The following is a 57356-nucleotide window of genomic DNA, read 5'->3' as shown; positions in this document are numbered from 1 at the left end:
CACAATTTTGTCCTGCAGCTTAAAATATTGAACCTTATCTGCATGTAGCAATTGTGAATCTTGAGCCACAAACACATTTCCTAAAGCCGTAACCACTTGATTGGTATCATCATACTCAATCTGTTCAGACTGTAAAAAAGCCGGAACTTTTAAAGTGGTATTTTTTGCAGATTGAGCAGTAGTTTCTGGTTGAGCATTAACACTGGCAGACAAAGCGCAGGATATCAGTAAAAAGAAACGAAAAATAGGCATGGCTCTTTAGAAATTAAGACTATATTAATTCCTATTAAGCCTCAGCCTTCTTCTAAGTGCAATATCAATGTTGCGCTGAGCAACATAACTGTGATAGCCGGCGCCCATACAGCGACTAATATCGGCAAGCGTCGCGCCAAGCCTAAAGCATAAACGATATCATTAAAGAAGTGTAAAGCTAAACCACTGGCTAGGGCCAGAACAGTTAATAAGGTTGTATAACCCTGACGAACAGGCCGAATAGTGAAGGCGGCCGCCAGAAATATAAGGGCTATCATAAAACCAATCCTGCCGAAAAAGGAATGCCAATACATACGATAGGATAGGCTTGATAAGCCTGACTTTTCTAAGCGCTCAATATAATCAGGCAACATCCAAAAAGAAATATATTTAGGCTCCAAGTTACTATTTAAGATTTTATTGAAGGATAAATCTGTTTTAATCTGGAGACTTTCTTGATGATATCGTTCGTGGCGATTAGGGTATACAGTTACATCTTTAAGATACCACATCTTATTTTTTATATAGGCTGCCTTCGCATCAATACGTTCGACAAAGTTATAATCTGCTGAAAAATTCTGAAAAGAGATATTCTCGAATCCCTTGCGGCCGACCATAAGTTTTTGGGCATTAATTATACTACTGCGATCAGCAGTATTTTCGCGAATCCACACCCCATCTTCTAGAACGGTAACGGCGACATCCCGACCAGAAAATATTCGCTGCTCCATTTGCTCCTGCTTGTGACTCATAACAGCTGCTAAGGGGTTGATAACTACTAGCACCAGTACACTTAGGGTCACGATAACTAAACATAGCCCTGAAGCGATCTGCCAGATGGAAATCCCGAATCCTCTTGCCACTACAATTTCTTGAGTTTTATTAAGACGTGACAAACAAATAATGGCCGCTATCAAAACAATGAAGGGCAATAATAACTGAATATGATTAGGGATTTTAAGGCAAACCATCTGAATAATCTCGGCAAACCCAGCACGGGTTGAAGAGATGGTACGCCGACTAAACTCTGCGATATCAATAAGACTAATAACAAAGATAACGATGGCAGTTATCGCTGCAATCCAGACTAAAAAAATTCTCGAAAAATACCGATTTATTGTTGACTGCCAGTAATCAGCTAACATGATTCAACCTTCTTAGTAAATTTGACAGCCATTCTGGCTTAATGAGCACTCCCAACCCTAGAGCAATACAGAAACCAAGCATGGAATAACTCATTAACACTGCATATTGGTTCTTCGATAGACTATTGAGCAAGGTAATCACCACCAGCTCCAGAAGCAAAGCGCCTCCCACTGCTGATAGAATCTGCTTCCATCGTCCGCGGCGATGCTGTTGGCCTGTAAGAAGAATCATTGCTGCCAGTAATACAAAGGTGATAACAAATAAAGGATTAATAATTCTTTTATGGGCCTCAATTAGCATTTTTATACGGGCCGTCTCACTAATTTCTGCAGGAGGGTTTATTAACTGAGAGAAGCCATACGTTGTATGAAGCTTAACCTTCGCTACCACTTCACGATGAACATTAATATCATATTTGAATTCATTAAAATAGGCAATTGTGGGACTGCTAGTCGAGGAAGAAGCTGATTGCCTATTCCCATTAAATAAATAAAGGATATTGTGGCCGCCTTCTTCTTGCAAAAAACCGTGCTGCGCAAAAATAGTAAACCCCGGTACTCCGTGTCGTTCCCGCTCATGAATATAGATTCCTTCAAGAAGCCCTGATTCCGTATGGCTTCCTACATAAATCACAGTATCTCTAAGCTTATTAAAGGAACCGGCTCTCAACAGTCCTGCTGAGAACTCTCGAGCAATTTCATTACGGATGCCATAAAACTGCTCATTTGATTTAGGCCCTAAATAATTATTTAAAATGCCACAGGCTATTGTCATCAATAATCCCCAAACAATAAATGGGGTAGCGATTTGAAGATTACTCAGACCAATCGCTTTATAGACAACCATTTCATTATCTGCAGTCAACTTGTAGATAATATAAACTGTGGCCAACAAGGTGCAGATAGGAAGCACAACAGAGGTTAAATCAGGCAATAGCAACCAAACCATTGACAGATAACGGTTAACAGACACATCTTTTTCAATAATGACTTCAATAAAACGCAAAGACTGGGTTAACCATGCTCCGAATACGAGCACAAAGGTCAAGATAACCGTCGTTAACGCTACATGAGTAAAAATATGACGGGAAAAAATGCGCCCCATTAACTCTTTCCTGATATACCCTGAACCAATAGGAAAATCGAAATTCCTTACAACCTAGAATCTATAATCTTGAATGATATCAGCATATTTACTAGACATAAGACAATAATTACACTATTTTGACATTAAAATACAGTTCTTTATCTGAACTCATAAAGGATACCTTATGATCAACTGCTTACGCTTATTATCAATCTTTGCCTTGACATCACTTTGCTTTGCGCAGACAGATGCTGGCTCAAAAATCCTATTGATAGTCAACAAAGACCCCATCACTCAACATGACTTAAACCAGCGCATTAAGTTAGTAACATTTTCCGCAGGCGGCCAAGTTAATGTGGGTGAAACTCAAAAAGCAGAAATATTAAATTCGCTTGTCCAAGAGCGTCTGCAATTACAGGCCGCTAAGCTTAAGAAAATTGAAGTGAGCTCCAAGGAAGTCGATAGTGCTCTAACCGAAATGGCAAAAGAGAACAAGATGACCTTAGAGCAACTTATCAACTTACTTAGGACCAATGGCATCTCAAAAGAAACCCTGGCGTCTCGTATGAAGGCACAGATTGCCTGGGCACGCTACATCCGCCAACAGTATGCACCGGTTGTTTTCGTTTCTGAAGCTGAAGCAGAACGTGCCTTACAAAAAATGAGCAACGATAAAATCACAAAAGAATACTTATTATCTGAGATTTCTTTAATTGCACGTGATAAAAGCCAAGAAGCTCAGCTGGCAACAACAGCTTCCTCCTTGGTGGCAGACCTTAAAGCCGGTGCAAAGTTTGAAGTGCTAGCACAACAGCTGTCAAAGAGCACCTCTGCTGCTAAAGGCGGAGATTTGGGCTGGAAAAGTAACGCTCAAGTGGAGCCCGAAATAGCGGCTCAGCTCTCCAAGCTGGCTATTGGAGAAGTATCCGCTCCGATAAAAGTTAGAGATGGTTATAAAATAATCAAGGTTAGAGATATTCGCCATGCTGAACAGAGAGGTCACGGCGAGGTAGAGATTAGTTTTACGCAAGCAGTCTTCCCGATAACACCGGACTCATCTCCTGAGGAAATAGAGGCTTTAGCCCCAAAGATCCAAGAGGTTATGGCCTGTAAAACACCCCAAGATTTTTCTAGAAAGGCGGCAGATTGCAGTGCAGCAGTCCAGAACACTCCTCATGTCAGCTGGGCAAATATCCCAGAACAACTCCGAAAACTCCTAAAGAATGTCCCTTCTGGCAAATGTGCGCAGCCGGTCATGACACCCAATGGCTTGATTGTTACTTATGTATGCGATAAGCGTGAGCCCAAACCAATTGTCCATACAAAAGATGATATTTTAAGCAATTTAGAGCAAGAGCGATTTGGGCGCCAAGCTGCCCGTGAAATGCAAAAATTAATGAGTAGCGCTCACATTGAAGCTAAAGATGAATGGGCAAGAAGGACACTTAAGCTTTGAGATTAGATCATCTCGCCACAGTAAAAGCGACTGTTGAGCAATATGGATTAATGGCCAAGAAAAGTCTTGGCCAGAATTTTTTGTTCAATATGGAGATTGTCCGCAAGATCGCTCGTTCAGCCGGATGCTTAAAAGAGGTTACGGTCCTAGAAATAGGTCCAGGCCCAGGAGGACTTACGCGGGCACTTTTAGAAGCAGGGGCGCAAGAAGTGGTAGCGATTGAGCATGATCCTCGTTGCATTATTGCGCTCAAGGAACTGGTGGATGCGGCCGAAGGAAAGCTACAAATCATTCAAGCTGACGCTTTGACGATCTCGCCGCAAGATCTTCTTCCTAGCCGCCCAATTAAAATTGTTGCTAACTTGCCTTATAATGTGGGAACACAATTATTGATTAGATGGCTTCATTGCCTTGATAATATCGTGTCTATGACCTTAATGTTTCAAAAGGAAGTAGCTCTTCGGATTGTGGCCCAGCCAAAAACAGCAGATTATGGGCGCCTCACAGTTTTAGCCCAATACCTTACTCAGCCAACCAAAGTATTTGATTTGCCCCCAGGGGCTTTTTCTCCTCCGCCTAAGGTCAAGTCTTCAATTGTGCACCTTGTTCCCAAGGTTCTCTCAGAACAGGATCTGGCTTTACTCCCTTATTTAGAGAAAATCACCCATGCTGCCTTTGGCCAGCGACGTAAAATGATTCGATCGTCTTTGAGTGCCGTATTAACTGAGGATCAAATTCAGGCGGCCAATGTTGCTGTGACTGCCCGCGCAGAAGAGCTTGCGCTTGAGAATTATATTGAATTAGCAAGAATTTTAAAAGATTTCAGCACCACAAAGGCAGATTAAACTCAGGGAAATGCTAATCCCACAACTGTATTGTCTCTCCCTAAAGATGCCTGGCCTTTACAATTTTTACGCTACGAACCCTTTCCTTTATATGCTATAAATATAATAATTAACATTTCAACTAACGAAGGGTATAAAAATGGCTTTACAACAAGTTTCTGACAGCACGTTCCAAGCCGATGTGTTGGCGTCTCAGGTTCCTGTTCTGGTAGATTTTTGGGCAGAATGGTGTGGTCCGTGTAAAATGATCGCTCCCATTCTCGAAGAAGTAGCCAATGAGATGGGAGATAAAGTTAGGATCGTTAAAATGAATATCGATGAAAATCCTAATACCCCAGCTCAATTAGGTGTAAGAAGCATTCCAACGCTTACATTATTTAAAGACGGACAAGCTTTTTCAACTAAGGTGGGCGTTCATCCAAAAGGCAAAATTATTGAGTGGATTGAATCTGCTCTTTAAAAATTTATTTAGTCCTGCTTTAATTGCTACCCGATTCCTACTCGGTATTTATTAGGCAGTAGGTATTAATCACTGAAGCTCTTGCCTGAGCTTCAGTTTCCAATCTAAATCAGATGAGTCTTAGCATTCTATCATATTTTCTCAGAAATCTGCTTTAATTTCCAGCTTTATAAGGGCAAATCATGAAACTTTAGTGCAAAGTAAAAGCCCCTTCCTTTTCATTTATCAGTTTTATTGTGGCAACGATCCAATTAAGTGCAAGCCATCTCTTGCAAAATAAAAAATCTTTCTTAAAATTTTAGCACAAATATTATAATCTCTTTAAATACAGCTAAAAAAGAAGACATAACGCGTGAAGAAGTTTTTAATCCTTTCAAGTTTAGCTTGCTCTTGTTATGGCAAGACTACCACCGCCAGCCGGATGGCTGACATTGGGCAATTCATTAATCCTGCTTTGGGACTCGGACTCACTGTCATTAAAGAAGATGAGGCCGGCTTGTTTCAGTGCCTTTACTCGGTCGTCCTTAACATGGCCGTCACTGCCGGCATTAAAGCGGGGGTTAATCAAATCCATAAAGGCGATGACCCTATTAATAAACGGCCCAATGGGAAACCATATAACTTTCCCAGCGGCCACACCTCTTCGGCTGCTGTTGGCGCTGCTTTCATTTTTTTACGGTACGGCATTGAATATGCAGCTCTTCCTTTTGTGATTACTGGAATAACAGCAGCGGGTAGAGTTCAAAGTCATAAGCACTCAGAAGCAGGCGTTATGGCTGGCCTTATGGTCGGTGCTCTTTCTGCGTTCATTTTCACTAAAAAATTCTATGAAAAGAATAGATCTTTAACCATATTACCTGTTACTTCTAAAGAATTTAATGGACTAAAGATTTCCTATCGTTTTTAAGAAGAATAGATATCCTACTTTCATCATTTAATTCTCTAAGACTTCCTTTTTTTAAAAGTGTTGGTATAACTGTGGTAGGTAATTGGAGCATGCAAGACTTAATTAACGCCAATAATACTTAAGAGCCGAAAGAGGGAGCATAACTTGGGGGTTACTATTCGAATAAAAGCAAGCAACTAAGGTTGCGATAATGTGAATGAAAGCATTACGGCGTCATCTTAAATAAATCTAATATAGCAGACAAACCTTCTCAGTGCTCCTTCTCTCAATAAAAAGACACTCCAGTGATCATTAACAGTCCTTATGGAATAGTACATAATAACTGGAATCTAAATAATACAGGCCATAATTGCAGGCCGGTATATTTCTTAAGACTAGCCCCATGTTTGAGAGGTAATATTTCTCAAACTGCCACATGACAATCTTCATTAAAACATTAAAACTCTTTCTTACAAAAGGGGCAAATTCGCCTTAAGTTAGTCATTTTCTTATTCACTCTAGGCCTTCGTTTTATATAATCTCCTTTTCGTGAGATTTGCCCCTATTGATTTGCTCGAATTGCTAGTAATGCTATATTATCTTGAGAGATATTTATAAATTCTAAGCCATGCTCCTGACCGACTTTTGTACTAATACACTTAATGAAATTGTTTGCATTCTCATTTTTAAAAACACCACCCTGCAAATAAACTTGGAAATTTAATAAGGTTGCCCCTTTGGTAGCACGTTTTACAAGCTTGGCCAATTCGGTCGCGCTTTTATCAATAATCTTTAAGCAATGTTTATCATTTTGTTTATAAGCAGCTTCAAAGACAAGTGGACAAACTTTAGCAATATCTGACGGCTTCAATGCATTACTATAAAATAGCTTAATTACTTGGCTCACAGAGGCTACCTTAAAGAGAGCACATATGCTGCTTGTCAACGTAAAGAGTTTCTCCTTCTCGAATTCTTCTTTAAATGCTGCCTGTAGGGCTAATTTCCCGATATAGAATCCACTTCCTTCATCGCCCAGGGCATATCCGTATCCCCCAACACGCTTTTCTCCCCTTAGCGATTTACTAAAACAAATGGAGCCTGTCCCTGAAATCAGAATAGCTCCTTCTTCCCCTTCGATGATGAGTTGCTTTGCAAGGTCAATATCTGAGGATAGGGCAATGCGAGAACCTTGGAAACCGAAGGAAATAAAAACGTCTCGAATAACAGAAGCTTTATCTAAGTTGCTAGCCAGACCTGCTAATCCACATACAATGGCTGCTCTGTCTTTAATCTCTGAGATCTCCTGCTTCTCTCTCCCGATTTTTAGACCATTTAATAGACGAGCTAAGCTGTTTTTTGTTTCCTCCACTCCCACAATATTGATATTTGTTGGTCCTGCCAGGAGTATAGGAATTACTTTACCCTCTTGCTCCATATCTAAGACTTCTAATTTCGGGTTGATAACTTGCAGAGAAGTTTTAGATCCACCCCCATCAATGCAAAATATATAATCAGCCCCATTGATAGCCTCTTTTAAGGAAGGATCTGCAGCCATCAAGGACAAGGGACTTATTAAATGAGCTGCTAACAACAGCACAAGTTTCCGCATCTTCCTTTTAAAGTAAATCATTATTTTTGCTCCTTTTTTTATTTTCCTTTTAGGAGTATTCCAGGAAACTATGGCTGGTTCGTCGTAAAAAAAAGTATAATACTCCTCTGGAGTTAACCAGCTAACTAATATGCAAGAATATATTTCGAGGGTTTGGGCACGTTAAAGATCTTGTCCTTTATAAGATAAAGAATTGAAGTAACACACTAAAGCTTACAGTTTATAATAAGGTTATCCTAAGCGATTAAAAGACGGTAATTACAGGTAGCTATAACAGATCAAAGCCTGCTTTAGGATATACTTATGATTTAAAACGCAGAATTTGCCTGATTTTTTTGATCACTAAGAATCTAGCGGCTTTTCTTATTCTAATCCCTACAAAAATTCGGCATATTTTTTCTTAAAACTGGCTTTTCAATAATTTAAACTTCAACTTAAACACAACTCAGGTTAATTAGAGTCATTTCCCCCTCTATCTACTTGAACTATTTATGTAAGAGAAAAAATAGTTAGAGTAATAAAGCAGGCTTTAAATCATTTATCCTTATTAAAAAAGCAACTATAAGCGCAAAAGCAGCCTATATTAAATTTCATTTGTACATCGCTACAAAAATGGTGTATTATCTGCGGGTTAACAATAGATCAGGACTATGACAAAAAATACGCCCCCTACCCCTGAGGTCATTACATTTGGTTGTCGCCTCAACACTTACGAATCTCAAGTTATGAAAGACTTGGCGAGCCAAGCTGGGTTAAATAATGCTTTCATAATTAACACCTGCGCAGTGACTGCTGAAGCCGAACGTCAAGCCCGCCAAACCATCCGCCGGCTACGTCGCGAAAATCCTGAGGCAGAAATTATTGTAACAGGTTGCGCATCACAAATTAATCCCAAGAAATTTGCTGATATGCCTGAAGTTAGCCGAGTTATTGGTAATGATGAGAAAATGAGGCCAGAGAGCTATGCTTTGAATGTGGAGCATGACCGGGTTCTGGTAAATGACATCATGTCCGTTACTGAAACGGCTGCCCATTTAATATCAGGGTTTGAAGGGAAAGCGCGGGCGTTTGTGCAGATCCAAAACGGATGCGATCATCGTTGTACATTTTGCACTATTCCCTATGGCCGTGGCAACTCTCGCAGTGTGCCGATCGGGGAAATTGTACAGCAGATTAAGATTCTTGTTCACAATGGTTATCCTGAAATTGCCTTAACAGGTGTCGATATTACGGCGTATGGCGCCGATTTACCGGGAAAGCCGAGCCTAGGACAAATGATTCGCCGCCTGTTGAACCTAGTGCCGGAACTGCAGCGCTTAAGGTTATCTTCCCTCGATCCTGTCGAAATGGATGAGGATTTATGGCAACTGATTGCCACAGAGCCGCGTCTTCTCCCCCATCTCCACATGAGTTTACAGGCGGGCGATAATATGATTTTAAAACGGATGAAACGTCGTCATTTGCGTGAAGATGCCATCGGTTTTTGTAAAAAAGCCCGCGCATTGCGGCCTGATTGTGTTTTTGGAGTGGACTTGATTGCTGGATTTCCCACCGAGACAGAAGAAATGTTTGAAAACACACTCAAAATAGTAGATGAATGCGATCTAACTTTTCTGCATGTATTTCCTTATTCGCCGCGTCCAGGAACACCGGCAGCACGGATGCCGCAGCTGCAACCCAATGTGATAAAAGATAGAGCTGCGCGTCTGCGCGCAAAAGGCTCTCAGGCCGTGGAAAAACATTTCCAATCGATGGTGGGAAAGATTGTTACCTTTTTAGTAGAATCCTGTGAAGACAACCACATTCATGGGAAAACTGATCAATTTGCTCCAATAACTGTATCCGGTAATGCAACAATTGCCAGCATCGCCAAAGCAAAAGTTATCAGTTATACTCAAGATAATTTGATCGCAACCCTGGTTAACACATGAGTGAAAAAGTTTCATGGTGGTCACGTCTAAAAGGTGGCTTAAAAAAGACTTCAACTAAGCTTGAAGATGGATTAAAGAATGTTTTCGTCCGCAAAAAACTGGACCAAGAGACCCTCGACGAGTTAGAAGAGCTCCTTATCCTAAGTGATATCGGCGTTGAAACAGCTGCAAACTTAACCCAGGCTCTATCTCAGGAAAAAATGGATAAGGATATTACTCTGGATGAAGTAAAAGAATTTCTAGCCCATCGCATTACAGACATTCTTACCCCTTATGCCGCTGATCTTAATATCTCGTCACCACAAAAGCCGCATGTTATCTTGGTTGTCGGCGTCAACGGCAGCGGCAAGACCACAACCATCGGTAAGCTTGCGAAACGCTGGCATGATAGCGGCTATAAAGTCCGCCTCGCCGCTTGCGATACGTTTCGGGCTGCCGCTGTTGAACAATTGCAAGTTTGGTCTAATCGCGCTGGCATTCCCATCTCCACAGGTAAGGCAAATGCGGATTCCGCGGGCTTAGCCTACGAGGCTCTTCAGCAAGCCAAAGCTGAAAGTAGTGACATCTTGATCATTGATACTGCTGGGCGCCTGCAAAACAAATCCGGATTAATCGACGAGCTAAAAAAGCTAAAGCGTGTTATTCAGAAACTTGACGCCTCTGCTCCCCACTCCGTCTTACTCGTCTTAGATGCTACCACGGGACAAAATGCCCATGCTCAAGTCCAAGTTTTTAAGGAAATGGTGGGGGTTACAGGCTTGATCGTAACGAAGCTTGATGGGACTGCCAAAGGCGGCGTCGTTGTCTCTATTTGCGATAAGTTTAAACTTCCCATTCATGCCATTGGCGTTGGCGAATCAATAGATGACCTGCGCCCCTTTACAGCTTCAGACTTTGCTCGTACACTGTTAAGTATAGATTAAGTCACTATAACTGGAACTGCTAGTGCTGGACAAACTCCATCAGAGCCATTTACCTTTTTATGCTGTCAGCAACTTGCAAACTTTTACCGATGCAGAAGCTGCCTTAAGGTATATTAAAGAAATATATGATACAAATATTGACAAAATTCGGACAGCTTTCTCTCATTTCCTTAATTCTCCGGATAGTGAAGAAAAATTCCCCAAAATTGCTGAGGCTAATTACCCGTTTATTGGCATCAAGGTTAACCGCAAAGATCTTAACCTAGATGGCCGTTTATCCTACGGCATTGTCAGTGAACCCGGCGTTTATGGGGGGACGTTAACAAGGCCGGATATATTTTATAATTATTATCTTGAACAGATTTCTCTACTCATTGAACGTCATAAAGTTCCTGTGTATGTTGGTAATAGCTCTTGGCCAATTCCGCTACCATTTGCTATTGATACATTTTCAGAAGCGAAAACACCGCAAACAATTGATCTGAGTGAATTGTGGCAAATTGATTCAGGCTTTGTCCTCCCTAATCTAACTAATATTGATGATGACATCGCAAACTGTACCTATAAACCACAGCATTCAATTAAACCTATCAGCATTTTTACCGGAGAACGCGTCGACTATTCGCTGCATCGGCTCCATCATTATACAGGGACAAGTCCTGAGCACTTTCAGGGATTTATTCTTTTAACCAACTACCAACGTTATGCCGACGAATTTATCAAGTTTGGCTTAAAGGCTATTCAGGAAGACGCCGAATATACTGACCTCATCTTGCCTGGGGGTATCTCATGCCGAAAAGAGTCTGACCTTCCACCTAATCTTTCCCTACCGCAGATGCCAGCTTACCATCTTAAACGTCACGATGGTATGGGAATTACCTTTATCAACATTGGCGTTGGGCCAAGTAATGCTAAAAATATTACCGACCACTTAGCCGTCTTAAGACCTCATTGTTGGCTGATGGTAGGCCACTGTGCGGGCTTAAGACAAACACAGTTTCTAGGGGATTATGTTTTAGCGCATGGATATGTGCGCGATGATAATGTTCTTGACCTTGATTTGCCCCAATGGGTTCCTGTTCCTCCTATTGCTGAGGTACAGGTCGCACTTCAGGAAGCAGCTCAAGCGATCTGTCACCAAAAAGGCCGAGATATCAAGCATAGCATGCGAACCGGAACGGTTATCTCGACCGATGATCGCAATTGGGAACTAAGAACAAAGCAACTTTATGAGGAATTCAAGCAGAGCCGTGCGATTGCGCTTGATATGGAATCAGCGACTGTGGCTGCTAATGGATTCCGTTTCCGCGTTCCCTATGGAACACTCTTATGCGTCTCAGACAAGCCCATACATGGTGAATTGAAACTAAGAGGCATGGCGAACCAGTTTTATCGAGATCGGGTTAAGCAGCACCTTCAAGTGGGTCTGGAGACCATGCGTATTTTAAGACAAAAAGGTGTTGATGATCTCCATTCACGTAAACTAAGAGGCTTTGATGAACCCCCTTTTAGATAAGTTAGTGAAATGTAAGTCGTATTAAAGAAATATATTTATGCTTTGTCAAGCATCCATAATGAGTAAGGAGTAAATAATGTCATCTGTTGTGCCTACCATTAATGTACAGACTTTAGATCAATGGCTAAAGGAAGAGAATGTGCTTCTGATTGATGTCCGTGAGAAGCATGAATTTAACGAAGCAGCTATTCCAGGAGCCATATTAATGCCTTTAAGCCAGTTTCAGAGCAGTGATATTCCACATGAGAATAATCGGAAAATAGTCTTTCAATGCAGGTCTGGCCAACGCAGCGCCAAAGCTTGCTTTCTCTTTCATCAAGATTATCCAGAGGTGAAGGCCTATAACCTTGAGGGGGGCATCCTTGCTTGGAATGCTGCTGGTTTTTCCATATATTCTCCTCTGGCGGAGTGAAATCTAACCTTTCCACTTTTAGAGCCACCCTTAAAATCATTTGACAATTACTTAAAATTTTAGATAAATTCTTTGTAAAGTAATTAATGGTAACTTAACCAACGCGCACTAATAATTATCTAACAAAATTGCTTAGGTTATTATCGCAGCATAGGAGGGAGAAAATGCCTATGTCTAGAGTTGCACGCTGTTTTTCAATTATATTAATGGGTTTCCTTTCGGCGGCCCCTATTATGGGAGGAAGTTCAAAAGTTAGCGCCCAAGATACTCCCTCCGCATTAGCTGACTATCACCCCGCACGGCTCACATTAGAAATTGATGAAAAGACCTTAAGTGATCCTCGCAGTTTAGAACAGATTGCTCAACTGATTAGCCAGCTTAAGACTCCTTTTAAAATAGAGCATGATTTACCTGCTATACAGCAACAGCTCGCTAAGAAAATGTCTCAAAAAATTTACTCTTATGCGACTCAGTTTACTAAGTCTCTTCAAACAGAAGAGCATGAGCGAAAATTTAGAATCCTAAGCCTTGATGGCGGCGGCATCCGGGGATTCTTGACCTGCTTATTTTTATCTCATCTTACCCATATTACCGGCAAACCTGTTCATGAGTTATTTGACATGATTATTGCCACGTCAACGGGAGCTTTGATTGCGGCCGGATTAGCCATCGAAAAACCCACTGATCAAAAAATAGATATCCCTAATTCAGAACTGATGCTCTATACGGATAGCATCCCTTCACCTTATTATACGCCGGAAGAATTGGCCACCTTTTATTTATCGGATGGGCCTCAGATATTTTCAGGAGGCTCATGGTTTTCTGGATGGTCTGGTCCCCAATACTCTGATGCCAATCTGACAAAGGTTCTAAATAAATTTTTTGGCAATAAAACTCTTAAGGATTTAAACTTACCGGTTTTCTTGACAGCTTATGACCTTCCTAAGCGTAAGATAATTACTTATTCTTCAGTCAACCAACAATTCAGTGAAGATAAAAATGCTTTTCTGTGTCAGGTTTTACGAGGCTGTGTTGCCGCTGAAACTATTTTTGCACCCATTAAGATTATGGATAAGATTGTTGCGGATGCAGGAGTTTTATTAAATAATCCAGCCTCGTTGGGACTTGCTAAATCTGCTAAGCATTTTAGAGTACACCCTGGTAATGTTATCCTATTTTCGTCTGGCTGCGGTCATTGTATTGACCCCAAAGGGCTTGAGACCTATCAACGGATGGGAATCAAAGAGTGGGCAACTGAGCTCCTTGATACCATGTTTGATGGCCAAGTAACCCATAGCTGCATCAATGAGTTCCACAAAGCCACCCTACAGCCCTATTTATATACCCGAATTAATCCTGAATTAAATGTACGAAATATGAAAACAGATTTAACGACAACAGAGAACTTTAAAGCTCTTCTCGAGGCAGCAAAAGCTGAAATTAAGAGAAGAGAGGGCGATTTTAAAAAGATAGGTGAAGCCTTAGCTCAAAGTGCCTCCCTCTCGTCATCTGCGTGGAAGCCTACCCTCTCCCACCTATTAATCGCTCGTCATCTGCGTGGAAGCCTACCCTCTCCCACCTATTAATCGCCTCACCCCAGCGCGAATTATCTGCTGATATTATTGACTCAGAAACCCTCGACAATAATCTCAGGATTAATGCAGACGTACCAACCGCCTCTTTCGCTTCTGCAATGATTGAGGTCCCAGAGCTGCTGACGACCTCTGAGAAGTCACCTAGCCCCCGCTAGTAGCGGTTTACACGGCCCGGCGAATCTTTACGCGTTTTACGCGCCGTGGATCTGCATCTATAACCTCAAATTGGACAGGAGCCTCCGGATGCTTAATAAGCTCACCACGGATAGGAACATGGCCGGCAATAGAGGAAACCAAGCCACCAATGGTTTCCACATCATCTTCAAGATCTTCGACCATAAGAGTTAACCCCATGGTTTCTTCGAGTTCTTCTAAGGTATGGCGGCCATCTGCTATAATAGTTCCATCTTCTCGGGCATCTAGGTCTTTGGCTTGACCATCTTGATCATCTTGAATATCGCCGACGATCTCTTCAACAACGGTTGTTAAGGTCACTAAGCCGTCAACGCCACCATGCTCATCTACAACAATAGCCAAACGTGAAGATTTTTCACGCAGTTTAATCATTAAATCCAACGCCCGCATGGCAGGGGAAATGAAAAGCACCTCTTTCATCAGAGATTTTAGATTTAGTTTTTTACCTGAAGCTTTCCAGGAAAGGACATCTTGAACATGAACTACCCCTAAAACTTCATCTAATGTATTCCGGTAAACTGGTATACGTTGTAGCCGGGAGCGTATAAATGTTGCCAGTAATTCATCTTCAGACACATCTATTGGTATGGCAATAATATCCACGCGGGGAATCATTACATCTGCAGCAGTTAATTCTGTAAAACTAACAAGATTACCTAAGAGTTCGCGCTCACTTGAAGCCATAGGTTGATGGCCATCTTCTCGACGCTCATCAATAAATTCTCCCAGCGTCTCTCTAAGATTGGTTTGGTCTTGAACTTCTTTAGCTCGTTTCTTCCTATTGAGAAATCTTTTGGCTGTTCCACACAATCGACTCAATAGCGACGCTTCAGGTTCTGCTGAGCTTGGCATAATTACTCCTTATATGGGTTAGAAATAGATTGTTTCTTTAAAATGTCAATCTCTAAGGATTCCATCGCTTCTGCTTCTGCGTCAGTTTCATGATCATATCCTATTAGATGTAGTAAACCGTGAACGACAAGGTGGCTCACGTGATGATCAAATACCTTGTTTTGGTCAATTGCTTCTTGCTCAATCGTCTCATAAGCAAGGGCTATGTCTCCTAGAATTAAAGGTAGATCTGGGGGCATTAATTTTGAACTGATATCATCCAGCGCCGGAAAAGAAAGAACATTTGTCGGTTTATCTTTCCCCCGATACTGGCGGTTCAGCTCCTGGATTTCTGCATTGTCGGTAAGCTTGATATTAACTTCGACGGGGCGCGGCCAGTCAAACTCATCAAGTACAGCTTGCGCCAAATGAGCAATATACGGCTCCCAATCTGTAGTCTTTGCCTTCCATGATGCAGCGTCTATAATAATGTGACAAATATGAGAATGGCTACTTTGATCGTTCATGTGATTTAACATGGGATGAGGTATTGTGCATAACATCACTAGCATAAGCTTTCACAATGCTTGAGACTAAATGATGTCTTACCACATCTTTTTCATCAAATTCAATAAATTTTATACCTTCGACATTTTTTAGGATGCGCACAGCTTCCCATAAACCTGAAGTGATGCCACCCGGCAAATCTATCTGAGTTAAATCACCCGTAATAACCATACGTGAGTTTGGTCCGAGACGAGTTAGAAACATTTTCATTTGTGCCGACGTCGTATTTTGCGCTTCGTCAAGGATAACAAACGCATTTGAAAGCGTTCTTCCCCGCATAAAAGCAAGAGGGGCCACTTCAATTTCACCATTAGCCAGGCGCTTCTGCACTTGATCGCCCGGCAACATATCATGAAGAGCATCATAAAGCGGCCGCAAATAAGGATCAACTTTTTCGCGCATATCTCCCGGCAAGAAACCCAGGCGTTCACCGGCTTCTACAGCAGGTCGGGAAAGAACAATTCTTTCGACCATACCGGATAAAAGCATTGAAACACCGACAGCTACCGCCAGATAGGTTTTTCCTGTTCCTGCCGGCCCTAAACCAAAGACCAGATCATGGGCTTTTAAGGCTTGCATATACTCGGCTTGGTGGTTTGATCTCGGGAATACCATCCGCCGTTTTGTCGCAATTGACATCTCATCTTGATTACCGCTCTGTGAGCTCTCAGCAGACAATGACGCAGTCGCCGTTGCCATCCGCACGGCCGACTCGACTTCTTCCGTATCTACGGAAAATCCTTTTACAAGCTGAGAATATAGATATCGAATTGCGGCCTTCGCATAGGAGGCTTCTGGTTCTGAGCCAGTGATCACAATGTTATTGCCTCTTAAGGCAACAGAGACGCCGAGACGCTGCTCTATGCGGCTTAAATGACGGTCATGGGGCCCTACCAGAGCTGATAACAATGTGTTATCAGAAAACTCTAAATGCAGCTTGTGCTGGTTTTCTTTACTCAATCAATCCTCGTCCATTATAAAGCTTCAGAAGAGTCATTCTACCTGATTACATTATTATGAGACCAGACGAACACTCCCCCTTACCCCATTAGCATGACCCGAATCTATGACTACGTCAACTATCTGGCCTAGCAAGCGCTCATTTCCCTCAATAGTTATGGATTGCATATAAGGCGTACGGCCCGTGAGCTGACCATCATAACGACCTTTACGTTCCATTAATACTTTCATTACTTTACCAACACTAGCCTGATTGAAGGCCAATTGATGCTCATTCAATACAGCTTGCAGCTGTTGTAGTCTGTCTGACTTAACGTCCTCGGGCAACTGAAGCTCCATCAAGCCAGCGGGCGTACCAGGCCGAATACTGTATTTAAAAGAATAAGCTTGGGCATATCGGACTTGGCGTACTAGGTCCAAAGTTTGCTCAAAGTCTTTTTCTGATTCACCTGGAAAACCAACAATAAAATCTGATGACAAAGCTATATCAGGACGGGCTTGGCGTAATTTCTCAAGTATTTCTAAATAGCTTTCACGTGTATGTTTACGGTTCATGGCTTCTAAGACGCGGTTAGATCCGGCCTGAACGGGCAAATGCAAATAAGGCATCAATTGCGGCACATCCCGATGAGCGTCTATTAAATCTTGATCCATATCGCTGGGGTGAGAGGTTGTATAACGAATTCTTTCAATTCCCTCAACTTCCGCTATTTCACGAATCAGGCGCCCCAGCCCCCATTCGCTGTGCCCTACCGGGGGAAGACCATGATAGGCATTAACATTTTGCCCTAATAGGGTGATTTCTTTTGCACCCAAGCGTGCTAGATGCTTTGCTTCCTCTATAACATCAGCCACGGGGCGGGAAAATTCGGCCCCACGGGTATAAGGCACCACACAATAAGTACAGAATTTATCACATCCTTCTTGAATGGTCAGAAAAGCTGCTGCTCGGCTGACTTCTGTTTGAGGTAAGGTGTCAAACTTACTTTCTATTGGAAAATCAGTATCAACAACTCCGACCCCTCTTCCGATTTTTCCTTCCTTGGCATCTTTAGCTCTTTTGGCACGGGCGACCATTTCTGGAAGGCGATGATAGGCTTGCGGACCGAAAACAATATCAACATAAGGAGCCTGACGCATAATCTCAGCGCCTTCCGCTTGGGCGACACACCCTCCAACAGCAATAATCATATCCTCATTTTCTTGACGTCGCTCATCACGACGATCGCGCAACCGGCCCAGATCAGAATACATTTTCTGTTCAGCCTTTTCGCGAATATGGCAGGTATTCAAAATTGCTAAATCGGCATCGTCTGGATTCTCTGTTAAGGTAAATCCCATGGGCGAGAGAGTATCTGCAATCCGTTCAGAGTCATAGACGTTCATTTGACAACCGTATGTCTTAATGAATAACTTTTGCATAATTATTTTTTCTCTTCTTTAATTGGAATTGCATATAATTCAAGACGATGATCAACAAGTTCATATCCATAGGCGGCCGCAATTTTACGTTGCAGCGCTTCTATCTCGCTGCTACAGAACTCAATAACTTTTCCTGTATAGATATCGATAAGATGATCATGGTGTTCTTCTGATATTTCTTCATATCGTGAACGACCATCCATAAATTCGTGGCGCTCTATAATCCCGGCCTCTTCTAGTAAGCGCACAGTCCTGTAGACTGTTGCTAAACTAATATTAGCATCAATAGCTTGACAGCGAATTAAAAGCTGAGCCACATCTGGATGATCATTAGAGTAGGACAATACTCGGGCTATGACACGACGTTGTTCGGTCATTCTTAAGCCTTTTTGAAGGCATAGCTGTTCAACCCGAGATTGTACTTGATTAGGCATACGCTTATGCGGCAGACATTAAGGAAGGCTTACGCTTTTTAGGGGTATTACCCAATCCGGTATCTTTAGCAATGCTGCTGCGGCGTTTTGAATAGTTAGGAGCAACGGTAGGATAATCTGCAGGAAGCCCCCAGCGCTTTTTATACTCCTCAATTGTCATGCCAAAAGCTGTCTTCAAATGACGCTTAAGCACTTGCAATTGGCGCCCATCTTCTAGGCAAACGATATAATCGGGTTGCACAGATTCTTCTATGGGAACTGCAGGAGCGGTGGTTGCCATTTGCGGTTGGCGGCTGCCTTCTGTGGTTAATCCAACAAGAGCTGCATAAACAGTTTTAATTAATTCAGGAATCTCTAAAGCTTCGGTTTCCTTTGTTGACAAATGTGCGGCAACAATGGCGGTAGTAAATTCAAGTATATCACGAGCGTCTGAATGGAGCTCTGCATGTACTGTTGTGGACATGTTATTTCCCATAAATAATAAAGTTGAAAATTATAAGCAGTGAAACTGCTCTAAGTCAATGCAATCAAATCTTCTTTAATCATATTTGTCAATATTTTATTTTACACGTCCTCGACTCATAAGAATTGCAGTAGCAGTTTCTCCTTGAGAATTAATATAATAACTTTCTCTACGGCCATATTTTTTGAAATCTAATTGCTCATAAAGCTGAATAGCAGCAAAATTATTTTCATTTACCTCTAAAAAAAATTTTTCGACTTTTTGTTTAAAAAAATAATTAAAACAGTCTTGGAGAAGTTTTTTACCGCGACCTTGACGCCGAAATTGAGGTCGAGTGGCAAAAGTTAAAATTTCCCCTTCATCAGCAATTATTGAAAACAAAACGAAACACGCAAAGTCTTGATCCCTAAATCCATAGACAACGGGTAATTGCAATAACGCCTGAAAAGAGTCTTCAGACCAAGCGGGGTCAACACTTTCTAAGTGGATCTGCGCTAGCTCCGGCGCAGCCGTGCTATCGATAGCAATCATGGCTTATCCTCTAGCTGTATCTGCATGAATGTTTTCTTTTTTGCAAAGTCAGGATTACGAAGATAGTAAGGTTCTAAGCTTACCGCCAGCGAAGCCTCAGGCAGGCGTGCATGATATGCTATTAACTCACTGGCAAGCGGTGCTTGAGGGACTATACTCTTAATACCTGGAACAACCTCGGCGGTAATAATTGTCCGGCATTGTGAAAGGTGATGAAGCTGCTCCCATTCCATAACTTGAACTTTATTGTCCATTTTCACGAAATAGTCATTCCGCTTAGAATCAACAGCGGCTACGGCATCCGGCATCATCGATAAAAGCAAATCGAGTAGATTGGGGGCAAAAACGCGGCAATTAGTCGCAATCTGCAAGCCTTGGGCGGTTGCCAGCCCCAGACGAATCCCGGTAAATGATCCCGGTCCTGTCAGCACACAAATCAGATCCACATCCCGAAGTTTATAACCATATTTTTGCAACAAAGCCGCCATCTCTGGCACTAGAATAACGGACTGGACGCCACTTCCCCCTTGAGGCAAGCACTTCACCTCAACTTTGCCTGCAATTGAAACAGCAATAGAATCTTGATTCCCTGTTGTATCAAAACTGAGGATTATGTTAGGTTGGCCTTGAAAAGTCATAACAGGATCTTTCATGTCACTTATAGAAATTACAGAAGCTTCTCATAATATAATTCTTGATATGAGATATGCAACAATGAATAATTTCACTGGCAAGCAAATCTATGATTGCCAGCGTTGCTTTTTGTGGCCAGAAGCTTTGTACCATCTAGAGAAAGCGATCGACCTTGCCGCCCAGCTGGGATTGAGATTCAAGATTCTGGATGCATATCGTCCGCAATATGCGCAAGAACGGCTTTGGCAAGTCTGCCCTAATCCCGATTACATAACGCCGCCTGAGCGGGGCTCTAACCACACCCGTGGCATTGCGGTCGACTTAACTTTAATAACTCCAGATGGCCAAGAATTGGATATGGGCACAGCTTTTGATAGTTTTGAGCCTGCCTCCCATCATGGTGCCATCTCTTTAAGCAGAACTGCAGCTCAAAACCGTTATACTTTGCTGGGGATTATGATGAGTGCTGGCTGGGATTTATATCCTACTGAATGGTGGCATTATCAATTATTCAATCCACATCAGTTTGACCTTATCTCCTCACGCTAAACTTTCCTGACTTCCTCTTCTGCCTTGTTTAACACTTTTTTAAGATCTGAAGCTTATGCTTAATCTTAAGGGTGCTAAAACATTTTATGAGAGTGAGGGGCAAACATGACAACCGTTCATCTTAACACCATCCATGAAAGAGAAGAAGAGTTACGCATTGCCCAAAAAGAGCGCAATGAGTTTGAGCTTCTCGCCAAACGTGATCAAATGGTGGCAAAATGGGCGGCAGGAATTTTTGGCTATCACGGTGAAGACGCTAAACGATACATTCGCGACGTTATTATAGCTGACCTAGAAGAGCCAGGTGATGAAGATATCATTCGAAAACTGATCACCGATTTTGATGATCACGGTATCGCGATTAGTCGCCAAGAAATAGAAAAACAGCTCTTAATTGCTGAGCAAGCTTTAAGAACTCGATAAGACTCCTTAAGAATGGGCAGTAATAGCATGGGCCCTTGCTTTATAAAGACTCAGGTTATCCCTAAAGGCATGATTTGAGGTCGGTTGCTGAGACAAATAACTAGGTTTTTTAGCATTTATATTTTAAGCAGCTATCGTTCCTCTTATAAATGAGTATTCTTTTTATTCTCACCTTTTACTCCAGCTTAATATAGGATACAATGAAATTAGAAAACTGAAAGTTCAGCAGAATTTTATACTATAAAAATAAAATAATTAAGTATTTTTATACTAAATCCAAGCATTTATTTGCTGTAACAAAAATAGTTATCTAACTAAGAAATCTATATATTTTAGGTGGCATAAACCTTTATATATAATAAAATGTATCCAATTAATAAAAGAGCAAAAACATTCATGAACCAAATACCTCGATTTTTAACCATCTTACTGATTAGCACTGTAACGTTTGCCGGTGATGCTCCTACACATTCCTTTAATAGAAATGAGCCCGCTTCTACAAAAATGGCAATACCTACACTACACTCTTTAAAAAATGAGAACCCTTCAATTACTCCGGTTGGAACACCGCCTTCGTCACAGCTCTCCATAAATGAAGAAACAACCGTGAAAGAAGTCGCCACCGATATTATAGATATTTTAACCGGCCAACTGCGTCCAAGCCAAGAAATTGAGATTGCAAAACAGAGCATAGAACGGCTCATTACTCAGGATTTGCACTTTAGTCAGAACCAAACTATCGTTGCCCGGGCCGGCGGAGAACGCTTCTCAACCACCGTACAAGGGTTTGCTATATCTTTGGTTTGCAGCTCCGCTGCCTCAATTGATACTTACATTAAGGATACAATGAAGTATTTCTTTGCCCCTGGATCTATTGATATTGGCGCCCATGGCGTTAAGTATGTTAAGGTTAAGTGTGTTGACCTGGATCCTGATGCGGAATTTCCTGAAAAAACTTTAATTATCCAAGTGGTGAGCTTAACTCCTCAGAACACAGCTCTATCCCTTTCCAGGCCAGCGATTTCCCATGCTTCAACTTCGGCTTCAAGAACTCGTCCGGCAAGAATAGCCAAGGCTCCTGCTAGTGGCAGTGACATTATCGCTAGCTCTAAACAGAACATGTGGGATAAAGCCAGGACTAAGAGCTCCTCAGATTTGAAAGATACAGGCTCACCAAAAAAATCCAAATCTGCCATCTTTGGACGACGTACAGCAAGTAAGGATAGCCCAAAACCCGACAAATTAATAAGTTCTCTGCCTGATCGAAATAATATTCAACGGACACCCAGCTCGCCGCGATTAATGTCTTCTCTAGACGGGCCCAATAAAACAGACGCCGTTACAGCGCTCGACAGTCCAAAAAGCCCTCCTAAGGGCGGTTTCTTCAGCCGACTTTTAATCCGAAGTGGCTCAAAAGAGACAGCGACTCCTGTTCCAAGCGTGACCACTTCACCAAGTCGTCGCCGAGCAGCTTCCGAATCTAGTGGCACAAAAAGCCAAATTAGGGGCCAAAACTCAACTGATGGCTCAAGTTCTTCGATATTTAAGAGCACCGCGACTTCGCCTAAATCTCCCCGATCCGACTTAAGTTCGCCTAGATCGGCTACGCAAAAGCCGACCGTTAATCCAGATGTTCTCGACCAATTGCGAAAGCGTCACAACGGATAAGCCCTGGCATTTTTATAAGCTCTCACAGATTAGCTAGGAGAGACTCTGATCTCCTTTATACTCTGCCGTTAACGGCAGAGTTTTTCTTATCTCAGTTGAACATTGTATTTTCCTTTATCCCAATTAAAGATTAGAACTCTTCCCCCTTTACTTAGGTCCCCAATCTTACAATTATCTATCTTTTGTTTTTAATTTTATTTAAATTTTATATAGTAGCCAATATTTCTTGCTCAAAGCTGCGCGCGGCAGAGAAATACTGAGGACTATTAAGAGTATGCTTATTGCTTCGATCACTAATCGGTTTTTAAACAGGAGCATTTATGAAATTATTATTAAACTTAGCACTGCTTACATTTACCATTGCGTCCGGCCAAACGTCAGAAACTGGCCCCTTTTCCTCTGCTGATACTGCTACCATTAGAAATCTGCAGACTCAAGCTTTAGAGCAGGAATGTTTACAATCAGAGTCAAGTTATCCTCCGCTGCGAAAGCGACATAAACGTCATCCTAGTGAAGCTATATTTCTTACTTCTGAAGTCTTTTATCCGGATCACTCGAATGAGGAGAACATAGGTAATCCAGGTTATGCTTCTCAGGCGCATCATTATACGTCCTCTCTGAGAACGATCACCAAAACGTGCTTTAAGGTGACCTTTGGTAGTGTTGCCATCGTTCTTGGCGGCGCGGCTGGAGGAATAGCCGGCTTAGCCGCCACCCCTGTGATGAGTGCAAAATATGCGCTTTTTGGGTCTAACCTTTACCTGATTGATGGGACAAATAGAAATAATTCGTGCAAATATCTGCTTGCGCTCTTAGTAAGCGCTCCCTTTATCTCTGCTTATAAAGCCGGTGTCTATTGCTATAGTTGGGTCGACGGTGCTGTTGAATTTACCGACCAATTAATAGCGCTGCTCTAAGCAGCTTAAAGAAGATAAAAGCTTTACTGCCTCTATTTTAATAGAAGCACGCTAAAGCACTTTTATGGACAAGGGAGAAGAAAGATCTCCCTTCTTTATTCTGCTGTGCCGCTCTCTAACCTCCCCGCACCTTTAATCAAAATTTTTCAGAAGCTTACTTTATATGCAGTGGCCGATAAAGGCGAATCCCCTGTTCTTGCATATCGCAGGCATAAACATATGCTTCTACACCAGCCGCAAAGGCTGAAGCTGCCGTTTGCGCATAGACAGGATCAATATCACGCGCAAAATCAAAAACATCACAATCATCGCGTTGCACCACATAGACCATGGCTGCCCGTAATCCTTGCTGCACCAGCTCCGCCATCTCCCTTAAATGTTTAGCCCCGCGCTCGGTTACAGCATCAGGGAACTCAGCTTGTCCTTGGCGGCGCAAGTGGACATTCTTAACTTCGACATAACAGGGCGGCTGGGATCCCTCTTCTAATAGCAAATCAATGCGTGAGTTCTGGCCATACTTAACTTCGCGTCGCATTTTATTGTACCCTTTTAACTCGGGGATAATGTCATCCTTAATTGCTTCAGCGACCAGATTATTGGGATGCGAGGTATTTACCCCTACTTTAACCCCCTCACTTTCAACCATCTCCCAGGTATACTTAAGTTTTCGCTCTGGATTCGTGGCTGGGCTTAACCAGACAGGGGCATCAGCAGTCAACAACCCTAACAACGCCCCTGTACTGGTGCAATGGGCTGTGACTTCTTCTCCAGAATCTAATAGAACGTCGGTAAGAAACCTTTTATACCTTTTGATCAATTTCCCGGTTACAAGGGGGTGAGCAAATTTCATTGAAAAGCCTATCCTTAAAATTATCAAAAAGGAGAATCAATCTCCCTTAATAGGGCTTATATTGCGATAATCTGGGCGGGAAAGCACTTTAAATTTAAAAATTTGCCCCAAAATGAAAGCCGATTTTATGAAAGTTTCCGCGTTTTAGGGCTCAAGTTAAAAATTAACTCAAAATTATTGCTTTTACAGCTAAGTTTAACGGTATGATAAGTGCACAAATTTTAGTTTCATAGAGGATAACGAGAATTAACGATGCAGAATCCAACAGCCGCCATTCTTATCATTGGTAATGAAGTCCTATCGGGAAGAACCCAAGATACCAATATCAATTTTATTGCTAAAAGACTGAGTACAATTGGCATTTGTCTAAAGGAAGTCCGAGTTATTCCTGACTTGGAAGCGATGATTATCAACTCTGCTCAGTCGTTAGCGAATACTTATGATTATCTGTTTACAACTGGAGGCATTGGCGCCACCCATGATGATATTACAGCGGCTAGTATCGCTAAAGCTTTCAACCGCGACCTAATTATCGACAAAACGGCTGAGCAGATATTGAGAGACTATTATCAGGAGCGGATAAATGAAACCAGACTGAGGATGGCTCGCGTTCCGGAGAGAGCCCAGCTTATTAGCAATCCCGTGAGTGGCGCGCCCGGCTTTCAAGTTGAAAATGTTTTCTGTTTAGCAGGGGTGCCAAAAGTTATGCAGGCCATGTTTGACACTCTGATCCCAAAACTGCGCACAGGCCAGCCTTATTACAGCAAAACTGTCAAAAGTTCAGTTTTTGAAAATGATATTGCTCAGGATTTAGAAGGTATCCAAAACCAATTTCAGCAGGTTGATATTGGTAGCTATCCCTCATTTCTGCCAGGTGGGCGATTTGGTGTCAGTCTAGTGGTGCGCGGAACTGATCAGAATATTATTACTCAAGCAGTTAACGCCATCTGCGCTATGATAACCCACCGCGGCCACACCCTAGAGATTGAAGAGTCTAAATAACGATCTATAAAGTATCAGGCGACCAAGCTTGATAGCTTTTTTTAGGGGTATAACCGTTATCTTTCAGCCCCTGCGGACGATAGGCGTAACGGGTACCCGTCAGATTGCGGTGATGGGTCTTTTCCCAGTAATAACGCTTTCGCGGCTGGGGCGGTTCAGGGTTGATATGGTGAATCCATCCATGCCAATCAGCAGGTATTTTAGAAGCCTCCACATCGCCTTTATACAAAACCCAGCGCCGATAAATGCCGCGTGCATTCTTTTTTTTATCCTGATAATAGCGGTTGCCAAATTCATCTTCACCAATAAATTGACCACGCCACCAAGTAAACAAACGTGTTCCCAGATCCATAGTGACCTCAACAAATATCTTCTTTTAATGTTATTATCGCATGAATATCTAAGGTTAGTCTAGGCATGTCTAGTGAAGCAATCAACAAAGGATTAACAACTTTATGGCTCTTACAGGGCATTTATTGTACGCCCTTAGTCTATTACCCTTAGCATTTGAAGACTCCTGAGTTTAAGGAGCCATTATTATTTTTTGGTTTAAAGATGGATAACTAAATAAGACAAGGTGGATCAGATTCACTAGGAAATGCACAACGATTGCTGTTTCTAGGTGCTGGCTTTTAAAGAAAATATAACCATAGCCGATTCCTGCTAACGTTGACAGAAGCATAAAGGCAAAGCCACCCGTGTAATGGGCTGCCCCAAAGATTACGGCAGAAATTAAAATAGCTAAGTAAGCCCCACCGGAAAAAGATTTGAAGGCTTCAGCAAGTTCAGTTTGGATGAATCCTCGATAAAATACTTCCTCGGCCACACAAACAAATAGAAGATTAAGCGGGATCCACCACCATAAGAGAGTCGGTAGTTTAGGATCAAAGGCAATATAGTTGGCCGCATAAGCACTGCCGATTAAAATCAAACAAATGATCCCTAGGGACAACGGTATAAATTTAAAGGTTATCAACCACTGCTGCATCGATTGATTGAGCCCTCCTATAAATAGAAGCAGAATGAGAGCAATGCAGGCTTTATCCATGTTAACGTAAATTGTGCAAGCCGAAGATCGGGGACTTAGATGAATATGATCAGCGATAATATAGTTGCCAAATCCAGGCATCCAATGCACATAGCACCAAAAACAGAGTATACTCAACAGTATACCAACTATCAATTTGGGCAGACCTTCCAATAGATGGTAATAAAGGGTCGCTAAGGCCGCTATACTTGTTATCGTTAACACCGCCCCACCATTAATATATTTTGCTTGAGATAGGATAAGGAAGCTTAAAATAGCGACCCAACCTGCCACACCGCACCGCAAAAACCAGCAACAAATCATTGGGACAGAGAGAATGAGAATCGGCCCTACTTGAGTTAAGTGATTCACTGGTAAAACTCCACAATCAAGCGCAATTAATTTAAAATTACATTAAATAATAAGGTTAACTAGGTGAGATCTTAAGATATTTTATACGCCCTTGCTTCATAAAATAAGCCGCTAATTACTCTAAATAAGTCTCGCAGGCAGAAAGCCTCCTCTTTAAAAAGCCTAATAAAAGCCTTCCAGAGCTGGTCTTATTTCTTATAGATAAAAGAAGCAGCACTAGAAGTACTTATAAGCGAAATTATAACCTTGCTTTTACACTTAAATATTAATATACAAAATCTGAATAATCTATTCTGTAAATTCTAAAGGGGCTCCATGATAAAAATAATAAGAAGAATGATGAGTAGGGCAGTCGTTTCTTCTATTTTCATACAGCCCGGAATAGTAATGGAGGCTTCTGAAAGCTCAAAAGCAGCGCCCCTTCCCCATAGCTCAATGATTTCAGAAAACCCCGACTTTTTTAAATCTAACACGGACAGGATAGAAGCGGCAGCCCCAGGTAATCTTTCTGAGGGAAATAGGCTTATTATGAAAGCACACCTTGGCACAGAAAAAAGCAAATTTAAAACACTTCTCCTGCAAGCAACAGCTGGCAATCTTCAAGCTCAAATAGACTTAGCTAAAGCTTATCAAGAAGGCAATCTGGTTGCCCAAAACTTAGATAAAGCTATCCTATGGTATCACAGAGCAGCTGAGAAGAGTCACTCCGATGCACAATACAGAATGGGCAAGTTTTATCATAAGGGCCTTAGTGTAGAGGTAAATCTTAAAGAAGCTGTTTCATGGTATCAACAAGCAGCTGACCAGGACCATGTACGCGCACAGTATTATCTCGGTCTGTTTTACCATAATGGCTATGGTGTAAAGCTTGATCTTAAAGAAGCAGTAGGATATTACGTCCAGAGCAATACCCCTAAGGCCAATAAGGGGCTGTGTAATATACTTGGTCCTCTACAAGATCGAGGAGGGTCTAATGGGCATCAATTTTTAAAAGATATTAATCATCTAACTGGGTTGGCCGAGTATTTTATTGCCAAAAATGGGCTGAAAGCTGAGCTTAATAGGCCTGGTTTTGGGGTAGGCAGGATAGATAATCCAGACCAAGCAGCTTTTCATCAATCATTAGTAGATTTCAGCATTGCGGTATTGAGAGTGATTAAATCTTTTAATGAGTCTGGATTTATGGTCTCTTTTAAAAATGTGCCCAAAAACTATTTGCACGCCTCTCCTAACGGGTCCTCCTTCTTTAGGATATACCCTTTTCTATACAGTTTGGCTTGTATAGGTAAAGAGGCTGTTAGCGGTGGTGATCTATTATATAAACTCTTAGATCAGGAACTATTATCAAGTCCGGAGAATTACAAATACGTCCATAAAAAAATTAGAAAAGCGATAGAAGTGGAGAAGAAAGCCCTTAAGGATTTCAAAGCTAAAATTGTAAAACTTGATAAGCTAATCCAAGTCATTAAAGAGACAAGTTCTAAGGACACAGAGACGCAGCAACAGGAAATTCTTAAGGAAGTAAAAAGGGATGGAATTTCTGCTGAAAGTATTAAGCCATCTCTTATGGAGATTTCCCTGCGAGAGATAACCGAGGTTAGGCCTAAAAAGCTCATTCACTACTTAAGCGAAAAAGTATTATATAAGAAAGCTCTCGATCAATGCCGCTCATCACTTAAATCTTTAGACAAACAGTTGGTAATTTTAGAGAAAATCAAGAATGGTCTTCTTCAACTATTAAGAGACTGTATCTATTTAAGAAACAAGAAATTAGTGAGCATTCGCCCTGGCTTCTCAAGCAAATAAGAAGATAATATGAAGCCTCTTCTCTTTAGTATTATGTGAAGGGTCTTTTTTTATCACTGTCGCTGCCGATTCTTAAGAAATTCCCCTAATTTTATGGAGTAGCGTAAACTAGTCTCTATTTTGGATTTAGATCAACATACAATTATGCTTACCAATTTAGCAGCCTATCTTTAACCACGTGTGGTTGTTCGGCTTTGCTCTGCTAAGGTTAGACGAATATAAATGCATCACTAAGTTAATAGCCTCTGCTTACCAGATAGCTCGATGGCTTAGCAGTGCAACCCAGAACCAAGCCTAGAAGCGACCGGTAATATTAGCGGGCTGGCATCAGGTTATAAATAGTCTACCACCATATTTTGCTATTTCTGCATCAACGGCTGCTAAGTAAAAACTTGTTTCTTCAGGCGTGTTAATTGCTAATCATAATTAAATTTTATCCATTGTAGGTCCCTTCTGTTCATGGGGCATAGTCACTCAATATTCTAAATTAGTAGCATCCTTTACTCTATTAAGAGCTGAGCAAAAATCAATAATGACTGCAAGGTCACTGTGGCATATGTTTAAAATGACAACACTTTAAATTGGCATTTTTTGCAGCTCTTGGATGGCATTGATCACTTTATCTCTTAAAGCCGTGACCGTCGAGATCATGACATCAAGCTTAGCTGTATCTGTAGTAAGTTTTGTCAGATCAACTTGATCAACAACTTGCTGCTTTGCCATGTGCTCATTAGCTTTGACAGCATGACTGGCCTCTTTTAACGATTGCGCTAAAAGTTCATTAAAAGCTGGAGCCTGAACCTTTTTATCTGCTCCAGTCATAGCAGCAATCTTTTTATACTGGCTAAATACCGAACTGGTGCCCATCATTGACATAATTTATTCTCCTAATTCCTCAGCAACCCAATGGTATCTTCCATCATCTTGAGGGATTTCTCATAGGCTTGAAGATTTGCTCTGTGACTTAGACTTGCTTCTTGCATATCAACCATTTCTACCAAAGGATTAACGTTTGGCATCTGAACGTAGCCCCGTTCATCAGCAACGGGATCTTGAGGGGCATATACCTCCTTAAATGCTGATGGATCGCGACCAATGCGTTTTACTTTGACAACGGATGTTCCTGTTCTTAAATCATTCTCTGCGCCTAAAGCTATGGTTTTACGGCGATAAGGTTCCATTCCCGGTGCAGCAGCTTTTGAGTCAGCATTGGCAATATTTTGCGATATAACCAACAATCTTTTACTCTGGGCCGATAAGCCAGCTGCTGACGATTTAAGGGACTGATTTAAACTGGATGTATCATTTATCATTCTTAACCTGCCCTACCGAGTACCGTTTTCATCAATCCTAAATACTTCTTAAACAAATTAAGGTTGGTTTGATAATTGGCAACGTTTTCTGTTAACTGTAACATTTCTGTTTCACGAGACATTTCAAATGCTGGGGTAGCGATCTCTTTTATATGGACGCTATTAGGTGAGCCCGCATTATTATGGCGAAGAGATTTCGTAAAAGGCTGGATGTCAACACGCTTATAGTCCGGCACATCAAAGTTTGCAATATTGCTATTTAAACGTTGATTACGCGCAATATTCCACGACATTTTATTAACCAGCTGGTTGAGTACATTTCCTTGAATTGCCATGAATTCTCTCCTTACATAATCAGGATCCAATAATTAAGTTAAATTTTTGCTAAAAATATGTTTAAATTTAGTAAATATGGCTGTTTAAGGCTAATTACTGGGAACCAGAGGTTCAGAATGTTGTTTTTAACGCGTAAAATTGGTGAATCAATTATTATTGATGATCAGATCACTTTAACAGTATCAGAAATCAGGGGAAATATTGTCAAACTAAGTTTTGATTACCCTAATACACGGCGCATCTTAAGAAAAGAGATCCATGACCGTATCCAGCAAGAAAACTTAACGGCTGCAACGCAATCGGCAGAGATCAAAGAATATATCACCACGTCTCAAAAAGTAGAATCTTCTCTTTCCGAAGAAGCAGATGCTTCCATTAATCAATCAAGCTCAGGATTATTACAGCGTGGCAAACGAGCGGCCAAATGACGGTGCAGCAGCTCTCCCGGCTGCTCACGACCATGGATAACTTTGTGATGTTCGCCGCGAAGTAAGGGAATAATGTTCCACCATTCATTTTGACCATTTAATCGAATAAAAATAATATGGTGTAAATCCCAGCCCCCTTCTCCGGTTTCCCTTAAAGCCAAAGGAATCCGTTGCTGCGTATAATAACTCCAGTCAGAGGCCACAAGTAAGCGTTGCCGTTGAAATCTTTTACGTGTTGTTAACGTTTGGTGGGGATCTAAGGGTCGCAATGAGCCACTATCAAACTCGCGCACCAGATATTTAACTTGCTCCTCGGACAATAGCTTATGGGAGACAGATTCTATCTGCGTTAGATAATCTGATAGGTAGACAATTTCTTGTTTACTGAGACGTGAGAAGCGATAGCCAGCGATAAATCTTTGAGCGGCTGCGCTCTCCTTTATTATAAGAGAGCATAAAAAGAGCACCATATAGCATCGATACATAGCTTCAAATAGATCATATTTAAATTCTATATATCAAGCATGGCAGGTTAGGCAGATGCCGGCAATTTATCTTTAGTAGGGGAAATCCTTTTCGAGATCAACAGGAGGATAGCTAGTGCCAAGGTGGCAATAATAAAGGAAGCAATAAAAGCATATCGCTCGCCCATATGCTCGGCAATGAACCCAGCGCCCGTATTGGAAACAAAAACTGAAACAGCACAGATTAAATAAAAAATTCCAAACCCAGTGCCGCGCAAGTCCTCTGGTACCGTGTCCACAATGAGAGACATAAAAATGCTCTGAGTAATTGCCATCTGGGCCCCACACAAAGCAATCCCCACAAACACCATCCACAGATTACTTGCCGCACTTAGGAATAGATCTCCTGCTAATAGACAGCAAAAACCAATAACTAGCATAGTGACGCGCCCTAACTTATCAGACATCTTTCCTGCAGGATAAGAAACTGAACAGTAGGTAGAATTATAAACGATCAGGATAAGCGGTATATAGGTTGCAGATAGCTGAAAATTTTCATGGGCATGGAGCACCATAATCGGCTCTCCCAGCTGGGCAACCATAAAGACGCCCACAACAATCATTAATAGCCAATAGGCCCGCCCTAAACGTGGAATATCCTCCAAATGAATGGGATGACGCGGCTTACGGTCTGCTGGCTTCAAATTTTGCTCAGGCTCTTTGATAAAGAAAACCATAATCAGAACTGATATTAACGCCGGTATTGCTGCTAGCCAGAAAACCATTAGAAAGTTTTCGTTATGCAAATACATCAATCCTAAAGCGAAAAGAGCACCAGCAAAGGACCCGGCTGTTCCCACACTTATCCTTAAACCATAGCACGCCCCTCGAATAGATGGTGGCGCTAAGTCTCCCACTAAGGCGTCACGGGGGGAGGCTTGAATGCCGTTCCCTAAACGATCAAGAATACGGGCGGCTAATACAGCCTGCATATTACCAAAAGCGGCAATTAAAGGCCGGCTTAGGAACATAAAAGTGTACCCAAGAACAATAATAAACTTACGACGACGAAGATAATCGCTAAATACCCCTGACATCATTTTCATGAGAAAGGATAGCATCTCGACAATACCTTCAATCGTTCCAATAAGACCTAAGCCCGCCCCTAAAATTGTTTTCATATAAATGGCAGAGATACTACGTACCATCACGGATGATAAATTGACAAAAAAGACCGCAAGACCAATTCCCCAAATAGCTTTTGGAATAGAGGGAAGTTGAGACTCATTTTTATTGTTATCCATTGGCTCTGTCCCTGAGGTAGACGTTCTTAAGATAAGGCAGCTGAAGGCATGCAGGTAGATCTGTTAAAAAAAATAAAGCATTGAGATTTTTCAGAAAAAAATCTTTATTCACTGACAACCTGATATTGCTGAAAATTAGAACCTTTATGTACTAAGAACATGACATCACAGTTCTTAAAAGTCAAGTTTGTTAATTAGCATAGACAGATGTTATAGAGAACTTTACCCTTCCTCTTACACCTTTAAAGCTGCCCTGATCTTTGTAAAATCAATAACTTTAAGGATAACGCCAAGACTTAAATAAGCAAACAAGCCAATCATGACCCGTCCTAGGACGGAGACCAACTCTTGACCAATGGACAGCTGTTGCGGATCATAATCCTGTCCCAGAGCCCATAAAAGAGCAGCCATTACCAGTGTAACAAGGCTAATTTTCAAACATTTTATTATCATCTCTATGGGTATGATAAACCACTGCCTTTTCCTGAGAAAGTAATACAAGGCTGCCACATTAACCCAGGCTGCGAGAGAAGTTGATAATGCTAAGGCAACATGGCCTAATAGCCGCATTAAGGCTAGGTTTAAAAGAAAATTGAAAATAATACAACCGACAGCGATCTTGACGGGAGTTGCGGTATCTTGACGCGCAAAGAAGCTGGTAACAAAAACTTTATTTAAAACATAAGCTGGAATACCGATAGAAAAGGCAGCTAAGGCAGCTGCTGTCGCTTGACTATCGGCTTTAGGCATACCGTAAATAAGATTGATCAACGGATAGCTTAAGATAAAGAGGCCTGCTGCTGCCGGGATTGTTAGTTGCAGGGCCACCTCTGTTGCTAAAAGTTTATTGCGACTGGCCTGTTCATACTCGCCTGCCTTCAGTTGCCGCGACAATAGCGGTAATAGTGCTGTCCCAATCGCGATTCCTAAAATAGATAAAGGCAGCTGATTTAAGCGATCAGCGTAAAAAATATAGGACACTGACTTTTCGGGCAAAAACGAGGCTAGAACAGTATCTAGAAAAAGATTAATATTCATGGCGCCTGCCCCAATGGCACCGGGTAGCATGAGGCGTAATAACTCTTTAATGGCCGGCGTTAACTGGGGCTTACGGATTCTGATCCGAAAATCCATCGCCATACAAGCCCAATATAGCCAAGCCAGCTGGACCACACCAGCGATAGCCACCGCAATCGATAAGCCTGTGCCCACCGGCAATTCAAAGACAGGACAAATAACAAGAGCCGCTATCATGATAATATTGAGAAGGATGGGGACACCGGCGGCAGCGGCAAAACGGTCAAAAGAGTTGAGTATGCCTGATAAATGAGCTGCCAGGGAAATGAAAAGAATATAAGGGAAGGTAATTCGCGTAAAATGAATAGCAAGTTCTAACCGTTGCGGAGTGGTAGCAAATCCAGGAGCTAGAATATGGATAATTGTTGGAGTAAAGGTAACCACTAGGATAACAAATATCGTCAAGAAGGTTAACATTAATGAAAAGACTTGCTCGGCAAAGACTTTAGCCTCTGCTTGCCCTTCACTGACAACTTTGCGAGAAAACATAGGAACAAAGGCAGCATTAAAGGCGCCTTCGGCAAAGATTCGTCGAAAAAAATTCGGAAATTTAAAAGCAACAAAAAAGGCATCGGTAATCAAGCTTGCGCCTAAGATATGGGACAGCATAATTTCTCGAATTAAGCCGAAGATTCGGCTAAGGAAAGTAAAGCCGCTGATCGTCAGAATATGGCGTACAATTCGCATAAGTAACTTTAATCTCCGCGAAGGATACGAGCTTTATCCCGATTCCAATCACGTTCTTTAATGGTTTGGCGTTTATCGACTGTATTCTTACCTTTGGCGAGTCCTAAGGCGACTTTGGCGCGGCCTCTAGCATTAAAGTAAATAGACAATGCCACCAACGTCATACCTTTCCGCTGGATGGCACCGATCCATTTATTCATTTGTCGCTTATGAAGCAACAATTTACGCGGCCGTTTGGGTTCATGATTAAATTGATTAGCTTGTTCATAGACAGGGATGTTGGCATTAAATAAATAAATCTCCCCCTGCATTTCGCCAGCATAAGTCTCATTAATACTCGCCCGTCCGCTGCGCAAAGATTTCACTTCACTGCCCGTTAAGACAATTCCCGCCTCTACTTCTTCGGTAATAAAGTAATCAAAGCGGGCCCGACGATTCTGGGCAACAATTCTATGAGCATTCTCTTTAGTCATAACTTTGCTCTTTTGTTATCAATTCTTAACCTTAGCCATTAAGCCGCCAGCAAGCCTACGGTCTTTAAAGCGTGATCAACCACACTTTTAGCAGCATCCGTTACCGGCACTAATGGCAATCGAACTTCTGAATTACAAAGACCGAGTTGGGAAGCAGCGTACTTAATGGGGCTGGGACTGGTCTCAATGAACATAGCTTCATGAACGGCTAACAATTGGTCGCGCAACTTTGAAAATGTCCCTATGTCTTTATTGACCCAAGCATCCATCAGTTGCTGAACTAACCGCGGCACCACATTAGCACTCACTGAGATGACGCCATCGCCGCCATGGGCCATATAAGCTGTCGCAATCGGATCATCGCCTGAAAGAAAGCTAAATTCCTTGTTGATGCGTTGGCGCATTTTGATAACCCGTGTTAAGTCCTCGCAAGAATCCTTAATGGCAACGACCATCGGTAGCTCGGCCAAACGAACAACCGTATCCACGCTTAACCCTGTCACCGCCCGGCCCGGGTTATTATAAAGCACAATCGGCAATCCGATCTGATTTAAAACCTTGAAGTGTTGATAAACGCCTTCGGGGGTCGGTTTTACATAATAGGGCGTAACCACTAGGGCGGCATCGCATCCCAGCGCTTTCGCTTCCTCCATCATGGCTTTCACTTCATGGGTAGCGGGAGCCCCACAGCCCGCAATGACCGGGACGCGCCCTGCCGCCGCCTTTACCACTGTTTCTAAAACTAAGCGGCGTTCCGAGGCGGTTAACAACGCTGCTTCGCCTGTAGATCCACATGCCACAAAGCCTTGAGTCCCTTCTACCAGGTGCCACTCGACTATTTTTTTTAGAGAATTAATATCAACTTCCCCATTGTGAAATGGTGTTATTAGAGCGACAATAGAACCTGAAAACTTCATTTTATTTCCTTATTCATGGTGCACGGATGCGACAACTATCACTTAGCTTTCTAATCTTGTCCCTTACTTTATCACAAAATTATGCTAATGAAGCAGCAAAATGTGGTGCTCAGTTAAAAAAGGCAATCCGGCTAAGCCCTGAGGGTGTCACCATTAACCAAGGTCAGTGTCCTAAAAGCTACACCCTGTTAATGTGGCTCAAGGCTCAAAAGACTGCTAATTTTTCCCAGGCTCGTGCCTTTCTTGAAAAACACCCCAATTGGCCACGCTCGACAGCTATTCAGCGGCAAATCGAAAAGCAGCTCTATGAATCCATAACACCGGCGACGCAGATTATTTCTTGGTTTCGTCAACTCCCACCCATTAGCTTAAAAGGCTTAAAAGCTTTTGGCCAAGCTTTATTAGCGCAGAATCAACATGATGATCAAAAATTTCGCCAAGCCTTTATTGCCATTGAAATGGGACAAAAAGACTTAAAAGAGCTTATCAAGTCCTATCGCCCTCTATTACCGGAAGAGACCCTTCTGGTAAAAGTGCATGATCTGCTGGACAAAAATCAACTTCCCGCCGCTGAGGTGATCAGTCCAGTACTAAAACCGCAACTGCGTAAGGAAATTGAGACCCGTCTCCAGATCATTAAGGGAGCCCCGGTGCTGACGTCTGACAATCCGCGTATCGCTTTTGAACAAGCGCGTTTTTATCGCAAACATCGCCAAGATCAGAAAGCTGCTGAAAGTCTCCAGCATTTAGCCAATCACCCTAGCCCAGAAGCCGTGTGGGTCGAACGCAACCTCATTGCCCGACGGTTGTTAGAAGATAAAAAATATCAAGCCGCCTACGACACAATTAAAGACCATGGCCTAAAAAAGGGTGAAAACTTTGCCAATGCTGAATGGTTAGCCGGCTGGTTATGCTTAAGGTTTTTGAAGAATCCAGAGCAAGCTAAAGAACATTTTGAGCATCTAAATGAATCCGTTTCCACGCCGGTCAGCGTTGCTCGTGCTCAATATTGGTTGGGGCGTGCTGAAAAAGATCTCAGCAATCAAGCTCAGGCACAGATGTGGTGGCAAAAAGCCCAAAAACATATTGCCACCTATTATGGTCAATTGGCTCACAAAGAACTCAACGGCAAGATGCCGGCCCCAAAACTTAAACTCGCGAAATTTGATGCCAGCGTACGCCGCTCCCTTGAAGGGCGTGAGCTCTTCGCCTATATGCGTTTACTGCAAGAAATCAAGGAGACAGCCTTAGCAGAAGCTTTCGCCTTAAGCTTGGGGGAACAACTTAAAAGCCCGGAAGAGCAAGCTTTACTTGCGCAAATTGTTCACGAGACCGCAGGTAAGCATCAAGGTCTAAAAGTATACAAGAAAATCATGAAAACTGATTACCCTCTGATCCCTGCGGCCTATCCACGATTGAACTATGTTCCACAGCAGGTGATTGAGCCGGCTTTTGCCCACGCCATTATCCGCCAAGAAAGCCGATTCCAACATGATGCGGTCAGTTCAGCGGGTGCTAAGGGACTCATGCAATTGATGCCGGCCACAGCCGCGCTTACAGAAAAGCGTTATAAAATTAAGAGAAAAAATTTAACCGACCCCCATCATAATGTCCGCCTTGGTTCTTACCATTTAAAAGATCTCATGGACAAGTACCGCGGCTCGATTATCCTAGTCGCTGCTGCCTATAACGCTGGTTCAGCCGCCGTTGACCGCTGGATCGAAGACTTTGGTGACCCACGCTCAGGACAGGTCAATGTCATTGATTGGGTGGAATCCATTCCTTATGCGGAAACACGCAACTATGTACAGCGCGTCCTTGAAAACTATCATTGTTACCGCTGCCATTAAGACTATTTAGCGACTAATTAAAAAGTCCAACACTGTGCGGGCTTTTTTTATACTCGAAAGGATGGTTTAATCAATTTGTGCAATGATCTGTTTAAACTTCCGCTCGATGGCCTGAGACTTATCCCAGTACCGCTGCCAGAGTGAACGCGTTTCTCCAGCCGGAACGACGCCAACTAATTCAGCAGCAGTATGCCGTAACACCCGATAACAATCACGCAAGCCTTTATCAGTTTGCTCCAAATAAGCGATAGCAATCGCATGTCCATTCTTAGAATGCAGTTCTTCAGGGGTAGGATACTTGATGTCAAATCCTGCTGCTTTGAATAGACTTAACTTGTCTTGTGAGTCCGCTAATATATAGGACAGTTTTTTAACAAACCATTTATAATTTCCTGTGCCTTCGATGCTTAAATTCACCTCGACATCTGTCAAAGTATCTTCCAGGTCAATGTGATACGCTTGATCTTTCAGATTATCTAAATGCTTAAAATCTAATTCTCCATCCATTGGTGGGACGCCCGCAGCTAAAAGGGCTTCAGCAATTTGCTGTGGAGTGAGATCAAATTTGCCTGTTATTAGATCAACTTGCAGCAAATTCTGTCTATAAAATTTTTCCCTCTTTCGAGCGTCAGACTCTATGAAAAGAGGCCGCATAAATATTTCTAAAACCTGATCAAGATTATGGACCCTGTAAATAGAAGCAGGAAGAGCAAACATTTCTTCATGAATCAAATAAAACAGCCCGACCATAGCCTGTTTTACAGTTTTTACGCCCTGACGGGGAAGAGTGAAAGTAAAATAAAGATTGAGAAGATCTTGCAGAGTATCTTCAAATAAATTTGATTGGGCCGTCATAAAATTAGCTACAGGAGGAATCAGATCACTGGGTGTCTTTTTAACTGAGGCTAACTCAAAAAGAATTTTGCGTGTAGCTTGATAGTTTCGGTCCTGGACCATATTAAAATGGCTATAAGCATGTTGATAATCATGAGAAGTAAATGCGAGAGGTAAATGTTCGATACCATGCACAAATTCAGTAGCATAGGGAATGGCAACCGGATAAACACGCTGAATATATCCTTCAACTAAGGTGGCAAGACCAAGCTTGCTTTTACCAAAAACGGGATAATAGACTAAAGGCCGAGCAGATTGCTCAAACTTGGTTCTCAATAATTCGTGTAATTGTTTCAAGTTGGCTGGCGTAATAGGTGTTAAACCACCCTCTATGGAAGGGTAAAAACTATCCCACCTAGCGAGCAGTCGCTCCCTTCTTTCAATTTCCTGTTTTAAAATAAAATACACTTCGGCTTGATACTGTGGCAGTGCTTGAGGATCGGTAGATAACCCAGCCGTAATAAGCGCTGGCACTTGGAAGGTATAGCTGAATAATCCTAAAGGATTTAAATTATCCTGTATCAAATCTTGATCTATTTCATTAACAAGTGATTTAAAGGCTGGATAAGTAACAGAAATTTTAGAAATTTCATCTCTTATGGTGCCAGCTACCCTGCGCTTCTCTGAGTCTTTAAACAGAAAGGAAGGATCCAACGCAGCGCGCCCGAAATTACGAGCAACTTCCAGAGGTATAAGACTGCATTCCCTGCGCCCATTAAATAAGCTTGGAAAACGGGACGATAGCGCATCCTTTAAGGTCGAGGGCTCGATAATCAAGCTTACTTCATACGTCCCCGGCTTGCCAAACAAAGCAAGTTGCTGCTGCTCTTGTGACCCGGGCTGTGCTGCTGTTAACAAGGTAATACTGCCTAACGCTGCACTTAGAATATTTCTAAAATATTTACGAAAACAATTATATTGGCTCATCGTCTTTATCCAAATCTTCCTCTAATAACAATTAGATAAGATTTAAATCTCAAATTTTCAAGAATAACTATCCTATAAATAAAGTCTCAATTATTAGACAAATCTGTATGAAGAATTCCCGTAAAGCAGAGACTTTATATGACTCTACATTAAATAGTCTTTTTAAGGCTTAGTTAATTGACGCCGCGTCTTTTTTAGAAATTTTACGCAACCTTAAACAATTCTTTACCTATTTTATGAATGATATTACACAGATGTATTTATTTTGATCGGAGATATCCATGAATTGGCTCTCATTTATCAAACGCTTATCTTTGGTAATTTGTTTATTTGGCACAGCACCTCAGCATACTCACGCTGTTGAAGCTTTAATCGCAGGCGCCATCGGGCCCGTTGTCATCCCTATTGCCCGCGACGTTCTTAGGGAAGCACGCAGTTCAGCTGGCTCAGCCCTGCGCTTTCTGGCAGCTAAGAAGACACGATGTAAGCTATGCAACTCAGGATCCGTCTGTCGCAGCAAAATGCGCGCTTCCGTCTGCAAAAGCATGTGCACCAGAATTATTCAAGTTGGTGGACAAGAAATTCGCATTCGCTTTGGTGAAGGGGATGAATGGAATCTAGCAGAATGTGTAAGGAAGGCTGTTCAGGCCGGCAATCAGGACAGCTATGGCAACAGAATTATGCAAGACGGAAAAACGCCTGTTACTCCGATGGTCGATCAAAATGGTAATCCTTTAAATGATGGCCGTACCGTTAAAATGAAGCAAGGCAGGAAGGGGCAATGGATAGAAGACAAATCGATTGCCGTTTATTCGCAAGCAGATCTCAATTATCTGCTACGCTTATTAGCTATCCGCACGGCAGCCGAAGAAATCGTTAACACCAATGCTTCACGGCTAACGTCGACAGCAATTAGATCTCTCCGCGCTAACCAAGTTACCAAGCAAGAGTTGATTGCTGAGGCGCAAGAAACAATCAAGAATGTTAATGACGCTATTGAAAGACAAAGGTTTACCCGCTTTGGCAATCAGTAGATAAAGCTCTTACTACCCCAATCGAGCTTTTCTTTATTGGAGATACGCTTGACATCTTCTAAACTTTAGACGGTTAACCCTGTCTAAAGTTTTTATTTTATTGAAAACAGTTAAGAAGTATTATTACTCGAATCCAAGGCATTATTTTTAGGCTTAAGCATTAATTCCTTTGGCAATTTGGCCATAAAGTTCTTATATTTGTGCTAACAATTAACTGAAAAGAAAATCAAAATTTATGACGAATCGTTTTAAACTTGATGGAGTCGCTGATGGGTCCTTAGTAGCTGTTGCTATGTCAGGCGGAGTGGATTCCTCTGTCACCGCAGCGCTTATGGTCGAGGCTGGCTATCAAGTCATCGGCATTACCTTGCAGCTTTATGATCATGGTCAGATGATTGATAAAAAAGGTGCCTGTTGTGCAGGGCAGGATATATATGATGCCCGCACCGTTGCGGACAAGCTAGGTTTTCCCCACTATGTTCTCGATTATGAAAGCGTATTTAAGCAAAGTGTGATGGATGACTTTGCTGACAGTTATCTTAATGGAGAAACACCGATCCCATGTGTGCGCTGCAATCAAAAGGTTAAATTTAAGGATTTACTGACCACGGCCCAAGACTTGGGGGCCCAAGCCCTCATTACCGGCCACTATGTTCAGCGTCTGCCCGGGGCCCAGCGGAGCGAGCTTCATCGCGCTGTTGATCCTACCCGCGACCAGAGCTATTTTCTTTTTACCACCACCCAGGATCAATTAGATTATCTGCGCTTTCCCTTAGGCGGATTGCCGAAAACAGAGACACGGCAGCATGCCCATCGCTTTGGTTTAAAAGTTGCCGACAAACCCGATAGCCAAGACATTTGCTTTGTTCCGAACGGCAATTATGCCGCTGTGGTCGAGCGGTTGCGCCCCGGTGCCCTGGATGCGGGGGAAATTGTGCATATGGACGGACGTGTTCTCGGCCACCATCAAGGCATCATTAATTACACTGTCGGCCAACGCAAAGGGCTGGGCATTTCTGCGGCAGAACCTTTATATGTCATCCAGATTGAGCCGACCCTTAAGCAAGTTATTATCGGCCCCAAAGAAGCCCTTGCCAAGCATCAAATCTTAGTACGTGAAGTAAATTGGTTAGAAGCTGCAGAACGGTTCCAAACCCCCCAGAGTTTAATAGTGAAGATTCGTTCCACTCATCCAGGCATTGCGGCAACTGTTCAAAACTTGAGTAACAATGAAGCTCTTGTAGAATTTGCTGTACCAGAGTATGGTGTATCGGCAGGACAAGCTTGCGTCTTTTATGAAGGGACAAGAGTATTGGGGGGTGGATGGATTTCACGCAGCAATCAAAAAGGATAGCAGTCGTTATTGTTGCAGGTGGCACAGGAACGCGCTTTGGCAGCCAAGTTCCCAAGCAATATTTACCCCTTGCCTCAAAACCCTTAATCCGTCGCAGCATTGAAACTTTCTTAACTGTGGATATTAAAACGGTATTAACCGTTATTCATCCCAACCATGCTGAACTGTATCAAACTGCTATAGCGGGATTAACCCTGCCCCCGCCTGTGTTTGGAGGGGCCACTCGGGCGGCCTCAACGCTCGCGGGTCTTAATGCTCTACAAATTTATAGCCCTGATTATGTTCTTATCCATGATGCGGCACGGCCATTTGTTGACAAGGCCCTCATCCAACGGGTCATCGATGGCTTAGAACTGGCGCCTGGCTGTATACCGGCGGTTCAAGTAATCGATACCATTAAACAAGTCAGCAACCAGGTTATCCAGCAAACGTTGCCCCGGCATGAATTATGGCGTGCCCAAACCCCGCAAGGGTTCCATTATGCCAAGATTGTAGAGTGTTTCGCTAAGACAACAGATTTCTCTTTTACGGATGAGGCAGCATTACTAGAATCGTTTAAGCTTCCTGTCCGTATTGTGGAAGGCTCAGAAGACAATATAAAAATTACATTTCAAGGCGATTTGAGAGGAAACTGATATGGATATTCGAGTAGGGAACGGATTTGATGTGCATGCCATAACAGCAGGGGATGGCGTGATGATTTGTGGTCTAAAAATTCCTTGCGGTTTCTCCCTGCAGGGTCATTCTGATGCGGATGTGGGGCTTCATGCTATTACGGATGCTATATTAGGGGCCCTGTGTAGGGAGGACATTGGTCACCATTTCCCACCTAGTGATCCTCGGTGGAAAGGCGCTGATTCTGCGCAGTTTTTGCGTCATGCAGCCGAGCTGGCACGCCTGGAGGGTTTTAATATCTCGCATGTGGATGTGACAGTAATCGGGGAAGCCCCTAAAATCTCGCCGCATCGCTCGCTGATGCGTACGCGTATTGATGAAATTCTCGCCATCGGGCAAGATAGGGTCAGCGTCAAAGCCACAACTACTGAAAAGTTAGGATTTACTGGGCGGGGAGAAGGATTAGCAGCTTTAGCTACTGCCACCTTAATTAAACAGAATTAATACTTAGAGAAAAACAAGAAAGATTAATTGTTTCTTCACCATTAGTGGTATACTTTAGGCTAAATTGGCTAATAAATAAAAATACTGAGGTAATTCATGCTAACTATTGGCGACCAGGCTCCAGACTTCACTCTGCCCAGTGATCAGGAGGGGATGCTAACTTTGTCGCATCTGCGTGGTCAGAAAGCCGTGCTTTATTTTTACCCCAAAGATAATACGAGTGGTTGCACGCGTCAAGCCTGTGATCTGCGTGATAACCTTAATGCGATCACAGCCAAAGGGGCGCAAGTGATTGGCATTTCTAAAGACTCTGTCAAATCCCACCAAAAGTTTAGAGAGAACTATCAACTCACCTTCCCACTTTTGAGCGACGAGAGCGGTGAAGTATGTGAAAAGTATGGAACGTGGATAGAAAAATCAATGTATGGCCGCAAATATATGGGAATTGATCGTGCCACATTTATTATTGATGAAAAAGGGATAATTAGCCATATTTGGCGTAAAGTAAAAATCCCTAGCCATATTGGAGAGATTTTAGGGAAACTTTAATGACACTTACTCCAAAACATATTGCTTGGTTGATCTTTAGCCTGAATATAATCTTGATTTCTTCAATTGACATTTATATTCCTGCTGCCCCTTACTTAGCTAAGCTTTTTGGCGTTGAAGACTCGATCATGAAGCTGACCTTTTTGGTTAATCCTTTTCTTTCATCGATTATGGGTATCCCTTTTGGCCGCTATTCAGATAGGATCGGCCGCCGTCCCTTTGTCATGGTTGGCATCGGCATGTATATTATCGGGGCTTTATTGTGTACAATTGCCCCCGGCATTGAGGTCTTCTTTGCGGGTCGGTGCTTGCAAGCCATGGGTACAGGCGGTCTATCAGTTCTCAGTGGTGCCCTTCTAGCTGATATTTTTGCTGGCGCAACCTTAGCTCGCTATATGGGAATTTTAGCAAGTCTATATCCGATTGTCTTTGCCTTAGCTCCTATCCTGGGGGCAGAGATTTTAACTTATCTTGGTTGGCGCTATATATTTGCCACCAACTTGATTGCTATGATCCTTATGGCAATGATTATATGGCCCTCCCTGCCAGAAACAAACGACAAAGCAAAAGTTGCAGCAGCGCCTACCCAAGGGGTCGCGGGAATGCGCATGTTGCTGATGAGTGGAACCGCCCTTATCTTAGTGATGATTCATGCTTTACCAATCTGCTTTAACGGTATCTTTACGGTTAATAGCCCTTTTATATATATTGATACTTTTCTTTTTACTCCGACTCAATACGCTTATATTCAAGCTGTTCCTGTATCACTGCAATTTATTGGTGCCCTTACTTATAAGTCGATTGTGGAACGCCTAGGATTAGCGACATGTTTAAAGGTTGGCTTGATGACAACTTTAGCCTTTATTATTGCCGCAGGTTTGATGATGATCGGTGTTATTAAGGAAGATCCCTATCTTATTATTGGCATCATTTCCACTTTTTCTTTCGGCTCAACCTTTATGATTTCATCGGCAGCCACGCTGATTCTCGATATGAACCCCGGTAATAAAGGGTTGACCATGTCCTATATTGCTTTGATGCGAAATCTAGCGCTTTCTTTGATTGTGGGTCTTCTTTCCAGTACTCATTATGACTCTATCTCGCCTGTGATTGGCTTCATGGTACTCTCAGCAGTAGCGGCCTCTGTTCTAGTTCGCCTTCAATTGAGGATGATGAAGAGATGATTAAACGCTCGGCGCTAATTAGGACCATTCTTAATCTGTGGCCTCCTTATTTGGGGGCGGGCATCCGCGTCAAGAGTGCAGGGGGAGACCCTTATACAGTTATAGTGGAAATGAAGCTACGCTGGTGGAATCGCAATTATGTTAAGACCCACTTCGGCGGATCTTTATATGCAATGACGGATCCCTTCTTCATGATGATCTTGATGGAAAATCTTGGAAATGATTACATTATTTGGGATAAAGCAGCTCGCATCCAATTTAAGAAACCTGGAAAGGGGACGGTGAAGGCCTGTTTCCATATACCGCCAGCAGAGATCGAACGGATACGGCAGCTGGCTGAGACCAATTATAAAGTCGAACCAGAATTTAGAACCAATATTGTTGATGAAGAAGGCAATATCATTGCTCAAGTTCACAAATTACTTTATGTCAGAAAAAAAGATCAGCCTAAATAAGCCCTGATTAACATCCTAAATTATTATAGATTTCAAATTTCGGTTAAGACTTGTCTCAGGCGGTGAATCCCCCAATCAATTTCTTCCTTAGTAATAACTAAAGGCGGCGCTAAACGGACAACAGTCTCGTGGGTCTCTTTAGAAAGCACACCTAATTTTGCTAATCTTTCACACACGTGACGGGCAGAAATAAAATTAGGATCTATATCTAGCCCAATCCACAAGCCAAGGCCGCGAATTTCACGAACCGCTTTTGAACCAATGGAATGAAGCTGCTTTTTAAGATAAGCTCCCATTTCTTGACTGCGTTCGCACATGTGATCTTCTTCTAATAGCTCAAGAGCCTTAATAGCAATCGCTGCTCCTAAAGGATTGCCACCAAAAGTCGAGCCATGACTGCCAGGGGTAAATACATCCATTAAATGGCGCTTGCCCGCCAGGCCAGACACCGGGAAGACCCCGCCACCCAGCGCTTTGCCAAGGATAACAGCATCAGGGCTAACATTTTCATGCTCACACGCAAGGATTTTCCCTGTCCGCCCTAAACCACTCTGGACCTCATCGACCACCAACATAACATTATTCTTCTGGCAAACCTCTGCGACCTGTTTCAACCATCCCGGCGGCGGGACAATAATGCCAGCTTCACCTTGAATGGGTTCCGTTATTACGGCACAAGTGTTCGGCGTGATTGCCTGCTCAATTGCCTTCACATCCCCAAAGGGAACAGCTTTAAACCCTTGTAAAAATGGACCAAATCCTTCTTGATAACTTGTTTCTGAAGAAAAACTTATAATACCAATCGTACGGCCATGGAAGTTATGGGAAGTGACAATAATTTCGGCCTTGTTAGCCGGAATTCCTTTAACTTGATAGCCCCAACGCCGGACCGCTTTTAGAGCTGTTTCGACCGCCTCCGCGCCTGTATTCATCGGCAGCATTCGATCCATCCCCGTCATCTTGCAGACCTTTTCTAAAAAGCGCGGCATGACATCATTATGATAAGCGCGGGAACACATTGCCAGTTTATTGACTTGTTCAATCAAAGCAGAAACAATACGCGGATTAGAATGGCCATGGCTTACCGCAGAATAGGCTGACATCATATCTAAGTATTTCTTGCCTTCGACATCCCACAGCCAGACGCCCTCACCTTTGCATAAGACCACAGGCAGAGGATGATAGTTGTGCGCCCCCCAGCGGTCTTCAAGATCCATGCACGCCTGAGCGCTCGCTGATCTTGGCATGGCTGCTGTGGTTGATATATGGCTGTCCATTATCGTCTCCCCATTATCGAATAAACAAGTTTCCAGATTAGCTTAAGTGTCTTATGCCCGGTATCAAGCTGGGGGTTAAATTCGACTAATTCAAATCCCAGCACCTTTTCATGAGCGAGTATATTAGTCAGTGCCATCAATACCTCATCCTCCCAGAGCCCATCGGGTTCAGCTGCCCCTGTTCCAGGTGCAATTGTGGGATCAAAGACATCTATATCAAAGCTAATTCCAAAGGATTGATTGTTGCGCGTAACCTGAGCAATGGCTTCATTAAAGCAAGCATCAAATCCTTTATGGTGGACTTCTTCGCCATAGAAAATGCGTACACCCAACCGATTTAAAAGCTCTTGCTCCCCCGTCTCAAAGCTACGCGCCCCAATAATAACTAAGTTTTCAGGTTTTAGCTTAGCCTGAGTGCCGCCAATTGAGATCAATGGCTTTTCCCCCTGTCCCATTAAAACAGCCAGGGGCATGCCGTGCCGTGCTTGAGAAGGACTCGTATCAGGCGTATGAGAATCAAGATGAGCATCAATCCAAATGAGTCCAAAATCTCGCTGATGGAAGTGATGAATCGCCGACCAGGTCCCAACAGCAATAGAATGGTCTCCGCCTAAGACGAACGGGAAATAGCCCTGTTCTAAACAGTTGAGAGTATAATTGTAAACCTGTGCTATAGTATCCGTGAGGTTAGCAAGCCGGAGCTCCCCTTCTTTATCAGACAAAGGTAAACGAGGATTAGCTATGCCCTCCGGATGGGCGAGGATGTGATACGACTTATCAAAGAAAATATTTTCAAATTTTTGCTTATGAAGATTTAATGGATCTAAACTCTGACAGAGTTCCTGAGCCCCAGTGCCGGTGCCCATATTTGATGCGCCCCAGCCGCTTGATGCACTGATCAATGCCCATTTCTTAGACACCCATTTCGTCTCCTTAAAAAGAAGTCTCTAAAATTAAGGTTAGATCAGTTTTTACTGAAAATCTATTATTTATCAAAAATTGACTATTTATTACTAACTGCTTTGTTAAGATTAATTAATATTGAATTAACAGCGTGGGTTACAATTCAGACTAGGGTTAAAGAAAACAAGGCACCTTTACGGATAAAAGCAGCCTTTTTAGAATAGATTATTTACTCGCCAGCACTTTCTTCATTAAAAGATTGATCATTTTTAAAACGGGCATCCCTAAAAATGATCATTTTCAGGTAATCCTTGAAAAGAAGAATATGATCAGGAAGACATATAAGATTTAATGCTTCAGTTAATTTTTCGTGGGTAGGCAACTCTTTTATACTCATAAAAAGCATAACAGTAAATTCCACATAGGTCTCATATTGATTTTTAGATAGCAGATTCTTCTCCCTTATATAAAGTACAAACTCCTCAGCATGCTTAGCTAGCTCAAGAAAAGGTTCCCTGCGCGCAAAAGTCTTGAAGGCATTAGCGATAACAAGTGTTATTTGCTGTGATTCTAAATAGCGACTATTTTCTACAAAGGAATTAAAAAAATTTTTAAAGTTGGCTCTTTGATCAGCAAATTGCTCTAGCTTTACATTTAATCCATTTACTATCTCCAGCTTCTTCTGCTCGATCAAGCCTCCATAAGTTACTACTTCATGATCAGGGTTTATAACTTTAGTAATAAATTGCTTAACATCATGTTCATAGGGAGTATCACCCAAGTATGGACGCTCTGTTGGCATTAGTAGGGGATGATACATGTAGGTCACTTGGCTCGGTGACAGATTGTTATAGATAATTTTCTCCATTACCTGGACAGGGTTTATTTCTTGTCCTGCCAGTTTATGAAGGATTATAATAAATGGATCATATTTGGGCGGCTCTGCTAGAAACCCCACCATACTACCCTTTGGATAAGAATTTACAATTAAACACATTGCCTCTTTCAGCGTTTCACTGGCAGCTATTTGCTCTTGTAATAGAGGATCATTTCTTCTCTCCCAAGGAGAAAAAATATCCATTGGTTCGCTGCCACAGACATAACTGATAGTTGTAAAAAGGAATAAGTATTTATAAAGTTTCATTATAATTCTCTAAAAAGTTCTAAAAAATACTCAAACTTTATTATATATGGGGCAGAATCTCAATAGGACAAATTGAAAAGGACGATCGCCGAGACTCTTCCTTTCTGGATAAGCACGATTAACGACTAATCACATTCGACAAGGATAATATCATATAAAGAATGCTCAATTGGCTTTGAAGGGTAGCGCGGTGAAGAAACAAGCTCTCCTGCATAAAGTTCTACCGGTTCTTCTGAGTCTTGATCCAACCAAATACGGACGGGTAAGTGGTAGACTGCTCCTTCAAAAGAATCCAGATGGGTATAACATTTACCAGTAATGATTCGCATATCATGAACCATAACTGTGGTCCCCGCTTCTATCTGTAGAGGAGTCTTTTTGGCCGAAACCTTGTTTAAGATTTCAAGATTTACGGGCGCAGCTAAACTAGCAGAAAAATAACTTAAACTGCAGAAGAGGGCACCAATCGCAATCACCCTTTGCTTGTCTCTCCCTTTTTCTCGCTTAACCATGCATTCTATTTCTCTGTAGCTGTGTCCTCTTTTCCATTATTAGTGAATAGATACTTGCCAATCAAGCCTTCTAAACTGATAGCAGACTGAGTGTAAGTAATCTGTTGCCCGGGTTTAAGCGTTTCTTCGCTCGCACCTGGCACCAGAGCAATATATTTCCCCCCCATCAGACTCTCGCTGGCAATCTGCGCGGAAGTATCTTGAGGTAAGATAATGGAAGCATCAACAGTAATATTGACGCGCGCTAGAAAGGTTTTAGTATCGATCTCAATATGTTTAACATCACCGATCTTGACGCCACTCAACTTGACATCATTCCCTTCCACTAGACCATCAATGCGATCAAAGTTGGCATACAAATCATATCCATGGATAACTTTTGTACCACTACTGCTATACGCATAATAAAAAAACCCAGCTGCTACCGCTAAAACGATAGCACCGGTTATGGCTTCTACAACGTTAGAACGCATTAATTATTATTTCCTTATTCTAAATGGCTTCTGAGCATCCAAGCAAATTTACCTAAGCTTTGAAGACGCTCAATCATAACATCGGCTGTCGCATCATCATTCACTGACATGGCAACAACTTTGACTTCGTCTGAGCGACGGATAAGCAGTTCTATATCTAATATAATTCGCCTGATCATGTCCATAGCTTCGAGCGTTCCTTGCTCCTCTTTTATAGAACTAACTGCTATAAACTCTCCATAACTACCAGGACAATGGAATCCTAAGGCGCGAATTCTTTCAGCTTGGATATCCGCTGCTTGATCTAAGTCCTCATAAATTTCTTGGAATAAATCGTGAAGAGGCTTAAAATTGGCACCGACAACATTCCAATGAAAGTTTCGTGCTTTTAAGGCCAGAATTACTGTATCGGCCAAAACTCCCACCATCGTATCTACAATTAACTTGCGATCTTTTTTATCGAGTCCAATATCTAAAATCATCACTAATTTACTCCTATTTTCTTTACTATAAGCCCCAACCTCTCAACAAACCGTTAATGATAAAATTTTAACTGTTTACGATATATTAAATTATGCATACATAATCTGGATACATAACATGAAAAAAGGTTAGTTTTTTAGATGGATAAATCAATAACCATGACAAATAGAGCGATACTTTACGGCCTTCTATTAGGGGGGATTCCTCTTATCGAAGCTGGCTGCAATCCGTTCATGGTATTTCGACCAGACTCAGAAGCCTTAGTTAAAAAGGGATGGGCCAAGCAGCCCCATGATCAAAAAGAACCGGAACCTTTATATTGTTATCATAGCCTGGGACACAATGTTTGCCATTCTGCGCCTTTAGATAGCCAGAGCCGTTTAGAAAATTATTATGGCCCCCGTCCCTACTAGGTTGCATGCAATCGTCGACTATTAGCTTTCAACCATTGCCGGTACTCTTTATATCTAGGACAATAATCAGCGACAACGGACCAGAACTCAGGCGAATGATTCATATGGCGCAGATGGGCCAGTTCATGGACCACAACATAGTCCAATACTTCTTGAGGCGCCATAATTAGCCGCCAACATAAAGAGATATGCCCAGCGCTTGAACAACTGCCCCAGCGGGAGCGCGTATCACGGATAGCAACTTTGGTAGGGAACAGCCCCATTAACTGTGAATAATGTTCAATAATACTGGGTAACCGTTTCTTAAGCTCTTTACGACACAGATACTCTATTCGTTGAGAAACGGATGCACCAACTGGATCTAAGAGGATAATTTGTGCCGGGGCGTCAATTTGATAAAGATCGCGCTTTCCTAACGGCTGCTGGGCAATTTGATAGGGGAGGCCTTGAAATAAAATTTCACGACTTGAGTCGCCTTTTATGGCTTGGGCGGCAGCCACTTGCTTGGTAATCCACGCCTCTGTCTCGACCAAGAATCGGTGAACTTTGGCTTCCGATGTGCGCGGTGGGATGGTAAGCACAAATAAGAAGGGCAGCTGAAAAGACAACCGCAGCCGCTTGGAGCGGGGATGGGTTTTTACCTTAATTTCTCCGGCCACAGGATGAGAGATAACCCCAGGCAACTGTTTATGCGCCCACATGCCTTACCTCGTAATCTTGCGCTTGTCCGCGCAGCCACGTCAATTGCCGTTTAGCATATTGACGTGTGGCAATTTTGGCCAATTCTATTGCTTGCTCAAGGGTTGTCTGGCCGTTCAAATAATCGGATAACTCTTTTACTCCCACTGCTCTTAAGAGGGGGGAGTCAGGGCGAAGGGGACGCGCCTTTAAGGCTTGCACTTCTTCCAAGGCTCCTTGAGACATCATCAGATCAAAGCGGGCATTAATACGGTTATGCAACCAAGATCTTGCTGGCACCAAAGCGATTTTTTGAAACTCATAGGGAAGAGCTTGAGACTTCTCCTGCTGCCATTCTATTATTGATCGCCCTGTTGCCATCTTGACCTCCCAGGCCCGGCTTAACCGTTGGCGGTCATTTTCTTTAAGCTTGCCGCGAACCATGGGATCAAACGCAAACACTATCTCATGAAAACTGGGCGCTTGGGCTAACCGACGCGCCTCCTCACGAATGGAGGACGGAATCTCGGGGATAGGGGAGATTCCCGAGGTTAAAGATCTCAAGTATAAACCTGTGCCACCCACAAGAATGGGCACTCGCCCGCGCTCGAGAAGTTGATCAATATAATGGACAGCTTGACTTACCCACCAGCCAGCAGAGCTAAGGTCATGATCTCCCAGAATTTCATACAGGTGATGAGGGATCTCCTTTTTTTCTTGAACCGTAGGACAAGCGGTCAACACGGGTAAGTGGCGATATAGCTGCATACTGTCAGCATTAATAATTTCACCGTTTAATTGGTGCGCTAATTCTAAGGCTAAAGCGGTTTTCCCACTGGCGGTTGGGCCTGTCAAAATGAGCACGCGCATTAAAGACTCCCATCAATTGCATAACTTTGAGGGATATCTTTGGTCAAGATGCCACTCCTCTTCATAAATTGGGCCAATCTATTATATTTTTCAATAGAAAGCAAGCCTACATCTTTGACCAGCAGCGGCGCTATCTGCATAAAGATGGTCTTATTAGCATAACTAGCCTTTTCCGACACCCCTTGACTATAGTATTTCCATGATTGCTCGGGACTATAATGCATCAGATCCACCGCTCTTTGCAGCGCAGTAACAAAAGCCTTAACATTTTCTGGACGGTGGCGATGTGCAATAATAATAATCGGATCATACCCGTCAATCCCCCTCTCTTCATAATAAAAGATGTGGACCTGGGAACAATGGCTATAAATATTATTTAACTCATAAGGGCAACACTCTCCCAACACCGCATCAACGTCCCCGGAGAGAAAGGCCGGAACCAGACTACTCGTCAGCGGCACCAGCGTAATATCAGTAATCTTTAAATTAACGTTTGCCAATATCGTTGCTAACTTTAAGGGAGCAATTTCGCCTAAGCTTGCTCGATAACCGAGGCGTTTACCTTTAAGCTCTGCCACTGAGTTAATTTTTGGTTGAACAATCAAGCATTGCAAGGGGCGATCAATCAGGGTTGCCACCCTTACCAGCGGCAGAGAATGATTACAGCATCGAATTAAATGCGATGAAAGCTTAGAGATGGTGAAATCAGCGGTACCAGCGACCACCTGCCGATTCCCTTCTTCTTCCCCCCTACCAGCAACCAACGATACCTGTAGGCCTTGCTCGGCAAATAATCCGGCTTGCTGAGCCACAATTAGAACTGCGTAAGTGGAAGTTAGCCTCCCCTCGAGATAAACTGTGACGGGCGTTGCCCAACAGGCTGTAACAACAAACCATAAAATAGCCAAGATTTTCATAAGTTCTCTGTTTTCCAGTAAAGCAGTTTATATTCAATAGCTGAAAGCAGCATATTTAGCATGAGCGCTAGCAAGATAAATATTAGAATACCAGCGAACATCATGTCGAGCTGGATTCGTTCATGCCCAAGCATAATTAAGTAGCCAAGTCCTTCAGTAGCGCCCATCCAATCAACCGTTAATATCATAAGTAGCGCGTATCCCAGCGCCAGTCGCATCCCATTTAAAAGGCAAGGTAAAGCTGACGGCAATAATATATGACGCCAACGCATTCTGGGGAGCGCATGAAATGTGTGAGCCAAGTCTCGATAAGGAGTCGGAGATGAACTTAAGCCTTGCAGTAGGCTAGCAGCCATCAAAAAATAAGAAGACACAGCCACAAGCGTCATCTTACTCGCCATTCCTTTACCTAGCCACATTCCCAGCAACGGAAGCAATACAAGCATTGGCAGCGCTTGCATGGTGCGGAAAAATGACATCAGTAATCGCTGCAATCGGGGATAATAATGACTTCTGAAGCCTGTTACTAAGCTTGCTATAAGGCCGAGGCCTAAGCCACCACTTATCTCAGCTAATGTTAAAAGTCCATGGTGCCCTAATAGCCACCAATTTTCGGCCATATAATGCATCACGCTGAGGGGGGATGGAAGAAAATAGCTATCAACTTGCATGCTAAAACTGAACAGACCCCATGCCGCCATTAAGCTTAGGAACAGAATAAAAAAGATCATGGTAATTCCTTGTGAAGTTGTTCAATAAGATCGGCAGCATATTGGTTGACAAGGGGCTGGTTTAAGAATCGCGGTGTCTTGCCATACAGGGTATACTCCAAACACCGAAGCTGGGCTGGCTTACCGGACATTAAGTAAACCCGATGACTGAGGCGGATTATTTCTTGAGGATCATGGGAGACAATTAAAACTGTTCTGCCACGTAAAGCCTCCACTATTAAAGGGTACAATTGTTCGCGTGTTAAAGCATCAAGGGCGCTGAAAGGCTCGTCGAGCAAAACTAAGTCAGCTTCTTGATACAAAGTCCGCGCTAAAGCCACCCGTTGGCGCATTCCTGCCGATAAAGTTTGCGGCAGCATTTTCTCATGCTCCTCTAATCCCATCATATATAGTAACGTTTGAGCGTGATTATAATCAGGCTTTTTTCGCTGCAATACATCACTCAGAATGATGTTCTCAATCACTGTTTTCCAGGGCAGCAATTGATCATGTTGGGTCATTAATACTGTCCTTAAGGGCATCCGCAAACGCTCAAGTCCGCTTAAGCAACGAATTAAAGTTGTTTTTCCCACCCCACTGCGCCCCACCAGTCCGGTCCAACCGTTTAGCATAAGATCCAGAGTAATATCCCCAAAGATAAGATTTGATCCATAGCGAAATTGAGGAATTTTAAGGTGTAAGAGGTCTGAAAGAGGAGAATTCTGGTTAGGATTATTCACGCTTTTATGCCTTCATTTTAGCTGATTATACTTGTAAAAGCTTTGACTTATGGTCCCTTTTAAAAGCAACCTGCAAGAATAGTGGTCTAAAATTAAGAAAACTATAATTAATCTTCACCTTTTAAAACTATTCTTATTTCGATTATTTCTAAAGCATCTAATCATTAGAGTTTTTGTAATTATCACAGAAAATACAACAGACCCTAGGTCCATGACAAGTTTGATTTCTTTGTTTATTCACAAGTAAAAGTATTTCCTGCACGGCTGCCCGCAAAAATAGACGATCACAATATTTTTATATTTGCAGAATATAGAAAGTTATCATTTTTATATAACTCTATCTTTGCTTTTAAAACGGTCAGTCGTAAAAAATAGACTCTGTTTAACCTCGCCCCAGGAACACAATAATTCTATTCTGTTTTATAGTTCTCAATAATTATAAAAGATTGGTGTAATAATAATGGTTGCTTTACGTATTACAAAAATGACAAAGATTTCAGTGTTCTCCCTCCTAATACATACCAGTTTAGCGACCTCCACTTTTGCTTATTCAGAAGCCTATTTAGCCGGCTATGTGGATGCTATTATTGCTGAAGTACTACCTGAAGAGGAAATTAGGTATCATATTAATGGTAATCATTTGACTTTAGTTATCATGAACAGCGAATTGGACCCGAGTGCCCAAGACCAATTAGTGAGTCGCCTCAGTCAATCGGAGCGCTTCGCCAGCATAAAAGTTCATAGCAATAACCCTAATGTATTAACAGATTCTTCACCGCCCTCCTCTATCCGAAAGGTTAGCGTGTCTAAAAGCAAAGAAAGAATCGAGATTCTTCCCAATGGCGCCATTTACGATACCCCTGTTGCTGATCCTAAATGGCCACAATTTACGGCGGGCTTTCAACGCCATTTCAAGAATGTCTATGGGAAGAATATCTTCGAGCTGGCGTTCGGAGAAAATTTAGCCTTGGTGCGCTATCGCACGGCTAAGCTTATTTATGAGATTGGCGTTCAAGCAGGTCTAACGGGATTAATGGATTTCACAAAATCCCCTTCCAGACTGGTTAACTCTGACTACTTTGTAGGACTAGGTTTGTCTATTGTCTATGATAAAAAATGGCAAAATCTTATTCAGTTCTCCCATTTAAGTTCCCATATTGGAGATGAATATATTATTTCTAAACCCCGATACTTAGATAAACGCATTAATTTAAGTTATGAGACCTTAAAGTGGTACACAGCTTATAAATTTAACTCTTTCCGCCCTTATATTGGCGTTGGTTATCTCGTTCACAAAGATCCCTCCTCTGTAAAGCCATTAACCTTCGATATAGGATTCGATTATATCTCTGAGCAGAAGATCTTATGGGATAAGGCCCGCTTTGTTCTGGGAGCTAATAGCTTCTTCTGGAGCGAGACAAAGTTCAGCCCTCGCTTTAATGTTTCCACTGGCATTCAAATGGATAACCCAGTATGGGCAGGACGCAAATTAAAATTCCTAATCAATTATACCAATGGTAACTCTCGTCATGGCCAGTTTTATAAAAAAAGAGAGAATTACCTAGGTTTAAGCATTAACATTTCGAACTAGTAAATATCCACATAAAGGACACCTAGGACACTTAACTATCCATCTTAAAAAAACATCAGAAAAAGGAGAAAGACGCCAAATTACTTTAGGCGACTCTCTTTTTCTAATGTTAAGTTAAACGTTGTCAGAAGAGGAAAGTTTAAGAGCTCACTATCGCAAGGTCTGCAGCCTAAAGGGGCTGTTAACTTATCTCTAACCACTCAGCAAGATTTTTTGCCAATCTAAACTCTTAAAAAGGCACAAACTCCCCTTAAATTGATTTACCCTATTTTCATTCTATTGGTTCTGATTGCTTAAGCTGTACTGCGGCTTGTAAGGTGATTGGATGATCTGGAGTGAGCGCTAACTCCTCTAGAGCACTATGAATAAATGCTGCGACTAAGAACCCACGGTGCCCTTCAGAAGTTGAAAGGAGAGTTTGCCAATAGTCGAAGATCAAATTTCTAAAGGTTTCGTCTTTATTAATCTGCGAAAAGAAATAATCTGCTACTGATCCCTGACATACTAATTCCCTAACGGCTGTCCGCCACTGCGTTATAAAGGCACCTAAGTAATCAACAGGAAGGAGAGCGTAAATTGCAAATGAAGCATCACAACACCCTTTTTCTCCATTCTCTATTAATACGGAACAAAATAAATCTTGAACCTGAGCCTCCATACAAGAAAGAACATACACCATAACAGCAAGGGAAGTGCCGGTACTCCCCTGGGCGATCTTGTCCAAATTTTTTACTGTCATGCTTAAATCAGCATTGGGGTGAAACTTAGAGATTTTTAGCAAAGTTTTTAACAGAGAGATTATTCCTTTAGCCTGGTCATGTGGCTTTAAAGCAATTGCATAAGAGATATAATCACTCCGCCTAGACTCCGGTATGACTGCAATCGTTTGTACTAGCGGCTCAAGAAACATTTTTAGACTGATATTTTCCCTCAGTAAGGGGCCAAGGCTGGCAATAACAGCAGGACGATCAGCAACAGAAGTTTTTCTAACCATATTTATAATTTCTTCACAGTCCTGGCCAGCTGCCCCTTCACCAATGAGTGCTTGAGCATAGCTTAAAATTTGATCACGATCGAAGGAGGCAGTTTCATAAATTGCTTTAAGCAGCCTGTCAAGGTGAGCTTTTATATTTTTCTGCTTACATAAAGTATAGGCTCTGGTTAACACATCCGTTCTTTTCGCTAAAGGAATAGCTTTAATAAAGTGACGCAGCTTTAACATCTCAGGTAAGCTGTTAGGATGGGGTAAGAGCAGCTGAACCCAGTCATCCACTTTTGCAGGAGAAGACACAGTTAAATGGGATACTTTTTCTTCAGATATTACGGCTAAAGTTGCCATTTTCTGGAGGGATATCTCCTCTCTCTCTTTCTGCTGCCCTTGCTCTGCGGATCCGTGCCAAGGAGCTTCTATTGCTCCAACCGAATTCCCCCAAGAAATGGTCAAGAATGATCCACAAATAAAAGGTATCAGCTTATACAAACGAGGCGAGCAAATTTGAGCCACCATAAAATA

60 protein-coding genes and 1 pseudogene (1 of these 61 running past the window's edge) are annotated in these 57356 nt (G+C 42.4%); 25 read left to right on the top strand and 36 right to left on the bottom strand.

The window, feature by feature from the left end:
- The 3 genes in view from HMO_RS0104830 to HMO_RS0104820 are tightly spaced (at most 41 nt apart) and all read right to left on the bottom strand, a layout consistent with a single transcriptional unit that may run on beyond the window.
- A protein-coding gene (locus HMO_RS0104830) for an LPS-assembly protein LptD (protein WP_010299387.1) crosses the window boundary here: on the bottom strand, positions 1-252 show its start. 2055 nt of this gene lie to the left of the window's left edge; the window shows 252 of its 2307 coding nt (coding positions 1-252); its start codon is at positions 250-252; the stop codon falls past the left edge of the window.
- Positions 253-293: 41 nt separating this feature from the next.
- Complete coding sequence (locus HMO_RS0104825; RefSeq protein WP_010299383.1) at positions 294-1397, bottom strand: LptF/LptG family permease; 1104 nt, start codon at positions 1395-1397, stop codon at positions 294-296.
- A complete protein-coding gene (locus tag HMO_RS0104820; protein WP_010299380.1) occupies positions 1387-2502 on the bottom strand; it encodes an LptF/LptG family permease in 1116 nt (371 codons plus the stop codon). Before HMO_RS0104820 ends, HMO_RS0104825 begins: the two co-directional genes overlap by 11 nt.
- 166 nt (positions 2503-2668) lie before the next feature.
- Between HMO_RS0104820 and HMO_RS0104815 the strand changes: the two genes are divergently transcribed.
- From HMO_RS0104815 to HMO_RS15485, 4 genes are all read left to right on the top strand, one after another.
- Positions 2669-3940: a peptidylprolyl isomerase gene (locus HMO_RS0104815; RefSeq protein WP_010299377.1), complete on the top strand. Its 1272-nt coding sequence runs from the start codon at positions 2669-2671 to the stop codon at positions 3938-3940.
- Between the two features lie 50 nt (positions 3941-3990).
- Entirely contained in the window at positions 3991-4785 is a 795-nt protein-coding gene (rsmA, locus tag HMO_RS0104810) for a 16S rRNA (adenine(1518)-N(6)/adenine(1519)-N(6))-dimethyltransferase RsmA (RefSeq protein WP_052571990.1), read from the top strand.
- A 139-nt stretch (positions 4786-4924) separates the two neighbouring features.
- Positions 4925-5245: a thioredoxin gene (gene trxA / locus HMO_RS0104805; protein WP_010299372.1), complete on the top strand. Its 321-nt coding sequence runs from the start codon at positions 4925-4927 to the stop codon at positions 5243-5245.
- 352 nt (positions 5246-5597) lie between these two features.
- Positions 5598-6152: a phosphatase PAP2 family protein gene (locus HMO_RS15485; protein ID WP_010299370.1), complete on the top strand. Its 555-nt coding sequence runs from the start codon at positions 5598-5600 to the stop codon at positions 6150-6152.
- A 541-nt stretch (positions 6153-6693) separates the two neighbouring features.
- On the opposite strand, the gene HMO_RS15480 is transcribed toward HMO_RS15485, so the two are convergent.
- Positions 6694-7761: an N-acetylglucosamine kinase gene (locus HMO_RS15480; protein ID WP_010299369.1), complete on the bottom strand. Its 1068-nt coding sequence runs from the start codon at positions 7759-7761 to the stop codon at positions 6694-6696.
- Positions 7762-8390: 629 nt separating this feature from the next.
- Between HMO_RS15480 and mtaB the strand changes: the two genes are divergently transcribed.
- The 5 genes from mtaB to HMO_RS0104770 all read left to right on the top strand — a co-directional run bounded on the left by mtaB (position 8391) and on the right by HMO_RS0104770 (position 14108).
- Entirely contained in the window at positions 8391-9671 is a 1281-nt protein-coding gene (mtaB, locus tag HMO_RS0104790; protein WP_010299365.1) for a tRNA (N(6)-L-threonylcarbamoyladenosine(37)-C(2))-methylthiotransferase MtaB, read from the top strand.
- Complete coding sequence (ftsY, locus tag HMO_RS0104785; protein WP_010299363.1) at positions 9668-10594, top strand: signal recognition particle-docking protein FtsY; 927 nt, start codon at positions 9668-9670, stop codon at positions 10592-10594. The genes mtaB and ftsY overlap by 4 nt, the downstream gene beginning before the upstream one ends.
- Before the next feature lie 22 nt (positions 10595-10616).
- A complete protein-coding gene (locus HMO_RS0104780) occupies positions 10617-12110 on the top strand; it encodes an AMP nucleosidase (protein WP_010299361.1) in 1494 nt (497 codons plus the stop codon).
- A gap of 76 nt (positions 12111-12186) precedes the next feature.
- Positions 12187-12522 carry a rhodanese-like domain-containing protein gene (locus HMO_RS13820; protein WP_010299358.1) on the top strand — a complete coding sequence of 112 codons (336 nt, stop codon included), beginning with the start codon at positions 12187-12189 and terminating at the stop codon, positions 12520-12522.
- A 164-nt stretch (positions 12523-12686) separates the two neighbouring features.
- Positions 12687-14108 (top strand): patatin-like phospholipase family protein, encoded by a 1422-nt coding sequence (locus HMO_RS0104770; RefSeq protein WP_029448436.1) that lies wholly within the window; start codon positions 12687-12689, stop codon positions 14106-14108.
- A 171-nt stretch (positions 14109-14279) separates the two neighbouring features.
- On the opposite strand, the gene HMO_RS0104765 is transcribed toward HMO_RS0104770, so the two are convergent.
- The 8 genes from HMO_RS0104765 to tsaB all read right to left on the bottom strand — a co-directional run bounded on the left by HMO_RS0104765 (position 14280) and on the right by tsaB (position 20158).
- Entirely contained in the window at positions 14280-15164 is an 885-nt protein-coding gene (locus tag HMO_RS0104765) for a hemolysin family protein (protein ID WP_010299350.1), read from the bottom strand.
- A 2-nt stretch (positions 15165-15166) separates the two neighbouring features.
- A complete protein-coding gene (gene ybeY, locus HMO_RS0104760; protein WP_010299347.1) occupies positions 15167-15670 on the bottom strand; it encodes an rRNA maturation RNase YbeY in 504 nt (167 codons plus the stop codon).
- Positions 15654-16670: a PhoH family protein gene (locus HMO_RS0104755; protein ID WP_010299344.1), complete on the bottom strand. Its 1017-nt coding sequence runs from the start codon at positions 16668-16670 to the stop codon at positions 15654-15656. Before HMO_RS0104755 ends, ybeY begins: the two co-directional genes overlap by 17 nt.
- 54 nt (positions 16671-16724) lie before the next feature.
- Positions 16725-18092, bottom strand: a complete 1368-nt coding sequence (gene miaB / locus HMO_RS0104750) for a tRNA (N6-isopentenyl adenosine(37)-C2)-methylthiotransferase MiaB (RefSeq protein ID WP_010299341.1) — start codon at positions 18090-18092, stop codon at positions 16725-16727.
- 2 nt (positions 18093-18094) lie between these two features.
- A complete protein-coding gene (locus HMO_RS0104745) occupies positions 18095-18526 on the bottom strand; it encodes a Fur family transcriptional regulator (protein ID WP_010299338.1) in 432 nt (143 codons plus the stop codon).
- A gap of 4 nt (positions 18527-18530) precedes the next feature.
- On the bottom strand, positions 18531-18989 hold the full coding sequence (locus HMO_RS0104740; protein WP_010299336.1) for a Ros/MucR family transcriptional regulator: 459 nt from the start codon (positions 18987-18989) through the stop codon (positions 18531-18533).
- A 96-nt stretch (positions 18990-19085) separates the two neighbouring features.
- Positions 19086-19520 carry a GNAT family N-acetyltransferase gene (locus HMO_RS13815; RefSeq protein WP_010299333.1) on the bottom strand — a complete coding sequence of 145 codons (435 nt, stop codon included), beginning with the start codon at positions 19518-19520 and terminating at the stop codon, positions 19086-19088.
- Complete coding sequence (tsaB, locus tag HMO_RS15475) at positions 19517-20158, bottom strand: tRNA (adenosine(37)-N6)-threonylcarbamoyltransferase complex dimerization subunit type 1 TsaB (protein ID WP_100070056.1); 642 nt, start codon at positions 20156-20158, stop codon at positions 19517-19519. Before tsaB ends, HMO_RS13815 begins: the two co-directional genes overlap by 4 nt.
- A 13-nt stretch (positions 20159-20171) precedes the next feature.
- Between tsaB and ddpX the strand changes: the two genes are divergently transcribed.
- The 4 genes from ddpX (at position 20172) to HMO_RS0104710 (ending at position 23710) form a co-directional block, all read left to right on the top strand.
- Complete coding sequence (gene ddpX / locus HMO_RS0104725; protein WP_010299324.1) at positions 20172-20702, top strand: D-alanyl-D-alanine dipeptidase; 531 nt, start codon at positions 20172-20174, stop codon at positions 20700-20702.
- A gap of 105 nt (positions 20703-20807) precedes the next feature.
- Positions 20808-21125: an ATPase inhibitor subunit zeta gene (locus tag HMO_RS0104720; RefSeq protein WP_010299321.1), complete on the top strand. Its 318-nt coding sequence runs from the start codon at positions 20808-20810 to the stop codon at positions 21123-21125.
- A gap of 396 nt (positions 21126-21521) precedes the next feature.
- Positions 21522-22793: a hypothetical protein gene (locus HMO_RS0104715; RefSeq protein WP_029448426.1), complete on the top strand. Its 1272-nt coding sequence runs from the start codon at positions 21522-21524 to the stop codon at positions 22791-22793.
- 320 nt (positions 22794-23113) lie between these two features.
- Entirely contained in the window at positions 23114-23710 is a 597-nt protein-coding gene (locus HMO_RS0104710) for a hypothetical protein (RefSeq protein ID WP_010299312.1), read from the top strand.
- A 154-nt stretch (positions 23711-23864) separates the two neighbouring features.
- Here the strand turns inward: HMO_RS0104710 and sfsA are convergent, their stop codons facing one another.
- Positions 23865-24560 carry a DNA/RNA nuclease SfsA gene (gene sfsA / locus HMO_RS0104705; protein WP_010299309.1) on the bottom strand — a complete coding sequence of 232 codons (696 nt, stop codon included), beginning with the start codon at positions 24558-24560 and terminating at the stop codon, positions 23865-23867.
- A 252-nt stretch (positions 24561-24812) separates the two neighbouring features.
- On the opposite strand from sfsA, the gene HMO_RS13805 reads away from it, so the two are divergent.
- Positions 24813-25562, top strand: coding sequence for a competence/damage-inducible protein A (locus HMO_RS13805; protein ID WP_010299307.1), 750 nt, complete (start codon positions 24813-24815; stop codon positions 25560-25562).
- A gap of 4 nt (positions 25563-25566) precedes the next feature.
- Here the strand turns inward: HMO_RS13805 and HMO_RS0104695 are convergent, their stop codons facing one another.
- Both HMO_RS0104695 and HMO_RS13800 read right to left on the bottom strand, forming a co-directional pair.
- Complete coding sequence (locus tag HMO_RS0104695) at positions 25567-25914, bottom strand: NADH-ubiquinone oxidoreductase subunit NDUFA12 family protein (protein ID WP_010299304.1); 348 nt, start codon at positions 25912-25914, stop codon at positions 25567-25569.
- A gap of 171 nt (positions 25915-26085) precedes the next feature.
- Positions 26086-26961, bottom strand: a complete 876-nt coding sequence (locus HMO_RS13800) for a CPBP family intramembrane glutamic endopeptidase (protein ID WP_010299301.1) — start codon at positions 26959-26961, stop codon at positions 26086-26088.
- A gap of 315 nt (positions 26962-27276) precedes the next feature.
- On the opposite strand from HMO_RS13800, the gene HMO_RS15470 reads away from it, so the two are divergent.
- Positions 27277-28767, top strand: a complete 1491-nt coding sequence (locus HMO_RS15470; RefSeq protein ID WP_083821242.1) for a tetratricopeptide repeat protein — start codon at positions 27277-27279, stop codon at positions 28765-28767.
- Between the two features lie 576 nt (positions 28768-29343).
- Here the strand turns inward: HMO_RS15470 and fliE are convergent.
- From fliE to HMO_RS0104670, 3 genes are read right to left on the bottom strand one after another with little or no spacing between them, the layout of a single operon-like run.
- Positions 29344-29643 (bottom strand): flagellar hook-basal body complex protein FliE, encoded by a 300-nt coding sequence (gene fliE, locus HMO_RS0104680; protein WP_010299295.1) that lies wholly within the window; start codon positions 29641-29643, stop codon positions 29344-29346.
- 11 nt (positions 29644-29654) lie between these two features.
- Positions 29655-30080 (bottom strand): flagellar basal body rod protein FlgC, encoded by a 426-nt coding sequence (gene flgC / locus HMO_RS0104675; RefSeq protein WP_010299292.1) that lies wholly within the window; start codon positions 30078-30080, stop codon positions 29655-29657.
- A gap of 2 nt (positions 30081-30082) precedes the next feature.
- Complete coding sequence (locus HMO_RS0104670; protein ID WP_010299290.1) at positions 30083-30415, bottom strand: flagellar basal body rod protein FlgB; 333 nt, start codon at positions 30413-30415, stop codon at positions 30083-30085.
- A 117-nt stretch (positions 30416-30532) separates the two neighbouring features.
- On the opposite strand from HMO_RS0104670, the gene HMO_RS16065 reads away from it, so the two are divergent.
- The gene (locus HMO_RS16065) at positions 30533-30844 is read left to right on the top strand and encodes a carbon storage regulator (RefSeq protein WP_010299287.1); all 312 of its coding nucleotides are present in this window, start codon (positions 30533-30535) and stop codon (positions 30842-30844) included.
- Here the strand turns inward: HMO_RS16065 and HMO_RS0104660 are convergent.
- The 5 genes from HMO_RS0104660 to dapA form a co-directional block, all read right to left on the bottom strand.
- Complete coding sequence (locus HMO_RS0104660; RefSeq protein WP_139016830.1) at positions 30796-31329, bottom strand: HNH endonuclease signature motif containing protein; 534 nt, start codon at positions 31327-31329, stop codon at positions 30796-30798. The two genes, HMO_RS16065 and HMO_RS0104660, sit on opposite strands and share 49 nt — an antisense overlap.
- 47 nt (positions 31330-31376) lie before the next feature.
- A complete protein-coding gene (locus HMO_RS13785; protein WP_010299280.1) occupies positions 31377-32612 on the bottom strand; it encodes an MFS transporter in 1236 nt (411 codons plus the stop codon).
- Between the two features lie 234 nt (positions 32613-32846).
- Positions 32847-34376 carry a murein biosynthesis integral membrane protein MurJ gene (gene murJ, locus HMO_RS0104650; protein WP_010299276.1) on the bottom strand — a complete coding sequence of 510 codons (1530 nt, stop codon included), beginning with the start codon at positions 34374-34376 and terminating at the stop codon, positions 32847-32849.
- A gap of 8 nt (positions 34377-34384) precedes the next feature.
- Positions 34385-34849: an SsrA-binding protein SmpB gene (smpB, locus tag HMO_RS0104645; protein WP_010299272.1), complete on the bottom strand. Its 465-nt coding sequence runs from the start codon at positions 34847-34849 to the stop codon at positions 34385-34387.
- A gap of 38 nt (positions 34850-34887) precedes the next feature.
- Positions 34888-35766: a 4-hydroxy-tetrahydrodipicolinate synthase gene (gene dapA, locus HMO_RS0104640; protein WP_010299270.1), complete on the bottom strand. Its 879-nt coding sequence runs from the start codon at positions 35764-35766 to the stop codon at positions 34888-34890.
- Between the two features lie 26 nt (positions 35767-35792).
- Between dapA and HMO_RS0104635 the strand changes: the two genes are divergently transcribed.
- Complete coding sequence (locus HMO_RS0104635; RefSeq protein ID WP_010299267.1) at positions 35793-37616, top strand: lytic transglycosylase domain-containing protein; 1824 nt, start codon at positions 35793-35795, stop codon at positions 37614-37616.
- Positions 37617-37682: 66 nt separating this feature from the next.
- Here HMO_RS0104635 and HMO_RS0104630 read toward each other — a convergent pair whose 3' ends face one another.
- Positions 37683-39437 (bottom strand): hypothetical protein, encoded by a 1755-nt coding sequence (locus HMO_RS0104630; protein ID WP_010299264.1) that lies wholly within the window; start codon positions 39435-39437, stop codon positions 37683-37685.
- Positions 39438-39718: 281 nt separating this feature from the next.
- On the opposite strand from HMO_RS0104630, the gene HMO_RS0104625 reads away from it, so the two are divergent.
- The 6 genes and pseudogenes from HMO_RS0104625 to HMO_RS0104595 all read left to right on the top strand — a co-directional run bounded on the left by HMO_RS0104625 (position 39719) and on the right by HMO_RS0104595 (position 45132).
- Complete coding sequence (locus HMO_RS0104625) at positions 39719-40471, top strand: hypothetical protein (protein ID WP_010299260.1); 753 nt, start codon at positions 39719-39721, stop codon at positions 40469-40471.
- A gap of 235 nt (positions 40472-40706) precedes the next feature.
- On the top strand, positions 40707-41825 hold the full coding sequence (mnmA, locus tag HMO_RS0104620) for a tRNA 2-thiouridine(34) synthase MnmA (RefSeq protein ID WP_010299257.1): 1119 nt from the start codon (positions 40707-40709) through the stop codon (positions 41823-41825).
- Positions 41795-42944 (top strand): annotated as a pseudogene (locus tag HMO_RS17625) (bifunctional 2-C-methyl-D-erythritol 4-phosphate cytidylyltransferase/2-C-methyl-D-erythritol 2,4-cyclodiphosphate synthase). The gene mnmA and the pseudogene HMO_RS17625 overlap by 31 nt, the downstream one beginning before the upstream one ends.
- A gap of 96 nt (positions 42945-43040) precedes the next feature.
- The gene (bcp, locus tag HMO_RS0104605) at positions 43041-43493 is read left to right on the top strand and encodes a thioredoxin-dependent thiol peroxidase (protein ID WP_010299254.1); all 453 of its coding nucleotides are present in this window, start codon (positions 43041-43043) and stop codon (positions 43491-43493) included.
- A complete protein-coding gene (locus tag HMO_RS0104600; RefSeq protein WP_010299251.1) occupies positions 43493-44677 on the top strand; it encodes an MFS transporter in 1185 nt (394 codons plus the stop codon). Before bcp ends, HMO_RS0104600 begins: the two co-directional genes overlap by 1 nt.
- On the top strand, positions 44674-45132 hold the full coding sequence (locus tag HMO_RS0104595) for a DUF4442 domain-containing protein (RefSeq protein ID WP_010299248.1): 459 nt from the start codon (positions 44674-44676) through the stop codon (positions 45130-45132). Before HMO_RS0104600 ends, HMO_RS0104595 begins: the two co-directional genes overlap by 4 nt.
- A gap of 32 nt (positions 45133-45164) precedes the next feature.
- On the opposite strand, the gene rocD is transcribed toward HMO_RS0104595, so the two are convergent.
- The 6 genes from rocD to HMO_RS0104565 all read right to left on the bottom strand — a co-directional run bounded on the left by rocD (position 45165) and on the right by HMO_RS0104565 (position 49923).
- The gene (rocD, locus tag HMO_RS0104590) at positions 45165-46409 is read right to left on the bottom strand and encodes an ornithine--oxo-acid transaminase (RefSeq protein WP_010299244.1); all 1245 of its coding nucleotides are present in this window, start codon (positions 46407-46409) and stop codon (positions 45165-45167) included.
- Positions 46409-47329 carry an arginase gene (locus HMO_RS13780; RefSeq protein WP_010299242.1) on the bottom strand — a complete coding sequence of 307 codons (921 nt, stop codon included), beginning with the start codon at positions 47327-47329 and terminating at the stop codon, positions 46409-46411. The genes rocD and HMO_RS13780 overlap by 1 nt, the downstream gene beginning before the upstream one ends.
- Before the next feature lie 212 nt (positions 47330-47541).
- Positions 47542-48456, bottom strand: coding sequence for a hypothetical protein (locus tag HMO_RS0104580; RefSeq protein ID WP_010299241.1), 915 nt, complete (start codon positions 48454-48456; stop codon positions 47542-47544).
- A gap of 125 nt (positions 48457-48581) precedes the next feature.
- Positions 48582-48968: a DUF2155 domain-containing protein gene (locus HMO_RS0104575; protein ID WP_010299239.1), complete on the bottom strand. Its 387-nt coding sequence runs from the start codon at positions 48966-48968 to the stop codon at positions 48582-48584.
- Positions 48969-48973: 5 nt separating this feature from the next.
- Positions 48974-49441 (bottom strand): outer membrane lipid asymmetry maintenance protein MlaD, encoded by a 468-nt coding sequence (mlaD, locus tag HMO_RS13775; RefSeq protein ID WP_010299235.1) that lies wholly within the window; start codon positions 49439-49441, stop codon positions 48974-48976.
- A gap of 14 nt (positions 49442-49455) precedes the next feature.
- Positions 49456-49923: a Dps family protein gene (locus tag HMO_RS0104565; protein WP_010299234.1), complete on the bottom strand. Its 468-nt coding sequence runs from the start codon at positions 49921-49923 to the stop codon at positions 49456-49458.
- A gap of 141 nt (positions 49924-50064) precedes the next feature.
- Here HMO_RS0104565 and HMO_RS0104560 point away from each other — a divergent pair, with 141 nt between their 5' ends.
- Positions 50065-50337, top strand: a complete 273-nt coding sequence (locus HMO_RS0104560; RefSeq protein ID WP_010299232.1) for a hypothetical protein — start codon at positions 50065-50067, stop codon at positions 50335-50337.
- Here the strand turns inward: HMO_RS0104560 and HMO_RS15465 are convergent.
- From HMO_RS15465 to HMO_RS0104535, 5 genes are read right to left on the bottom strand one after another with little or no spacing between them, the layout of a single operon-like run.
- Positions 50334-51038, bottom strand: a complete 705-nt coding sequence (locus tag HMO_RS15465; protein ID WP_010299230.1) for a M48 family metallopeptidase — start codon at positions 51036-51038, stop codon at positions 50334-50336. The genes HMO_RS0104560 and HMO_RS15465 overlap by 4 nt on opposite strands.
- Positions 51025-51885 (bottom strand): tRNA (adenosine(37)-N6)-dimethylallyltransferase MiaA, encoded by an 861-nt coding sequence (gene miaA / locus HMO_RS13765; protein WP_010299227.1) that lies wholly within the window; start codon positions 51883-51885, stop codon positions 51025-51027. Before miaA ends, HMO_RS15465 begins: the two co-directional genes overlap by 14 nt.
- Positions 51885-52802 (bottom strand): ABC transporter substrate-binding protein, encoded by a 918-nt coding sequence (locus tag HMO_RS0104545; protein WP_010299224.1) that lies wholly within the window; start codon positions 52800-52802, stop codon positions 51885-51887. The genes miaA and HMO_RS0104545 overlap by 1 nt, the downstream gene beginning before the upstream one ends.
- Positions 52799-53533, bottom strand: a complete 735-nt coding sequence (locus HMO_RS0104540) for an ABC transporter permease (RefSeq protein ID WP_010299221.1) — start codon at positions 53531-53533, stop codon at positions 52799-52801. Before HMO_RS0104540 ends, HMO_RS0104545 begins: the two co-directional genes overlap by 4 nt.
- Positions 53530-54252, bottom strand: a complete 723-nt coding sequence (locus HMO_RS0104535; protein ID WP_010299218.1) for an ABC transporter ATP-binding protein — start codon at positions 54250-54252, stop codon at positions 53530-53532. The genes HMO_RS0104540 and HMO_RS0104535 overlap by 4 nt, the downstream gene beginning before the upstream one ends.
- A gap of 460 nt (positions 54253-54712) precedes the next feature.
- Between HMO_RS0104535 and HMO_RS0104530 the strand changes: the two genes are divergently transcribed.
- Entirely contained in the window at positions 54713-55843 is a 1131-nt protein-coding gene (locus HMO_RS0104530; protein WP_010299215.1) for a DUF1207 domain-containing protein, read from the top strand.
- A gap of 271 nt (positions 55844-56114) precedes the next feature.
- Here the strand turns inward: HMO_RS0104530 and HMO_RS0104525 are convergent, their stop codons facing one another.
- Positions 56115-57350, bottom strand: a complete 1236-nt coding sequence (locus HMO_RS0104525) for a hypothetical protein (protein WP_010299212.1) — start codon at positions 57348-57350, stop codon at positions 56115-56117.
- Positions 57351-57356: the final 6 nt, after the last annotated feature.

It is taken from the genome of Candidatus Odyssella thessalonicensis L13 (assembly GCF_000190415.1).
Taxonomy (GTDB): Bacteria; Pseudomonadota; Alphaproteobacteria; order Paracaedibacterales; family Paracaedibacteraceae; genus Paracaedibacter; species Paracaedibacter thessalonicensis.
Note: the sequence above shows the minus strand (reverse complement) of the source record. Positions and strands in the feature narration are given on the sequence as shown.

Coding starts and splice junctions, on each gene's coding strand:
- HMO_RS0104630 (WP_010299264.1), bottom strand. CDS start 39,437: ATGAGCCAATATAATTGTTTTCGTAAATATTTTAGAAATATTCTAAGT.
- smpB (WP_010299272.1), bottom strand. CDS start 34,849: ATGACTAAAGAGAATGCTCATAGAATTGTTGCCCAGAATCGTCGGGCC.
- ybeY (WP_010299347.1), bottom strand. CDS start 15,670: ATGAACGATCAAAGTAGCCATTCTCATATTTGTCACATTATTATAGAC.
- HMO_RS0104560 (WP_010299232.1), top strand. CDS start 50,065: ATGGATAAATCAATAACCATGACAAATAGAGCGATACTTTACGGCCTT.
- HMO_RS0104545 (WP_010299224.1), bottom strand. CDS start 52,802: ATGAAAATCTTGGCTATTTTATGGTTTGTTGTTACAGCCTGTTGGGCA.
- HMO_RS13805 (WP_010299307.1), top strand. CDS start 24,813: ATGCAGAATCCAACAGCCGCCATTCTTATCATTGGTAATGAAGTCCTA.
- mtaB (WP_010299365.1), top strand. CDS start 8,391: ATGACAAAAAATACGCCCCCTACCCCTGAGGTCATTACATTTGGTTGT.
- HMO_RS0104745 (WP_010299338.1), bottom strand. CDS start 18,526: ATGCCTAATCAAGTACAATCTCGGGTTGAACAGCTATGCCTTCAAAAA.
- HMO_RS16065 (WP_010299287.1), top strand. CDS start 30,533: ATGTTGTTTTTAACGCGTAAAATTGGTGAATCAATTATTATTGATGAT.
- HMO_RS15480 (WP_010299369.1), bottom strand. CDS start 7,761: ATGATTTACTTTAAAAGGAAGATGCGGAAACTTGTGCTGTTGTTAGCA.
- HMO_RS0104580 (WP_010299241.1), bottom strand. CDS start 48,456: ATGAAACTTTATAAATACTTATTCCTTTTTACAACTATCAGTTATGTC.
- HMO_RS0104770 (WP_029448436.1), top strand. CDS start 12,687: ATGCCTATGTCTAGAGTTGCACGCTGTTTTTCAATTATATTAATGGGT.
- trxA (WP_010299372.1), top strand. CDS start 4,925: ATGGCTTTACAACAAGTTTCTGACAGCACGTTCCAAGCCGATGTGTTG.
- HMO_RS15465 (WP_010299230.1), bottom strand. CDS start 51,038: ATGTGGGCGCATAAACAGTTGCCTGGGGTTATCTCTCATCCTGTGGCC.
- HMO_RS13820 (WP_010299358.1), top strand. CDS start 12,187: ATGTCATCTGTTGTGCCTACCATTAATGTACAGACTTTAGATCAATGG.
- HMO_RS15470 (WP_083821242.1), top strand. CDS start 27,277: ATGATAAAAATAATAAGAAGAATGATGAGTAGGGCAGTCGTTTCTTCT.
- HMO_RS0104625 (WP_010299260.1), top strand. CDS start 39,719: ATGAATTGGCTCTCATTTATCAAACGCTTATCTTTGGTAATTTGTTTA.
- HMO_RS0104815 (WP_010299377.1), top strand. CDS start 2,669: ATGATCAACTGCTTACGCTTATTATCAATCTTTGCCTTGACATCACTT.
- HMO_RS0104540 (WP_010299221.1), bottom strand. CDS start 53,533: ATGATCTTTTTTATTCTGTTCCTAAGCTTAATGGCGGCATGGGGTCTG.
- HMO_RS0104825 (WP_010299383.1), bottom strand. CDS start 1,397: ATGTTAGCTGATTACTGGCAGTCAACAATAAATCGGTATTTTTCGAGA.
- HMO_RS0104695 (WP_010299304.1), bottom strand. CDS start 25,914: ATGGATCTGGGAACACGTTTGTTTACTTGGTGGCGTGGTCAATTTATT.
- rocD (WP_010299244.1), bottom strand. CDS start 46,409: ATGGACAGCCATATATCAACCACAGCAGCCATGCCAAGATCAGCGAGC.
- tsaB (WP_100070056.1), bottom strand. CDS start 20,158: ATGACTTTTCAAGGCCAACCTAACATAATCCTCAGTTTTGATACAACA.
- HMO_RS0104765 (WP_010299350.1), bottom strand. CDS start 15,164: ATGCCAAGCTCAGCAGAACCTGAAGCGTCGCTATTGAGTCGATTGTGT.
- HMO_RS0104600 (WP_010299251.1), top strand. CDS start 43,493: ATGACACTTACTCCAAAACATATTGCTTGGTTGATCTTTAGCCTGAAT.
- dapA (WP_010299270.1), bottom strand. CDS start 35,766: ATGAAGTTTTCAGGTTCTATTGTCGCTCTAATAACACCATTTCACAAT.
- sfsA (WP_010299309.1), bottom strand. CDS start 24,560: ATGAAATTTGCTCACCCCCTTGTAACCGGGAAATTGATCAAAAGGTAT.
- HMO_RS0104635 (WP_010299267.1), top strand. CDS start 35,793: ATGCGACAACTATCACTTAGCTTTCTAATCTTGTCCCTTACTTTATCA.
- HMO_RS0104720 (WP_010299321.1), top strand. CDS start 20,808: ATGACAACCGTTCATCTTAACACCATCCATGAAAGAGAAGAAGAGTTA.
- bcp (WP_010299254.1), top strand. CDS start 43,041: ATGCTAACTATTGGCGACCAGGCTCCAGACTTCACTCTGCCCAGTGAT.
- HMO_RS0104525 (WP_010299212.1), bottom strand. CDS start 57,350: ATGGTGGCTCAAATTTGCTCGCCTCGTTTGTATAAGCTGATACCTTTT.
- HMO_RS0104715 (WP_029448426.1), top strand. CDS start 21,522: ATGAACCAAATACCTCGATTTTTAACCATCTTACTGATTAGCACTGTA.
- HMO_RS0104530 (WP_010299215.1), top strand. CDS start 54,713: ATGGTTGCTTTACGTATTACAAAAATGACAAAGATTTCAGTGTTCTCC.
- HMO_RS0104710 (WP_010299312.1), top strand. CDS start 23,114: ATGAAATTATTATTAAACTTAGCACTGCTTACATTTACCATTGCGTCC.
- murJ (WP_010299276.1), bottom strand. CDS start 34,376: ATGCGAATTGTACGCCATATTCTGACGATCAGCGGCTTTACTTTCCTT.
- HMO_RS13815 (WP_010299333.1), bottom strand. CDS start 19,520: ATGATTGCTATCGATAGCACGGCTGCGCCGGAGCTAGCGCAGATCCAC.
- mlaD (WP_010299235.1), bottom strand. CDS start 49,441: ATGCGTTCTAACGTTGTAGAAGCCATAACCGGTGCTATCGTTTTAGCG.
- miaA (WP_010299227.1), bottom strand. CDS start 51,885: ATGCGCGTGCTCATTTTGACAGGCCCAACCGCCAGTGGGAAAACCGCT.
- rsmA (WP_052571990.1), top strand. CDS start 3,991: ATGGCCAAGAAAAGTCTTGGCCAGAATTTTTTGTTCAATATGGAGATT.
- ftsY (WP_010299363.1), top strand. CDS start 9,668: ATGAGTGAAAAAGTTTCATGGTGGTCACGTCTAAAAGGTGGCTTAAAA.
- HMO_RS0104595 (WP_010299248.1), top strand. CDS start 44,674: ATGATTAAACGCTCGGCGCTAATTAGGACCATTCTTAATCTGTGGCCT.
- HMO_RS0104740 (WP_010299336.1), bottom strand. CDS start 18,989: ATGTCCACAACAGTACATGCAGAGCTCCATTCAGACGCTCGTGATATA.
- HMO_RS0104565 (WP_010299234.1), bottom strand. CDS start 49,923: ATGATTTTAGATATTGGACTCGATAAAAAAGATCGCAAGTTAATTGTA.
- HMO_RS0104660 (WP_139016830.1), bottom strand. CDS start 31,329: ATGTATCGATGCTATATGGTGCTCTTTTTATGCTCTCTTATAATAAAG.
- fliE (WP_010299295.1), bottom strand. CDS start 29,643: ATGTCAATGATGGGCACCAGTTCGGTATTTAGCCAGTATAAAAAGATT.
- HMO_RS0104575 (WP_010299239.1), bottom strand. CDS start 48,968: ATGGTTAAGCGAGAAAAAGGGAGAGACAAGCAAAGGGTGATTGCGATT.
- HMO_RS0104670 (WP_010299290.1), bottom strand. CDS start 30,415: ATGGCAATTCAAGGAAATGTACTCAACCAGCTGGTTAATAAAATGTCG.
- HMO_RS0104820 (WP_010299380.1), bottom strand. CDS start 2,502: ATGGGGCGCATTTTTTCCCGTCATATTTTTACTCATGTAGCGTTAACG.
- mnmA (WP_010299257.1), top strand. CDS start 40,707: ATGACGAATCGTTTTAAACTTGATGGAGTCGCTGATGGGTCCTTAGTA.
- ddpX (WP_010299324.1), top strand. CDS start 20,172: ATGTCACTTATAGAAATTACAGAAGCTTCTCATAATATAATTCTTGAT.
- HMO_RS13785 (WP_010299280.1), bottom strand. CDS start 32,612: ATGGATAACAATAAAAATGAGTCTCAACTTCCCTCTATTCCAAAAGCT.
- miaB (WP_010299341.1), bottom strand. CDS start 18,092: ATGCAAAAGTTATTCATTAAGACATACGGTTGTCAAATGAACGTCTAT.
- flgC (WP_010299292.1), bottom strand. CDS start 30,080: ATGATAAATGATACATCCAGTTTAAATCAGTCCCTTAAATCGTCAGCA.